The sequence below is a fragment of the Streptomyces sp. NPDC002825 genome (genome assembly GCF_040295385.1).
Classification (GTDB): Bacteria; Actinomycetota; Actinomycetes; order Streptomycetales; family Streptomycetaceae; genus Streptomyces.
Genome location: NZ_JBEOVH010000005.1, coordinates 1 through 54606 on the forward strand (window position 1 = coordinate 1; position 54606 = coordinate 54606).

Here is a 54606-nt window from a genome sequence, read left to right on the forward strand (position 1 = left end):
ATGTGGAAGCCCAGTAATGGGTGGAGCTGACCGGTACTAATAGGCCGAGGGCTTGTCCTCAGTTGCTCGCGTCCACTGTGTTAGTTCTGAAGCAACGAACACGCCCCCTGCGGGGTGCGGCGGTTCGTAAACTTCATAGAGTTTCGGTGGTCATAGCGTTAGGGAAACGCCCGGTTACATTCCGAACCCGGAAGCTAAGCCTTTCAGCGCCGATGGTACTGCAGGGGGGACCCTGTGGGAGAGTAGGACGCCGCCGAACAATCATTAGCCTCAACCCCCAGACCTTGTCCGGGGGTTGAGGCATTTTTGCGTTCTGCTGCCCGACGGTGCCCCCTGTGCGCGGCGGTGTTGTGGCTGAGGGTAAGGTCGGGGGGCATCGTCCGTACGTTCCCAGCAGGAGGCCCCCGGGTGGAGGTCCAGGAGACTCGCGTTCAGACCGACCGGGTCCTCACCATCCCCAATATCCTGAGCATGGCTCGGCTCGTGGGTGTGCCGCTGTTCCTGTGGCTGATTCTCCGACCTGTGTTCGGCGGTCCCAACAGTGATGGCTGGGCCCTGCTCGTGCTGATGCTCAGCGGTGTCAGCGACTATCTCGACGGCAAACTCGCCCGGCGCTGGAACCAGATCAGCAGCCTCGGCCGGCTGCTCGACCCCGCCGCCGACCGTCTGTACATCCTGTCCACTCTCGTCGGGCTCACCTGGCGGGAGATCCTGCCGTTGTGGCTGACCGCCGCTCTCCTGGCGCGCGAGGCCATGCTGCTCGTGATGGTGGGAATCCTCCGCCGGCACGGGTACCCGCCGCCGCAGGTGAACTTCCTCGGGAAAGCTGCGACTTTCAACTTGATGTACGCGTTCCCGTTGCTGCTTCTCAGTGACGGAACGGGCTGGCTTTCGTCACTCGCTGAAGTTTTCGGGTGGGCCTTCGCCGGATGGGGTACAACTCTGTATTGGTGGGCAGGGATCCTCTACGTGGTCCAGGTCCGTCGACTCGTGAAGGCGGATACCGCGGCCGATTGAGCCCGTCTGTCCTGTGTCGAGCAGCGTCGCCGGCAACAACGAGGACGTCCGAGGGTTTCTCAGCAGACAGGTGAAGTCGGCAGGACCGTCGTCTCTTCAAGGAGGACGCTTCCGACATGAAGGCCGTCGTGATGGCCGGTGGCGAAGGAACCCGCCTTCGCCCCATGACCTCGAGCATGCCCAAGCCTCTGCTGCCGGTGGTGAACCGGCCGATCATGGAGCACGTCCTACGACTGCTCAAGAGGCACGGTCTCAACGAGACCGTCGTCACCGTGCAGTTTCTCGCCTCTCTCGTCAGGAACTACTTCGGCGACGGAGAAGAGCTGGGGATGGAGCTCACGTATGCCAACGAGGAAAAGCCACTCGGTACAGCGGGAAGTGTGAAGAACGCCGAGGAAGCGTTGAAGGACGACGCTTTTCTCGTCATCTCGGGTGACGCCCTCACCGATTTCGACCTCTCCGATCTCATCGCCTTCCACAAGGAGAAGGGCGCCCTCGTCACGGTCTGTCTGACCCGGGTGCCCAATCCGCTGGAATTCGGGATCACGATCGTCGACGAAGAGGGCAAGGTCGAGCGGTTCCTGGAGAAACCCACCTGGGGGCAGGTCTTCTCGGACACCGTGAACACGGGCATCTACGTGATGGAGCCCGAGGTCTTCGACTATGTCGAAGCGGATGTTCCGGTCGACTGGTCGGGTGATGTCTTCCCGCAGCTCATGAAGGAGGGCAAGCCGATCTTCGGCTATGTCGCCGAGGGCTACTGGGAGGACGTCGGCACTCACGAGAGCTATGTGAAGGCCCAGGCGGACGTCCTGGAGGGCAAGGTCCAGGTCGACATCGACGGCTTCGAGATCTCGCCCGGGGTCTGGGTCGCCGAAGGCGCCGAGGTGCACCCCGAGGCGGAGCTGCGCGGGCCGCTCTACATCGGTGACTACGCCAAGGTCGAGGCCGGCGCCGAGATCCGCGAGCACACCGTCATCGGCTCCAACGTGGTCGTCAAGAGCGGCGCCTTCCTGCACAAGGCGGTCGTCCACGACAACGTCTACATCGGGCAGCAGAGCAATCTGCGCGGCTGTGTGATCGGGAAGAACACCGACATCATGCGGGCCGCCCGGATCGAGGACGGGGCCGTCATCGGCGACGAGTGCCTCGTTGGCGAAGAATCGATCGTGCAGGGGAACGTGCGCGTCTACCCCTTCAAGACCATCGAGGCGGGCGCCTTCGTCAACACCTCCGTCATCTGGGAGTCCCGTGGTCAGGCCCATCTCTTCGGTGCCCGCGGGGTCTCCGGAATCCTGAACGTCGAGATCACCCCCGAGCTGGCCGTACGGCTGGCGGGGGCGTACGCGACGACCCTGAAGAAGGGATCGACCGTCACCACCGCGCGCGATCACTCCCGGGGCGCCCGGGCGCTGAAGCGGGCGGTGATCTCGGCGCTGCAGGCCAGCGCCATCGACGTACGGGACCTGGAGAACGTACCGCTGCCGGTGGCACGGCAGCAGACCGCGCGGGGAAGTGCCGGCGGGATCATGGTGCGGACCTCGCCCGGGGTGCCCGACTCCGTGGACATCATGTTCTTCGACGAACGCGGAGCGGACCTCTCGCAGGGCGGGCAGCGGAAGCTCGACCGGGTGTTCGCGCGCCAGGAGTACCGGCGGGCGTTCCCCGGGGAGATCGGTGACCTGTCGTTCCCGGCGAGCGTCTTCGACTCGTACACCGGGTCGCTGCTGCGGAACGTGGACACGACGGGGATCGCCGAGGCGGGTCTGAAGGTCGTCGTGGACGCCTCCAACGGCAGCGCCGGGCTCGTCCTGCCCAGTCTGCTCGGGCGGCTCCAGGTCGACTCGCTCACCATCAACCCCGGGCTCGACGAATCCCGGCCAACCGAGTCCGCCGAGAGCCGGCGGGCCGGGCTGGTGCGGCTCGGGGAGATCGTGGCCTCGGCGCGGGCCGCGTTCGGCGTGCGGTTCGACCCCGTCGGCGAGCGGCTCTCGCTCGTGGACGAGCGGGGGCGGATCATCGAGGACGACCGGGCGCTCCTGGTGATGCTCGACCTGGTGGCGGCCGAGCGGCGGTCCGGGCGGGTCGCGCTGCCGGTCACCACGACCCGTATCGCCGAGCAGGTCGCCGCGTACCACGGCACCCAGGTCGAGTGGACGACCACCTCGCCCGACGACCTCACGCGGGTCGGGCGCGAGGAGTCGACGATCTTCGGCGGTGACGGGCGCGGCGGGTTCATCGTGCCCGAGTTCAGCAGCGTCTTCGACGGGGCCGCCGCCTTCGTGCGGCTGATCGGCCTCGTCGCGCGGACGCAGCTCACGCTGAGCCAGATCGACGCCCGGATCCCGCGGGCGCATGTCCTGAGGAAGGACATCGCCACCCCGTGGGCCGTGAAGGGCCTCGTGATGCGCCGGGTGGTGGAGGCGGCCGGCAGCCGGTCCGTGGACACCACCGACGGAGTGCGGGTGGTCGAGGCCGACGGGCGGTGGGTGATGGTGCTGCCCGACCCCGCCGAGGCCGTCACCCATCTGTGGGCGGAGGGGCCCGACGACGCCTCCGCCCAGGCCCTGCTCGACGAGTGGGCCGAGGTGGTCGACAGCGCAGGTCGCTGACGGTTCGGGGCGGTCCGGCCGGGAGGTGCCCGCGGGGTGCCTCCCGGCTGTAGGGAGGGGCCATTCGGCGGTAGGCCGTGCGACGTGCGACGATGTGCGGCATGTCGCAGCAGCCCCCCGTTCGGAGCATCGGATCACCGCCGCCGCGTCCGGACGCGTCCATGTCGCTGCTGAACAACGTGATCGACCACGCGCTCGACGACGGCTACGCCGAGGCGACCGCCCGGCGCGCGGCCGAGGGCGGCGGGCTGCCCCGTAACCTGCGGGCCAAGCTGGGTGTCGCCGCGGGTCTGCTGCTCGCCGCCGCCGTGGTGACCGTCGGGGCCGCCGAGGCGCGGATTTCCGCGCCGGTCGTCGCCAAGGAGCGGCAGGACCTGATCGACCGGATCGAGCGGGAGACGTCGACCGCCGATCAGCTGGAGGCGGACGTCGAGCGGATCCGGACCGAGGTCGGGGGCCGTCAGCGGCAGGCTCTGCAGCAGCACGGCGGCGACCAGGCCGAGCTCGTGGCGCTGCTCTCCGGCGCGACGCCCGTGCACGGCCCCGGTGTGAAGCTCGTCGTCGACGACGCCAAGGGCACCGACACCGGTGGCGGCGGGCCGAGGGAGAGCAGTGGCTTCTCCGACACGGGCCGGGTCCGCGACCGGGACATGCAGCGGGTGATCAACGGGCTGTGGGAATCGGGTGCCGAGGCAGTCGCGATCAACGGGCAGCGGCTGACATCGCTGTCCGCGATCCGGGCCGCCGGTGACGCCATACTGGTCGACAACAAGCCGCTGGTGCCGCCGTACACCGTCCTCGCGATCGGGGACGGACAGCGGCTGAGCACCGCGTTCCAGGACAGCGCCGACGGGCAGTATCTGCACGCGCTGGTGGAGAACTTCGGGATCAGGAGCAGCATCTCGGCCGAGGGCGACGTACGCCTGCCGGCCGCGCCGAGCCTGACCGTACGTACCGCAGAGCCGAGGGGGGCCGGGGTGGCGACGCCCTCCGGTCGGGCCACGGCCGACACAGGGAAGGGCACATCGTGATCGCCGTACTGGGCCTGATCGTCGGAGTCGTGGTCGGACTGTTGGTCCGCCCCGAGGTTCCGGCGGTGGTCGAGCCCTATCTTCCGATCGCCGTGGTCGCCGCCCTCGACGCGGTCTTCGGCGGCCTGCGGGCCATGCTCGACGGGATCTTCGTCGACAAGGTCTTCGTGGTCTCGTTCCTGTCCAACGTGGTCGTGGCCGCGCTGATCGTCTTCCTCGGCGACAAGCTGGGCGTGGGCGCGCAGCTGTCGACCGGTGTGGTCGTCGTGCTGGGCATCCGCATCTTCTCCAACGCTGCCGCCATCCGACGGCACGTCTTCCGGGCGTGAGGCCGATGAGCGAGAACCCTCAGAACCCGGAGCGGCCCGAGCAGGAGCCCGCTCGGGGCCCCGAGAAGCCTGAGATGCCTGGGACGCCCGAGGCGTCCGAGGCGTCCGAGAGCCCCGGGACGGCCAAGACTCCTGAGACGCCCAAGACTCCTGTGGAGCCTGTGCCGCCTGCGACGCCCAGGGTCGCGGAGCCCGGGGTCGTGCCTTCCGCGTCGGAGGTGCCGGCTGCGGCCGCTCCGTCCGGCGACGAGCCGAGTGGGCGGCGGAGGCTCGCCTCCGCCCTGTGGCCTCCGCGGGTGACCCGGGCCCAACTCGTCGTCGCGCTGCTGCTGTTCGTCCTCGGTCTCGGCCTGGCCATCCAGGTCTCCTCGACGAGCGAGAACAGCGCCCTGCGCGGGGCCCGTCAGGAGGACCTCGTACGGATCCTCGACGAACTCGACGACCGCACGCAGCGCCTGGAGGACGAGAAGGCCCGGCTGGAGAAGCAGCGCACCGAGCTGGAGTCCAGCTCGGACCAGGCCGAGGAAGCGCGCAAGCAGACCCAGGAGAAGGAGCGGCAGCTCGGCATCCTGGCCGGCAGCGTCGCCGCAGAGGGCCCGGGCATCACCCTCACCGTGGGGGATCCCACCGGTGCGGTCGAGTCCGACATGCTGCTCGACGCCATCCAGGAGCTGCGCGCGGCCGGCGCCGAGGCGATCCAGGTCAACGGTGTCCGGGTCGTCGCGGACAGTTATTTCACCGGTAGCGGTGATGACATGCGGATCGATGGAACGAAGGTGGCCGCTCCGTACGTCTTCAAGGTCATCGGCAAGCCGGAGGATCTCGAGCCCGCGCTCAACATCCCCGGAGGTGTCGTGCAGACCCTGGAGAAGGAGCAGGCCACAGCCACGGTGGAGCGGTCGGCGAAGATCGTCGTCGACGCCTTGCGACCCGCGAAGCGGCCTGACTACGCTCAGTCGTCCTCCCAGTGAGCGGGGACGAAGGGGGTCCCGCGACAAGGGCAAGACGTTGCGGGGGGTCGGCGCACCACAACGGTGGTGCGTGGTGGAAACTGTCCGGAGGATACGGACGTTGTGAAAGTGTCCGGGTCGGCAGGTGTGAAGGATCTCGGTTCGTCCTGCCCCACGGGCGGGTCTGTTTCGGTCAAGGGGAATCGCCCGTGAAGTTGTTTGCGAAGTTGTTCGGCAAGAGCGCACGTGAGGACGGCGGCAACGCCAGGCACGCCGCGCCGCGCCACGCCCAGAGCGAGGAGCAGGGTGGCGAGCGCCCGCTCTTCCGCGACGAGGTCGACGGTCGGGGCGGTGACATTCCGGGCACACAGGGCGCGTCTTCTGTTGACCCCGCCGGTGCCGCCCGCATAGGTTTCGGAGAACCATCAACCTCAAGTACGGGTGGAGGGTTTGTGTCCGACCCGTACGCGACACAGACCTCCGCGGGGCAGCCGCGGCAGGAGGATGCGTCCATGCCGGTGTGTACGAGGTGCGGTCATCGCAACACGGCCGACAGCCGCTTCTGCTCCCACTGCGGCACGCCGCTGCGGGGCGGGGTCGCCGCCGAGCGTGCGTCGGAGACGACGTCGACCATCTCCATCTCGGGTCTCGAGGCGTACGACGCGGAGGTCACCGGTCAGACGGCCCTTCCGTCGCTGTCTCCCGAGGCACTCGCCGCCGTGGAGGCGCTGCCCTCGGGCTCCGCGCTCCTCGTGGTGCGCCGGGGGCCGAACTCGGGCAGCCGGTTCCTGCTCGACAGCGAGCTGACGACTGCCGGCCGTCACCCGCAGAGCGACATCTTCCTGGACGACTTCACCGTCTCCCGGCGTCATGTCGAGTTCCGCCGGGCCCAGGACGGCAGCTTCACCGTCGCCGACGTCGGCAGCCTCAACGGCACCTACGTCAACCGTGAGCCGATCGACTCGGTCGTTCTGTCCAACGGCGACGAGGTGCAGATCGGCAAGTACCGGCTGGTCTTCTACTCGAGCCAGCGAGGCGTGTGACGCCTCGGGGAAGCCCCTTCAGGGAAGGTCCATGCTGCGAACACCGACGGGCGGTGCCGGATCCGGCACCGCCACCGCGGGCGACCGGCTGGTCAGCATCGGCACGGTGCTGAACCAGCTGCGCGACGAATTTCCCGAAGTGACGATCTCCAAGATCCGGTTCCTGGAGGCCGAGGGGCTGGTCGAGCCCCGTCGGACGGCCTCCGGATACCGGAAGTTCAGCCCGCAGGACGTGGAGCGGCTCGCCCGCATCCTGCGGATGCAGCGGGACCACTACCTCCCGCTGAAGGTCATCCGCGAGCACCTCGACGCCCTCGAACGGGGCGAGCAGATCAAGCTCCCCGCGCCCGGCCGGCGGCGGGACCTCCTCGAAGGGTCCTGGGAGCAGGACGAGGAGGAGACGCCGACCGTCGCGCGGATCGGTCGGGACGAGCTGATCGCCGCCGCCGAGGTGACCGAGACCGAGCTCGCCGAGTGGGAGTCGTACGGGCTGATCTCCGAGACGGAGGGCGGCGGCTACGAGGCCGAGGCCGTCACCGTCGCCAGGCTCGTCGCGGATCTGGGGAGATTCGGCCTGGAGCCGCGGCATCTGCGGGCCGTCAAGGCGGCCGCCGACCGGGAAGCCGGGCTGATCGAGCAGGTGGTGGCGCCGCTGCGCCGGCACCGTAACCCGCAGACCAGGGCCCATGCGGAGGCCACCGCGAAGGAGCTCGCCGCGCAGTCGGTGCGCCTGCACGCCGCGCTCGTCCAGACCGCACTGGGGATTCGGCTGCAGTGACCCTGGTGGGTGCGTGCGGAGGGGGTCTGGAGGGGCCCGACTATCCAAACCGGTCGGGCACGTCCTAGGGTTGCTGTGTGAACGAGCTCGACGTTGTGGGTGTCCGGGTGGAAATGCCCTCCAACCAGCCGATCGTGCTCCTGCGTGAAGTGGGAGGCGATCGGTACCTCCCCATCTGGATCGGACCGGGGGAGGCGACCGCGATCGCCTTCGCCCAGCAGGGGATGGCTCCTCCGCGGCCGCTGACGCACGACCTGTTCAAGGACGTGCTGGAGGCCGTCGGTCAGGAGCTGACCGAGGTCCGCATCACGGATCTGCGTGACGGGGTCTTCTACGCCGAGCTGGTCTTCGCCAGCGGCGTCGAGGTGAGCGCGCGGCCGTCCGACGCGATAGCCCTGGCCCTTCGGACCGGAACGCCGATCTTCGGCAGCGACGGTGTGCTGGACGACGCCGGTATCGCGATTCCGGACGAGCAGGAGGACGAGGTGGAGAAGTTCCGCGAGTTCCTCGACCAGATCTCACCGGAGGACTTCGGGAGCAGCAACCAGTGAGGCGGAGCGGTGCGGCCGGAGGCCGTTCGCGGGGTGCCGTCAGAGCATTCGAGTAGCCTTTCCCCGGAGAGGGACACGCGAAACCACTCTCAGGGTGATTATCACTCGGCGTGCCGAGTGTGGCGATCGTTGACGCACCCCGAGTGACTGCCTACCTTCGTGTGGGCAGGTCAAGGACGGAGGGTCGGCGTGATGAGCAGCGCGGACGGTACGGCAGGGAGCTCGCTCGGACGCGTGTCCGGGGAGAGCGGTCCGTATCCGCTTCACGGCAGTGGGGGCGACTTCGGGACGGACACCGGTGCCGGCGTCGCCGACGCGGCGATCGGCTACCGCGGACCGACGGCCTGCGCGGCCGCCGGGATCACCTATCGCCAGTTGGACTACTGGGCACGCACCGGACTCGTGGAACCGAGCGTGCGGCCCGCGTACGGGTCGGGGACGCAGCGGCTGTACAGCTTCCGCGACGTCGTCGTGCTGAAGATCGTCAAGCGGTTCCTCGACACCGGGGTGGCCCTCCAGAACATCCGGGCCGCGGTGCAGCACCTGCGTGCCCGGGGCTTCCGGGACCTGGAGCGGATGACGCTCATGAGCGACGGGGCCACCGTCTACGAGTGCTCCTCGCCCGACGAGGTCGTCGACCTCCTCCAGGGCGGGCAGGGCGTTTTCGGCATCGCCGTCGGGGTCGTCTGGCGTGACGTCGAGGCCGCGCTCTCGCAGCTCCACGGGGAGCGGGTCGACACCGGCGAGACGCTGGTCGGGCACAACCCGGGCGACGAGTTGGCGCGGCGGCGGCGCGACAAGGCGGTCTGAGGGCTTCGGCGGCCGCGGTTCGCCCGGAGTGCCCGGGCGTTCCGAGGGGGCGTTGTCAGTGGCGTAGGGCAGCATCGGACGTGTGAGAGCCGCGCCCACCATCCTGCATCTCGACATGGATGCCTTCTTCGCCGCCGCCGAGCAGGCGTCGAAGCCCAGCCTGCGCGGAAAGCCCGTGGTCGTCGGCGGCCTCGGGCCGCGCGGTGTGGTCGCGACCGCCTCCTACGAGGCCCGTCGTTTCGGGGTGCACTCGGCCATGCCGATGGGGCAGGCGCGGCGGCTCGCGCCGAACGCCGCGTATCTCGTGCCGCGCTTCGCCTTCTACCGTTCGATCAGCGAGCAGGTCATGGAGCTGTTGCGGCGGCTCTCCCCGCTCGTGGAGCCGCTCAGCCTCGACGAGGCCTTCGTCGACCTCGAGGCGGGCGGTGTCGCCGACGACAGCGCGGGCGCGCGGGCCGCGGGGGAGCGGCTGCGGGCCGACATCCTCGCGACGACGGGGCTCACCGGGTCCGTGGGTCTCGCGGGGTCCAAGATGATCGCGAAGATCGCCTCCGAGGAGGCCAAGCCGGACGGGCTCGTGCTCATCGAGCCCGGCACCGAGCGTGAGCTGCTCGGGCCGCGATCGGTGCGGATCCTGCCCGGGGTCGGGCCGGCGACCGGGGAGCATCTGCGGCGCGCCGGGATGACCACCGTCGCCGACCTCGTGGAGGCGGGCGAGGACGAGCTCGTACGGCTCCTGGGACGGGCGCACGGGGCCTCGCTGTACCTGATGGCCCAGGGGTACGACGATCGGCCCGTGGTGGCCGAGCGGGACGCCAAGTCCGTGTCCGTCGAGGACACCTTCGACACGGACATCCACGACCGGGTACGGATCCGGATCGAGGTCGAACGGCTCGCGGAGAGGTGCGTGGGGCGGCTGCGGGCCTCCGGGCACTCCGGGCGGACCATCGTCCTGAAGGTGCGCCGGTACGACTTCTCGACGCTCACCCGGTCCGAGACGCTGCGGGGGCCGACGGACGACCCCGTTGTCGTACGGGAGGCCGCGGGGCGGCTCCTGGAGGCCGTGGACACGACGGGGGGTGTGCGCTTGCTGGGCGTGGGGGTGAGCGGGCTCGCGGACTACACGCAGGAGGACCTGTTCGCTCAGGCGGAGGCCGAGGCCTCGGAGCGGCCGGCGGAGGAGGAGGCCGCGGTCGAGGAGGCCGAGGCGGCGCCCTCCACCGCGACCGAGACGGCCGAGCGGGGGTGGGCGCCGGGGCGTGACGTGCGGCACGCCGTGTACGGGCCCGGGTGGGTCCAGGGGAGCGGGGTCGGGCGGGTCACGGTGCGGTTCGAGGAGCCGTGGTCCGGGCCCGGGCGGGTGCGGACGTTCGCCGTGGACGACCCCGAGCTGGAGCCTTCGGAGCCCTTGCCGCTGGTGCGGGGGGACGCGGCCGCCTGACCCGCACCGGCCCTGCGGTGCGGGTCTTCCGGTGGCCGCTTCGTCTTCGGGGCTCTCAGGTGCCGTCCTGGCCCGCCAGGCGGCCGAAGTCCTTGTCCGGGGTGTCCGGGGGCGGGGGCGGCAGGGCGAGGCTGTAGTGGCGGTAGAGCTGGAGTTCCTGCTCAGGCGAGAGGTGGCGGCCCACTCCGAAGTCCGGGGCGTCCTTGATCAGGCCCCTCTCGTACGGGATGTGGAGGCCGTCGTCGAGAAGTGCGCTCGGCTCCAGGGGGACGAAGGCGTCCCGGCTGAACAGGCCGGTGCGGACCGCGGCCCATTCCGGGATCCCGGTCGCGTCGTCCAGGTACACCTCGTCCACGGTTCCGATCTTGTGCCCGTTCCGGTCGAACGCCTTGCGGCCGATCAGGCTGCGCGGATCGATATCGGTCTGCACGGTCCCTCCAACTGGTCGCAACTGCTCTACACCCCTACGAAAGTGCACATCTGGGATGTCGGCCACTTGAGCGATGGGAGCCGCAACCTCGCTGGTAGGCTGGTTGTGGCTGTCGACCCTGTGCGGGAGAGTCCCCCGGAGAAACCTTCCGGTGGGCGCCGAAGGAGCAAATCCTCCCCGGAATCTCTCAGGCCCCTGTACCGCGCGGACGAGGTCACTCTGGAAAGCAGAGCGGATGTCCGACGGCATCCCGCTCTCACCGACGGTGAAAGCCGGCGGGCCGCGAGGCGTGCCGGTGAAACTCTCAGGTTGAGATGACAGAGGGGGAGGCCGTCCGGGTACCCGCGCCGTGGTGCCCCTCGCAGGTCGTGACGACCAGGAGGCCTCCGTACATGACCGCCAACCGCACTCCGCTCTCCGAGCTCGAACAGGGCATCCCGTTCGAGCAGCGGCACATCGGGCCCGACGCCGAGGCCCGGGCCAAGATGCTCGCCCAGGTCGGTTACGGCTCGCTCGACGAGCTCACGGCCGCCGCGGTGCCGGACGTCATCAAGAACGCCGAGGCCCTGGGCCTGCCGGCCGCCCGCACCGAGGCCGAGGTCCTCGCCGAGCTGCGCACGCTCGCCGACCGCAACCAGGTCCTCGCCCCGATGATCGGTCTCGGCTACTACGGGACCTTCACCCCGCCGGTCATCCTCCGGAACGTCATGGAGAACCCGGCCTGGTACACCGCCTACACGCCGTACCAGCCCGAGATCTCGCAGGGCCGCCTCGAGGCCCTGCTCAACTTCCAGACCATGGTCGCCGACCTCACCGGTCTGCCCACCTCCGGCGCCTCCCTCCTCGACGAGGGCACCGCCGCCGCCGAGGCCATGGCCCTCTCGCGGCGCGTCGGCAAGGTCAAGAACGGTGTCTTCCTCGTCGACGCCGACGCCCTGCCGCAGACCATCGCCGTCATCGAGACCCGTGCCGAGCCGACCGGTGTCGAGGTCGTCGTCGCCGACCTGAGCGAGGGCATCCCCGCCGAGGTCGCCGAGCGCGGTGTCTTCGGTGTGCTCATCCAGTACCCCGGTGCCTCCGGCGCCGTCCGCGACATCAAGCCGCTGGTCGACGCCGCCCACGAGCTCGGCGCGATCGTCACCGTCGCCGCCGACCTGCTCGCGCTCACCCTGCTCACCTCGCCCGGTGAGCTCGGCGCCGACATCGCCGTCGGCACCACCCAGCGCTTCGGCGTTCCCATGGGCTTCGGCGGTCCGCACGCCGGCTACATGGCCGTCCAGGACAAGCACGCCCGCTCCCTGCCCGGCCGCCTCGTCGGCGTCTCCGTCGACGCCGACGGCAACCGCGCCTACCGCCTGGCCCTGCAGACCCGCGAGCAGCACATCCGCCGCGAGAAGGCCACCAGCAACATCTGCACCGCTCAGGTGCTGCTCGCCGTCATGGCCGGCATGTACGCCGTCTACCACGGTCCGGACGGCCTGAAGCAGATCGCCGAGCGCACCCACCGCTACGCCGCCATCCTCGCCGCCGGGCTCACCGCCGGTGGCGTCGAGGTCGTGCACGGTTCCTTCTTCGACACCCTCACCGTCCGCGTGCCCGGCAAGGCCGACGAGGTCGTCGCCGCCGCCCGCGAGGCCGGGGTGAACCTCTACCGCGTCGACGCCGACCTCGTGTCGGTCTCCTGCGACGAGACCACCGGGCGCGAGCAGCTCGCCGCCGTCTGGGGCGCCTTCGGTGTCGAGGGTGACGTCGAGGCCCTCGACGCCGTCACCGAGGAGACGCTTCCCGCCGGTCTGCTGCGCTCCGACGCGTACCTGACCCACCCGGTCTTCCACGCGCACCGCTCCGAGACCTCGATGCTGCGCTACCTGCGCAAGCTCGCGGACCGCGACTACGCGCTCGACCGCGGCATGATCCCGCTCGGCTCCTGCACCATGAAGCTGAACGCGACCACCGAGATGGAGCCGGTGACCTGGCCCGAGTTCGGCCAGATCCACCCCTTCGCGCCGGTCGACCAGGCCGCCGGATACCTCACGCTCATCAACGAGCTGGAGGAGCGCCTCGCCGAGGTCACCGGCTACGACAAGGTGTCGATCCAGCCCAACGCCGGTTCGCAGGGTGAGCTGGCCGGTCTCCTCGCCGTCCGCGCCTACCACCGCGCCAACGGCGACGAGCAGCGCACGGTGTGCCTCATCCCGTCCTCCGCGCACGGCACCAACGCCGCCTCCGCGGTCATGGCCGGCATGAAGGTCGTCGTCGTCAAGACCGCCGACGACGGTGAGGTCGACGTCGAGGACCTGCGCGCCAAGATCGCCCAGTACCGCGACGAGCTGTCCGTGCTGATGATCACGTACCCGTCCACGCACGGCGTCTTCGAGGAGCACGTCGCCGACATCTGCGCCGAGGTCCACGAGGCCGGCGGTCAGGTGTACGTCGACGGCGCCAACCTCAACGCGCTGGTCGGTCTCGCCAAGCCGGGTCACTTCGGCGGCGACGTCTCGCACCTGAACCTGCACAAGACCTTCTGCATCCCGCACGGCGGCGGCGGCCCCGGCGTCGGCCCGGTCGGCGTCCGCGCCCACCTCGCCCCGTACCTGCCGAACCACCCGCTCCAGCCCACCGCGGGCCCGGAGACCGGTGTCGGCCCGATCTCGGCCGCCCCGTGGGGCTCCGCCGGCATCCTGCCGATCTCGTGGTCGTACGTGCGCCTCATGGGTGGCGAGGGCCTCAAGCGCGCCACCCAGGTCGCCGTCCTCGCGGCGAACTACATCGCCAAGCGCCTCGAGCCGCACTTCCCGGTGCTCTACACCGGTCCGAACGGGCTGGTCGCGCACGAGTGCATCGTCGACATCCGTCCGCTGGCCAAGGCGACCGGCGTCAGCGTCGACGACATCGCCAAGCGCCTCATCGACTACGGCTTCCACGCCCCGACGATGTCCTTCCCGGTCGCCGGCACGCTGATGATCGAGCCGACCGAGTCCGAGGACCTGACCGAGCTCGACCGCTTCTGCGACACGATGATCGCGATCCGCGCCGAGATCGAGAAGGTCGCCTCGGGCGAGTGGCCCGCCGACGACAACCCGCTGCACAACGCCCCGCACACCGCGGCCGCGCTGGGCGGCGAGTGGAACCACCCGTACACCCGCGACGAGGCCGTCTTCCCGGCCGGTGTCTCGGCCGCCGACAAGTACTGGCCGCCGGTGCGCCGCATCGACGGTGCCTTCGGCGACCGGAACCTGGTCTGCTCCTGCCCGCCGCTGGACGAGTACGACAACTGAGCACGCGCCGAGGGCCGGTTCGGAGGAACTCCTCCGGGCCGGCCCTCGGCGTTTCCCTCGTACGCTGTCCTGCCGCTTCAGGCGGCGGTCGTCACCTGGCCCGCCGTCAGCGGCCGGTGCGGGGCGATGATCTGCCCGTCCGGCAGCAGTTCACCGGTGTCCTCGAAGAGCAGGACACCGTTGCACAGCAGGCTCCAGCCCTGCTCCGGGTGGTGTGCCATCAGTCGGGCCGCCTCCCGGTCGGCGGAGTCGGCGGTGGGACAGGCAGGCTGATGCTGGCACATGGGTGGGTTCTTTCGCTGCGTCGTGGTGGATGTCCTGCGGCTCTGCGCGGTCATGGCCGCCCCCGTCGTCGGTTCGGTTCCGATCCCAGTCTTGCCCCACGGACGGTCTTCCGCAGGTATTTCGCGGCAGCTCGTCCTCTCCTGGGAAGACGCATCACCCGCAGGGGCGGTTCAGGTCAACTGCACCGTCTCTTCGGGTGGTTCGGGGTGGTCCCAGCGGGCTAGTCCGTACGGGAGGGGCGTTCGGGAGGCGCGTTCGGGCGCGCGGCTCGGACAGCAGTGCGCCCCGTGACCCGGGCGGGTCACGGGGCGGCGACGCGTGGGATGGATCAGGCGGGCGCCGGCGAGCCCAGGAGGGGCGGCGGCGCGAGTCGCGTACTGAGCACGGGCAGGAGATCGGCGACCTGGTACGGGCGGTCGGCCGCGATCCCCGGGGGTGCGGGGGCCAGCGGCACCATGAGGTCGGCCGCGGCCGGGGCGACGGTCGTGTCGTCCGCCTCCGGTCCGGCGTGCAGCCAGAGCGTCAGCATGTAGAGCTCCGGTACGGACAGCAGTCGTGGTCGGTACGCGACCGGCAGGGCCTCGGCCTGGAGCAGGGCCCGTTCGGTGGCGGAGACGTACGGACCCTCGAAGAAGTGCGAGAAGGCCCAGCCGTCCGGCGTGAGCATGGTGTCCGCGGCGGCGATCGCCCGGTCCCCGTTCCGGATCAGGAAGCGCCAGCCGGCGAGCCGGGTACGGGGTGCGAGCCCCGGTGCTCCGGCGACGCCGAGGACGTGCACGGGCAGGGGGTGTTCGGGGCTCAGCGGTCCCTGTGCGGCCCGCAGCGCGGGAGTTCGCGGCTCGCGGACGGCGGTCGGTGAACCGAGGGCCGCGAGGACACTGCGGAGGGCCGGCGCAGGGGCCGGGGAGGGTCGGAGCATGATGGGTCGCCTCTCACTCAGGAGACACGGTGATGCGTGGGCAGGTACGACGGCGCTGTCGGCGGCGGGGCCAGAGAGGGGGCCATGAGGCCATGGCCGGGCGCCAACACTCTGCCTCGTCCGCGGAGTTTATACGACACGTGTTCACACAGTGTTTCCGCTAGACCTCGCCGATATTCCTGACAAGGCGTCATCAGGCCGTAATCGCGGGGAGTTGAAGCGGAATCACGAGGACGATACCGCTCCCACCTGCGTATTCCTCGCGAAGGCGGACGGCTGAATTCCGACCCGGGATCTCAGGACAATACGACATTGGTATATGTCGCGTGTTCCATGCCTTCGGGATGTGCCGGTGGAGCGCTCCGTCCAGCCTATCCTCCGACAGGCCGGTTCCGCAGGCGTTGTGGATCAGCGGGGTGGGCATCATCGTCCGTGACGCGCGGCCGCCCGGGCGGCCGCCCACTCGGGGAGGGACGCTTCGATGGGGCAGAAGGTCGTGGCCGACGGGTTCGGCCCGTCCGACCGGCAGCAGTACCGCAGAAAGCTCCAGCAGTGTCTCGCGGGGCTCGCGCGGCTGTTGGCGGAGAAGCGGTTCGACCGGCCTCGCAATCTCATGGGCGTGGAGATCGAACTCAATCTCGCCGGCGCCGACGGGTTGCCCAGGATGCTGAACGGGCCGGTTCTCGAAAAGATCGCCAGTGCCGATTTCCAGACGGAACTCGGAATGTTCAACCTCGAAGTGAACATCGCGCCCCACCAGCTCCACGGCCGCGTATTCGACCGGCTCGCGGAAGAGATCGGCACCGGCATCGGATATGCCGACCGCAAGGCCGCGGAACTCGACGCGGGCGTCGTCATGATCGGCATACTCCCCACGCTCGCCCAGCGCGACCTGGTCCCCGAGAACCTCTCGGACAACGACCGCTACACGCTCCTCAACGACCAGATACTCGCCGCCCGCGGCGAGGACTTCACCCTCGACATCCACGGCGTCGAACGGCTGCTGTGCACCACCGAGTCGATCGTGCCCGAGGCGGCCTGCACCTCGGTGCAGCTGCACCTCCAGGTGACACCGGCCCGGTTCGCCGCCGTGTGGAACGCGGCCCAGGCCGTCTCCGGCGTGCAGATCGCACTCGGCGCCAACGCACCCTTCGTCTTCGGGCGCGAGCTGTGGCGCGAGTCCAGGCCGCCGCTCTTCATGCAGGCCACCGACACCCGGCCGCCCGAGCTGCAGTCCCAGGGCGTACGGCCGCGCACCTGGTTCGGGGAGCGGTGGGTGGACTCGGTGTACGACCTCTTCGAGGAGAACGTCCGCTACTTCCCCGCCCTGCTGCCGCTCTGCGACGAGGAGGACCCGCTGCTCGTCCTCGACCGGGGCGGCGTCCCGCGCCTGCAGGAGCTGGTCCTGCACAACGGCACCGTCTACCGCTGGAACAGGCCGGTGTACGGCTGGGTCGACGGGGTCCCGCACCTGCGCGTCGAGAACCGGGTGCTGCCCGCGGGCCCGACCGTCACGGACGTCATCGCGAACGCGGCGTTCTACTACGGGCTCGTCCGCTCGCTCGCCGACGACCCACGGCCGGTGTGGAAGCGGATGGCCTTCCAGGACGCCGAGGCCAACTTCGACACCGCCTGCCGTCACGGCATCGAGGCCGAGCTGCGCTGGCCCCGCTCCGGACGGGCCGGCGGCATCGCGACCCTCCCGGCCGTACGCCTCGTCCTCGACGAGCTGCTGCCGCTCGCCGCGGCGGGGCTCGACGCCTGGCACATCGAGCCCGCCGACCGGGACTTCTACCTCGGGGTGATCGAGCAGCGCTGTCTGCGGCGGGTGAACGGCGCCTCCTGGCAGGCCGACACCTTCCACCGCGCCCTGGACTCGGGCCTCGACCGGGAAGAGGCCCTCGCGGCGACGACCCGGCGCTACCGGGCCCTCATGCTCGCCGGCGAGCCGGTGCACACCTGGCCGGTGGGGATCGGCTGACCTCCTCCTCGTCCCCTCCATGGGCGATCATGTCCAGGTGGTCCCGGTCGGCCGGGACCACCGGAACGGCGTCGGCCCGCGACGGGGAAGTGGAGACAGGTGTGGTGTCGGAGCAACGACTGAGGGACGGTTCCCTGCCCCCCGACGGCCTGCCGCGCGGAGTGCTGCGCTCCGAGACGCTCATCGTGCTCGCGCTCTCGCTCGGGGCGAGCGCGGTGTCGGCGCTCATCAGCTTCATCGGCTCGCTGACCAAGCCGGGGGCGCTGAAGGAGCAGGCCGCGACGCTCAACGGCTCGTACGCTCCCGGCCGGCCCTGGCTCGACCTGTCCTGGCAGCTCTTCGGCATCGCCACCGCGCTCGTGCCGGTCGTCCTCGTCGCCCATCTCCTGCTGCGCGAAGGCCCGGGGGTCGGGGGGCTGCGGGCCATCGGCTTCGACCGGACCCGGCCGTGGTCCGACCTCGGGCGCGGGGCGCTGGTCGCGGCCGGCATCGGCAGCGCGGGCCTCGCCTTCTACCTGGCGGCCCGGGCGTCCGGCTTCAACCTCACGGTGGTGCCCGAGTCGCTGCCCGACGTGTGGTGGAAGTACCCGGTCCTCATCCTCTCGGCGATCCAGAACGCCGTCCTGGAGGAGGTCATCGTCGTCGGCTATCTGCTGCGCCGGCTGGGCCAGTTGGGATGGTCACCGATGGCCGCGCTGGTGGCGAGCTCGGTGCTGCGCGGCTCGTACCACCTCTACCAGGGCGTCGGCGGCTTCGTCGGCAACATGGTGATGGGCGTCGTCTTCGTGCTGCTCTACCGGCGCTGGGGGCGGGTCGGGCCGCTGGTCGCCGCGCACGCGCTGCTCGACATCGTGGCCTTCGTCGGGTACGGGCTGCTGGCCGGGAAGGTGGACTGGCTGCCCACGGTGTGACGCGACACGGAAGAGGGGGTGTACGGCTCGGTGCGGCGCCGCCGGACACGAGGGCCGCGCACCCCCTCGCGCACCTCAGACGCGGAGGTCGCCCTCGATGACCGTGACGGCGTGGCCGTTCAGGAGGGTGCGGTCGCCGCACAGGCGGGTGCGGACGTGACCCGTGCGGGCGCCGCCCTGGAAGCCGGTGAGCTCCTCGCGCCCCAGCCGGGCCGACCAGTGCGGGGCGAGCGCGGTGTGGGCGCTGCCCGTCACCGGGTCCTCGTCGATGCCGACGGCGGGGAAGAAGCCGCGGGAGACGAACTCGTACCCGTTGTCCGGGTGTTCGGCGGCGGCGGTCACGATGACGCCGCGCGAGGAGAGCCTCTTGAGGGCGGCGAAGTCCGGCGTGAGGGAGCGGACGGTGGCCTCGTCGCGCAGCTCGACGAGGAGGTCGCCGATGTGGTCGGCCGTGTCGTGGACGGCGAGGACCTCGGCGCCGAGCGCCTTCTCCAGGCCCTCGGGGACGGGGATCGGGGTGAGCGAGGAGGTCGGGAAGTCCATCGTGATCGTGCCGTCGGCCTCGGTGGTGGTGATCAGGAGGCCGCAGCGGGCCGCGAAGCGGACGGTGCCGGTCGCGGTGCCGGTGCTGTGCAGGACGTGGGCGGTGGCCAGGGTGGCGTGGCCGCACATGTCGACCTCGGTGGTCGGGGTGAACCAGCGCAGGGCCCAGTCGGCCTCGCCGCCGGCGGGCAGCGGGTGGGCGAAGGCCGTCTCGGAGAGGTTGACCTCCGCGGCGACCTTCTGGAGCCAGGCGTCTTCGGGGAAGGAGTCGAGGAGCAGGACTCCGGCCGGGTTGCCGGAGAAGGGCTGGTCGGTGAAGGCGTCGACGATTCGGATGCGCATGCGACCGACCGTACCGGGGGAGGAAAACCGCGGACCAAGGCCAATCGCGGACAACTGGACCTGATCCGGCACGTCCGCCCCGGGGGGCCGCGGGCGGGGCGAGTGGGTGGGGGCTGCTTCGATGATGTTCGGGGGCGGGGACGAGTGGTGGGCGCTGCTCTTCCACCCGGTGCTGTTGTGGGTGCCGTTCGGGCCGTTCCTCATGGCCGGGACGGGGGTGTGGTGCGCCCGGCGGGCGGGTCCGTGGCCGTGGCTGTGAACCGTACTGCTGCCGCTGGTGCCGGTCGGGGTCTCCGCGACCGCCCTGGTGCTGCCCTGGGAGCAGCCGACGCGGACCGAGGACCTCGTCGGCTACCTCCTCGTGTACGTCCTCGGGATCACCGTGCTGCCGTGGGCGCTCGGGTACGGGATCACCCGGGTGGTGCGTGCCGTGCGGGCCCGTCGTCGTGCCGGGGGCACAGAGGTGTCAGGACCATGATGGTCTCGTCGCGGTTCCGGGGGCACAGGTCCATGAGGATGCCGCGACGATCCGGCGTCACAGGGGCGCCAGGACCATGAGGATCTCGTCGCGGTCGTCGTCGGCGGCCAGCCGGAGGGCTCCGGGCCAGCGGCCGATCTCCCGCCAGCCCAGCCGGCCGTAGAAGTCCTCGAGGCCGACGCCGCCGCGGGCCGCGAGGCGCAGCTGCTCCAGGCCCATCTCGTCGCGGGCGATCGCGCGGGCGCGCCGCACCAGGTCCGCGCCGATGCCCCGGCCCCGCACCGCGAGGCGGGTCTGGACGTGGTGCAGGGTGCCCCAGTGCGCGACCAGCGGGAAGGTGTCGCGGCGGAGGCACAGCCAGCCCGCGAGGGCGCCGTCGACCGTGGCGACGACGAGGCGGCTGCTCGCCGGGTCGAGTCCGGTGACGATGCGGTCGACCGCGGCGGCGACCTCCGCCGGGTCGACCGGCGGGAAGGGGAACCCGGCCGCCCCGCCGGCGTCGCTCACCTCGGTCCAGCAGTCGACGAGGGCCTGCACGAGTCCGTCGGGCAGCGCCTCGGGGGCGGTGAACTGGGTGAAGAGCGGGGCGGAGTCCTTGCCGGTCATCCCAGGAGTGTCGCAAACGGTCCTGGTGGCCGCTCGATCAGGGGAGCTCCAGGGAGAGTTGGGTGATGCGTCGAGAGGGCGTCGACCATGCCGGTCGGGGGCGTCTCATCCGCGCTCGCGGAGGTACGCCTCCAGTTCGGCCGCCCCCGACAGCATCGCGCGGCCGCGGGCCGAGAGGCGTGCGTGCCAGTCGTTCAGCGTGGCCTCGAGGGGTTCCAGGCCGCCTGCCGTCCGTACGTGGGCGATCAGCGGGGCGATCCGCTCCAGCGGGTAGCCGCCGCGCCTGAGCTGGTGGGCCAGCCGGGCGTCCCGTACCGCGGCTTCGTCGTACACGCGGTATCCCGTCCGCGGGTCGCGCTGCGGGTGGACCAGGCCGGCGTTCTCCCACTTGCGCAGGGTCGCGGGGCGGATGCCGAGCCTCCTCGCCAGCGGTCCGACGAAGGTGCCGCCGGGCTCGGGTGGTGCCGGGGTCTTCACGTCCAGGTCGCGGAGGGCGTCCTCCACGGCGCCGAGGGTGCGCCGGTCGTCGAGGAGCTGGGCGTGGCTCTCGTCGATCAGACGGAACGCCTCGTCGACCGCGCCCTCGTTCACGGCCCGCATGATCGCCGTCGCCGTCGGGTGGCCGTGGCCCGGCAGCAGGGCCAGGAACGCGCGCAGGGCGCCGGCGTGCAGGGGGGCGTACGTGCGGTAGCCGTGGGGCGTGCGGGCGGCGGCCGGGAGGATGCCGGCCTCCTCGTAGTTCCTGACCGCCTGCGTCGACAGACCGTGCTCGCGTGCCAGATCGACCGGCCTGAGCCGAAGCTTGGTGCGGTCCGTTGTTTGAAGGTTTCTCCCCATGGGACCGATCGTATCGGGGGGCTCTTCTTCAAAAGTCTCCACTGAAAGTTCAGCGATAGCGTGGAAGGCATGGCGACTGACATCAAGGACACCACCCATGCCGTCGACGCTGCGTCCCTCCTGGGGCTGCTCCCGGCCCGGCCCCGGCTGCTCGCCCTCGGCGAGCCCACCCACGGCGAGGACACCCTCCTCGAACTGCGCAACGAGCTCTTCCGCCGGCTCGTCGAGGAGGAGGGCTACCGGACCATCGCGGTCGAGACCGACTGCCTGCGGGGCCTGCTCGTGGACGACCACGTCACCTCCGGCACCGGCACCCCCGACGAGGTCATGGAGCGCGGATTCAGCCACGGCTGGGGCGCCTCCGCGGCCAACCGCGAGCTCGTGCGCTGGATGCGCGCGCACAACGAGGGCCGGCCCGCCGCCGAGCACCTCCGCTTCGCCGGATTCGACGGCCCGCTGGAGATCACCGGCGCCGAGAGCCCCCGGCAGGCCCTCACCGCACTCCACGGATACCTCGCCGCCCACGTGGACACGGACCTGCTCCCCTGCACCCGGGCCACGCTCGACGAGCTGCTCGGCGTCGACGACCGGTGGACCGAGCCCGCCGCGATGATGGACCCCTCCCGGTCCGTGGGGCGGTCCGCCGAGGCCGGCCGGCTGAGGCTGATCGCCGACGACCTGGCGGCGCTGCTCGACGAACAGCGGCCGCACCTGTGCACGGTGAGCCCGGCGGAGGACCTGGACCGGGCGCGGCTCTACGGGCGCACCGCGCTCGGTCTGCTGCGGTACCACCACTGGATGGCCGACACCTCGCCGGCCCGGCCGGCCCGGCTCGTCGCCGTACGGGACCGGATGATGTCCCTCAACCTCCTCGCGCTCGCCGACCGGGGCCCGACGTTCGTCTACGCCCACAACGCCCACCTCCAGCGGGAGAAGAGCTCGATGCGGATGGGCGGGCGGCCGCTGGAGTGGTGGAGCGCCGGTGCGCTGGTCGGCGCCGAGCTCGGCGAGGAGTACGCCTTCGTGGCGACGGCCCTGGGCACGATCCGGCACCAGGGCGTGGACGCGCCGCCGCCGGACACCGTCGAAGGGCTTCTGTACGCGCTTCCGGAGGACCGTTGTGTCGTCGATGCCCGGCGGCTCGCCGCCGTCCTCGGCGATGCGCGGCCCGCGCCGCGCGTGTCCCCCTGGTTCGGCTACGCCCCCTTCGACCCGGGCCACCTCGCGGACTGCGACGGGCTCGTGTTCGTGCGGGACGTTCCGCAGGTCTGACGCCTGCCCAGTGCGGCCGATCGGTCGGGTCTTGCTCGGTGAACAGTTCCGATATATCGTTGAGGCATCGCGACAGTTCGACGATGGATTCTCGGTGGAAGGAGCATCGCGATGCGTTCACATGGACACGAGCACGGGCACGGCCACGGTCGTGGAGGCTGCGGCCCCGGGCCTCGGGGGGACTTCGAGGGGCGGCGTGCCGCGTTCGGGCCGTTCGGGCCCGGGTTCCGGGGTGGGCCGTTCGGTGGGCCCTTCGACAGGCCCGGGCGCGGTGGCGGCCGGGGACGGGCGCGGCGCGGTGACGTGCGTGCCTCGATCCTGGCCCTCCTGAAGGACCGCCCCATGCACGGTTACGAGATGATCCGCGAGATCGGCGAGCGCAGCGAAGGAGCCTGGAAGCCCAGCCCCGGCTCGGTCTACCCGACCCTCCAGATGCTGGAGGACGAGGGGTTGATCATCAGCGCGACCGAGGGCGGCAAGAAGCTGTTCACGCTCACCGACACCGGGCGCGCCGAGGCCGAAGCCGGTCCCGAGGCGCCGTGGGAGGAGGCCGGGCGCGGGGTCGACTGGGACGCCGTGAACGAGATCCGTCAGGCCGGCTTCGGGCTGATGGAGGCGTTCGGGCAGGTCTGGAAGACCGGCAGCGCCGAACAGCGGCAGAAGGCGGTCACCGTGATCAACGAGGCCCGCAAGAAGCTGTACCTGATCCTCGCCGACGAGCACTGAGCCGACGAGCACGGAGTCGGCCAGTACGGAGTCGGCCCGTACCGAAGTGCACAGCAGCCGGGGCCCCGCGACCGTCGTCGCGGGGCCCCGGCCGTCTTCCCGCCGGTACGGCTCAGGCCACCAGGCCCGCGAGCTTGCGCAGGGACTCGGTCAGCGCCGCCGTCGCCGAGTCCTTGAGCTTGCCCGCCATGAGGGAGACCGCCGCACCGGTGAACTCCCCGTCGATCCGTACCGTCGTCGTGTCCCCCTCCGCCGCCAGCGAGTAGCGGGTGGCGACGACGACCCCCATCGGGCCCTTGCCCCTGATGGCGAACGCCCGCTCCGACTCCAGCTCCTCCACCGTCCACACCACCTCGGCGGGGAAGCCCATCAGCTTCATGTTCTCCGTGAAGGTGGCGCCCGCCTCCAGGGCGGCGGGGCCGCCGTTCGGGAAGCCGGTGTGGGTGGCGTTCCACTCGCCGTACGAGGAGAAGTCCGTGAGCCGCGCCCAGACCTTTCCGGCCGGCGCCTCGATCCGTGCCTCCGCGCTGACTTCGGCCATGAGACCACCCCTTCACGCGTGCCAACTGGGTTCCGGTGTCGCGGAACGTAGCGGGACGGCCGTGAACATTCAATACTGATGAACCGTCAGTTCTGCCGTCGCCGGGCCCGCGCCGTCGCCGATCCACCAGATCTCGGCCGCGTCGAAGCTGTCGGAGGCCCGTGGCGCCCCGTCCTCCTCGTGGCAGTGGAAGGCCGCCCAGAACGGATCGGCCGGCAGCGCGTCCCGGGGTGCGTACACCCGGTACACGTACTGCCGCCCGTCGCGTGAGGGCAGCGCCACCATCCAGAACACGCCAGGAGGACGTACGGGAAGGGGGTCGTGGTTGCAATGGGGGCGCAAAGCAAGGCGGCGCGCGCCCTTCGGGGCCGATGAGCGCGATCTCATCCGTAAGGAGGAGGAACCGCGCGCGCGTGCCCAACTCCGGTGGGATGCGGACATGCTTCTCCCCGGTGATGTTCCGGCCGCCGCGGCCTGATGAGGTGGGAGGGTGCACCATCCCGTCCCGCGCCCTCAGTCGCTCCCGTCCGCCGTCGCCCCGCGCGCGGAGCTCGCGCCCTGTCTGACCCCTTCGCTGGCGACGGTCGTGTCGGGCGCGCGCCGCAGAGCCCTCAGGGACGGCGACCGTCAGATCGACACCGCCCACCTCCTGCACTCGCTCGTCGAGTCCGACCCCGAGGTCGGGGCCGCCTTCGAGGGCGGGCATCAGCTCGCCCGCGTCCTCGGCTATCTCGTCCAGCGCTCCATCGGCTACGGCCTGCGCTGGCAGCGTACGGAGGAGCGGTCGGCGGTCCGGCGGCTGCTCCCCGCCGCGCGCGGGCCGGAGTCCCCGGCCGCCCGTACCTCCCCCTGGTCGCCCGCCGCTGCCGCCGCCCTGGAGGGTGCCTTCCGGCGGGCCGCCGAGCGCGGCGAGCCCCAGGCCCGCGGCCTCGACCTGCTCGCCGCCCTCGCCGCCGATCCCGAGAGCCGGGCCGTCGAGGTGCTGCGCCGCGCGGGGATCGAACCGGCCGTGCTGACCGACCGTGCCACCGGCCTCCTGGCCGGCCGGGACGAGGAGCCGTCTCAACAGGTGTAACGGGGGTTACGCCCCTGACGGCGTCCTGTCATGATGGCCCGATGCACGCGTCTCAGGGGAGAAGCGCCGGCCTGGGACTCGCCCTGGCCTCGGCCTTCGCATTCGGTGGTTCAGGAGTGGCGGCCAAGCCGCTCATCGAGGCGGGACTCGACCCGCTCCACGTGGTGTGGCTCCGCGTCGCGGGCGCCGCGCTCGTGCTGCTGCCGGTGGCTTGGCGCCACCGCGACCTCCTGCGCCGCAAGCCGGCCCTCCTCGTGGGCTTCGGCCTGCTCGCCGTCGCCGGTGTCCAGGCCTTCTACTTCGCCTCGATCTCCCGCATCCCCGTCGGCGTCGCCCTCCTCATCGAGTACCTCGCGCCCGCCCTCGTCCTCGGCTGGGTCCGCTTCGTCCAGCGCCGGCCCGTCACCCGCGCCGCCGCCCTCGGCGTCGTCCTCGCCGCCGGCGGCCTCGCCTGCGTCGTGCAGATCTGGTCCGGGCTGAGCTTCGACCTCGTCGGTCTGCTCCTGGCCCTCGCCGCCGCCTGCTGCCAGGTCGGCTACTTCGTCCTCTCCGACCAGGGCGCCGGCGAGGCCGAAGAGGCCGAGCGGCCCGATCCGGTCGGTGTCATCGCGTACGGGCTGCTCATCGGCGCGCTCGTCCTCACCGTCGTGGCCCGGCCCTGGGGCATGGACTGGGGCGTCCTCGGCGGGCGGGCCGACATGGACGGGGTCAGCGTGCCCGCGTGGCTGCTGCTCGGCTGGATCGTGCTGATCGCCACCGTCCTCGCGTACGTCACCGGGGTCATCTCGGTCCGCCGCCTCTCCCCGCAGGTGGCGGGCGTCGTGGCCTGTCTCGAGGCGGTCGTCGCGACCGTCCTGGCGTGGATCCTGCTCGGCGAGCACCTGGACGCGCCGCAGATCATCGGCGGTGCGGTGGTCCTCGTCGGCGCCTTCATCGCCCAGTCCTCGACGCCGAAGGCGCCCCCGAGCGAGCCGGTGGCCGGTTCCGGTCCCACGGCCGGAACCGAGGCGTCCACCGAGCGGGACGCGCAGTTGTCCGGCCGACGGACCGCCCCTTAGGGTGCCGACCATGCATTCGACCGTGCTTCCGCCTCCCGCCGCCTAGCGCGCGCGGAGACTCTCCTCGACGAAGACCGGGCTCGGGCGGGCGATCGCCGCCGAGCGGTTCGTCGCTGCCCGCGCGCGGAGCCCAGCGACCACCGCTCACTCCTGTCTTCCACGGAGAACTCACGTGTCGAACTCCTCGGGATCCGCCCTGTCCGTCGGGCGGAGCCTCCTCTATCTGATCGTCGCCGGGATCGCCTGGGGCACGGCCGGCGCCGCCGCCTCGCTGATCTTCCGCGTCAGCGACATGGGCCCGCTCGCCCTCTCCTTCTGGCGCTGCGCCGGCGGCCTCGTCCTGCTGCTCGGCGCGCTGGTGCTGCGGCCCCGCCGGCCGGCGGCCCGCACCGAACGGGAACCGCGTGGCCGGCGGACGGCCCGTGTCCTCGGCACCGGAATCGGTCTCACCGTCTTCCAGAGCGCCTACTTCGCCGCCGTCGAGGCCACCGGCCTCGCGGTCGGCACCGTCGTCACCCTGGGTGCGGGCCCCGTCCTCATCGCGCTCGGCGCCCGGCTCACCATGGGCGAGCGCCTCGGCCGCGGCGGGATCGCCGCGGTCGCGGGGGCGCTCGCCGGGCTCTTCGTCCTCGTGCTCGGCGGAGGGGCCGCGGAGGTTCGTCCCCTCGGTGTCGTCCTCGCGGTGGTCTCGGCGGCCGGATACGCGGCGATCACCCTGCTCACCCGCCGGCTCGGCCGTGACGGCGGCGGTACGGACGCGCTGGCGACGACCACCTGGGCCTTCGCGATCGGGGCCGTCGGGCTGCTGCCGGCGGCGCTCGCGGAGGGGCTCGTCCCGCACACCGGCGCGCCGGTGACCGTCGTGCTGCTGCTCGTGTACGTGGCGGCGGTGCCGACCGCGCTCGCCTATGCGCTGTACTTCGCCGGGGCGGCCGTCGTCCGGGCGGCCACCGTCTCCGTGATCATGCTCCTGGAGCCGGTGAGCGCGGCCCTGATCGCGGTCTCGCTGCTCGGCGAGCGGCTCACCGCCGCGATCGTGCTCGGCACCCTGCTGCTGCTCGCCGCCGTGACGGGCCTCGCCCTCGCGGAGGCGCGGACGGCGGCGGAGGCGCGCAGGCGGGAGCCGGTGGCGGTGTAGGGAGATCTCCGGTGGGGGTGGGGTCTTCACGGCCCGCCCCCACCGGTGTCATCCCCGCGTACGGCGGCGCTGCTGGTGGGCCCGGGCGCTCAGGTCGCCGGGGCCCGCCCGCTCGGCGAGCCGCTCGGAGACCCGCTCCTGGATCTCCTGCGGCTTGTTGCCCGCGTACTTGAACTTCGCCCGTACGTCGGTCACCTCCAGGCTCAGGACCCGGATCCCCGACAGCATCCGGCCGAAGGGGGCCTCGCCCGGGGCGACCTGCGCGGTGCCGCCCTCCGGCTGGAAGTGGGCGACCTGGCGGTTGAGCAACGCGGCCTTCTCCGCCGGATCGTCCACCAGACGTGCGGTGCAGCGCAGTTGGACGGCCGCGTAGTACGAGGTCGGCGTGCCGTGCTCGGACGGCGCTCCCTCGGGGGCCGTCCAGTGCCCGGGTACGTAGACGTAGTCGTCGACCACGCTCAGGAGCACCGTCGGGTTCGCCTCCAGGGCGCGCCAGAGCGGGTTGGGCCGGGCCAGGTGGGTCAGCGCCCTGCCGTACGGGCCGGGCTCGGGGTCGTACCGGAAGTGCATCGGCTGCACCCACGGCGGCTCGCCCGCCGGGCCGTTGACGGCGAGCTGGCCGAAGTCGTGCCGGGAGAGCCAGTCGCGCCACTCGCCCTCGCCGTGGGCGGCGTCCCAGGGGTGGATCAGCATGGTCGGTCCGTCCTTCCTTCCTGATTCGGAGCGCGCTGTCGGAGCGCGGTCTCAGAGCGCGGCGAGGTAGCCGGGCAGGGCGACGGACGGGTCGAGGTCGTCCGACGGGACCGGGGTGCCGTAGACGCCCTGGACGGGGATCACGCCCGACCAGTGGGGGAGGGCGAGGTCCTCGGGGTCGTCGTTGGGGCCGCCGGTGCGGACCTTCGCCGAGACCTCGTCCAGGTCGAGCCGGATCACGGCGGTGGCGGCGAGCTCCTTGGCGTTCCCGGGGCGCGAGTCGGTGGAACGGCCGGGGACGACGTGGTCCACGAGGGCGTCGAGGGCCGTCCTCAGCTCCTCGGGGTCGGTGACCTGGTGGGCGGTGCCGTGGACGACGACCGAGCGGTAGTTGAGCGAGTGGTGGAAGGCGGAGCGGGCCAGCACGAGGCCGTCGACGTGCGTCACGGTGAGGCAGACGGGCAGTCCGGGCGCCGCCGCGCCGTCGCCGGCGGCGCGCAGCGGCCGCGAGCCGGTGGAGCCGTGGACGTAGAGCCGCTCGCCGACCCGGCCGAACAGCGTCGGCAGCACCACCGGCGCGCCGTCGCGGACGAAGCCGAGGTGGCAGACGTAGGCCTCGTCGAGTATCGAGTGGACGAGTTCCTTGTCGTACGAGGCGCGGTGGCGGGAGCGGGTGGGCACCGTGCGGTCGGTGGGCGTGTAGGTGTCGCTCGGCGCGGACGGGGCGGAGGTGGTGCTCGTGTCGGCGGCGGCGCTCATTGCGTACTCCATTGCACTAGTGCATAATCGTGTTTGTGCTAGGAGAGTATCGGATCGAAGGCCGTCGCGCATCGGACATCGCAGGCAGCGTCGAGCGGGGCGTGGGTACGGGCGCGCTGCAGCCCGGCCAACTGCTGCCGCCCATGCGGGAATTGGCGCTCACCCTCGGCGTGAACCCGAACACCGTCGCGGCCGCCTACCGCACCCTGCGCGAGCGCGGGGTCATCGAGACGGACGGCCGGCGAGGCAGCCGGGTGCGGCCGCGCCCCGCGACCACCGCGCGCGGCTCGATTCGCGTGGAGGCCCCGGCGGGGGTCCGGGACGTGAGTAACGGCAGTCCCGATCCCGCCCTGCTGCCGCCCCTCGGCGAGGCCTTCGCCGAGGTCGCCCGGCGGTACGCCGAGCGGCCCGGGATGTACGGAGAGGCCCCCGTCGACGAGGAGTTCGGGCGCCTCGCCCGCGCCGCCTTCGACGCGGACGGCGTGCCCGCCGGACCGATCGGCGTCACCTCGGGCTCCCTCGACGCCGTCGAGCGGGTGCTCGCGGTCCACCTCAGGCCCGGTGACGCCGTGGCCGTCGAGGACCCGGGCTGGGGCAGCCTCCTCGACCTCGTGCCCGCGCTCGGGCTGCGCCCGGTGCCGGTCGCGGTCGACGACGAGGGTCCGCTTCCCGAGGCGGTCGAGCGGGCGATCCGGCAGGACGGGGCGCGGGCGGTGATCGTCACCGACCGGGCGCAGAACCCGACCGGGGCCTGTGTCACCGAGGGCCGGGCCCGAGAGCTGCGGCGGGTCCTCGCCGCGCACCCCGGCGTGCTGCTCGTCGAGGACGACCACGGGCACGGGATCGTCGCACAGCCGCTCCACCCGCTGGCCGGTGTCACCGACCGCTGGGTGCTGGTCCGTTCGGTCGCCAAGGCGTACGGGCCCGACCTGCGGATCGCCGCCTTCACCGGCGACGCCGAGACCGTCGACCGGGTGCTCGGACGGCAGCGGCTCGGCCCCGGCTGGGTCAGCCGACTGCTCCAGCGGACCGTCGCCCATCTCTGGGCCGACGACGCGGTGGACCCGGCCGCCGTCGCCCGCGCCTACGGCGAGCGGCGCGACGGACTCGTGCGGGCCCTGGCCCGGCGCGGCGTCGAGGCGCACGGGCGGAGCGGCATGAACGTCTGGGTCCCGGTCTCCGACGAGACCGGTGCGGTGGCCCGGCTCCTCGCCGCGGGCTGGGCGGTCGCGCCGGGCGCCCGCTTCCGGATGGACGCGGGGCCCGCGGTCCGGCTCACCGTCTCCGGCCTCGCCGCCGCCGACGTCGAGGCGCTCGCCGAGGCCGTGGCGGGGGCGGCGGGGCCCGCACCCGCGCGGAGCTACGGGTAGCGCGCTCGGTGTCGCCGTCTCCGCGCGGCCTTCTTCCCATCTGCCGCGCGGGGCACGCCCGTTCCTCGCGCAAGTGACGTTTCTCTGGTGAAAGCGCTACGCCGGGAGAGTGAGTAAAGCGCCCGTACAGCGATGTTCGTCCTTGGTTCAGGAAATCATCAGGTTTTGGTAAAGCCCCGCCGTGTTGCGGCGGTTCTTCACCCATGCCGTGTTTTCCCGAAATGACCAGGAGTCAGACCTTGAGTTACGGAAGCAGTCTGCGCGAGGCCGTCGCGGCGCCCGGCACCACCCCGCTGATCGGCGTCTACGACATGTACTCGGCGTCCGTCGCCGCCGACCACTACGACGGCATGTTCGTCTCCGGCTTCGGCTTCGCCGCCTCGTACTACGGGCTCCCGGACATCGGCTTCATCGCCTGGCCCGACATGGTGGCCTTCGTGCAGCGGCTGCGCGGCGCGTTCCCCCGCCACCACCTGCTCGTGGACATCGACGACGGTTACGTCGACCCCGAGGTGGCCTGCCATGTCGTGGAGGGCCTGGAGCGCATCGGCGCCTCGGGCGTGATCCTGGAGGACCAGAAGCGGCCGCGCAGGTGCGGTCACGCGGACGGCAAGCAGGTGCTGCCGCTCGACGAGTACCTGGCCAAGCTCAAGATGGTGCTCGCCACCCGGCGGGACATGGTCGTCGTGGCCAGGACCGACGCCACCGACGAGGCCGACATCCTGCGCCGGGCGGAGTGCCTGGCCGCCACCGACGCCGACGTGGTCCTCGTGGACGGCGTACGCAGCGTCGAGTGGATCCACCGGATCCGCGAGGTGGTCGGCGGCAAGCCGCTGCTCTTCAACCAGATCGCCGGAGGAAAGTCGCCGCGGCTCTCCCTCGACGAACTCTCCGACCTCGGCGTCGACGTGGCGATCTACAGCACGCCCTGTCTCTTCGCGGCGCACGAGGCGATGGACTCGGCTCTCGTCGAACTGAAGCGGGCCAACGGCCGGCTGCCCTCCTTCGACCCCGCGACCGGGGTCGGGGTCGCCGCCTCGACCCGGCTCCTGGAGCGGAACATCGCCCGCCACCAGACGGTGCCCGAGCGGGTGGGCGCATGAGTCCGCTGATCCCGCGCCAGTCAACGGCTCCCCGGATTCCGCTCAGGACGCCGTTCAAGGCGCTCGGTCTGGCGGCGGCCCTCCTGGCGGCGGGCGCCGCGCCGGCCGCGGCCGGCGGCAGTCTGCTGACCGTCATCGACAACTCGCACGCCGACTCCGTCGTGGAGATCGACCGGGCGGCCAACGTCCAGTACGGCAGCAGCGGCACGGCGGGCAGCGATCACGACGGCAGTGCCGTCGACGCCCTGCAGACCCTCTTCGGCGGGACGCGGTCGGGCGGCGACTGACGTCCGACGCGAACGGAACGGCCGGACACCGCCCTCGTGGTGTCCGGCCGTTCCCGTGCCCCGCCGCTCCGTGCGGTCAGTCCTCGGTCAGGTCGGGGCGGCCCAGCTCGTCGAATTCGACGGGCTCCGGACCGTCCACGGGGGCGACGACCGCCGTGGCTCCGGCGGTGGCGGGGGCCGCCTGCGCCGGGCCGGCGAAGCCGAGGAAGGCGCCGGTCACGGCCAGGCCGGCGAGGAGTGTGCGGGGGAGTGTCGTGAGGTTCATGCCCGGGGAACGATCTTGTCCCCACGGGGGTCACGGAGAGTGGCACGGGAGAGGGAGAGGCGCCCGCCGGAGGCGCGCACGCCCGCCGTCCGGGTGGAGGCGCGGGTCTGGGTGAGGGCCGCGCCCGCCAGGACCACGAGCGCGCCGGCCGGGGTGTTCCAGGTGAGCCGCTCGTCCAGGAGCGCGACGCCCGCCGCCGTGGCGATGACGGGGATGAAGTACGTGACCATGGCGGCCGTCGTCGGGCCGACCTCCGCCACCACGCCGTACTGGAGCAGCATCGCGTACCCCGTACCGAGCGCGCCCAGTGCGATCACGGAGAGGAGGGGCATGACCTCGATCGACGTGGGGAGTGAAGTGAACAGAGGGGTCACCACGGCCAGTTGCAGGGTCGCCAGGCCCACCTGGGAGCCCGCGAGGGAGAGGTTCGAGACGCCGCTGCCGCTCAGGGTCCTGCGGACGTAGATCCAGCCGACCGCGTAGCTGAACGAGGCGAGCAGGGCGAGGGCCGTGCCGGTCACGTCGAGGCCGGAGAAGCCCTGCCAGGCGCCGAGGACGGTGAGCACGCCGATGAATCCGATGCCCAGACCGGCAGCGCGGACCCGGGTCGGGCGGTCCTCGGAGAGCGCCACGAGCGAGAGAACCATGCCCCACAGCGGGGTCGTCGCGTTGCAGATGCCCGCGAGCGTCGAGGGGATGGTCAGCTCCGCGTAGGCGAAGAGGCTGAACGGCAGCGCGTTCAGGAGGAAGGCCGCGACCGCCAGATGGCCCCAGACGCGGACGCCGCGCGGCAGCCGGTCGCGCTTCACGACGATCGCGACGGCGAGCACCGCCGTACCGAAGAGGAGGCGCCCGAAGCTGACCTGGAGAGGGGCGAAGCCCTCCGTGCCGACCTTGATGAAGAGGAAGCTGAAGCCCCAGACGAGGGCGAGGATGCCGAATCGGATGCGCCAGTCGAGGAGGTGTGAAGCGGGGGAGGGCGAGGGTGCGGAGCTCATGCACTCAGGGTGACCGGAACGACGTCTTAGAACAAGCGAGAATTCCTCGACCCCTCCCCTTAGGATTGCTTACATGTCGAAGCCGGAGCGGACGTCCTGGTCCCTGAGGCGGACGTCTTGAACCTGGAGCGGTCCTGTTGAACCTGGAGTGGACATGTTGAACCTGGAGCGCCTGCGTACCCTCGACGCCGTCGCCCGGCACGGCTCGGTCAGCGGCGCGGCCGACGGTCTGCACGTCACCACCTCGGCCGTCTCCCAGCAGCTGTCCAAGCTGGAGCGCGAGGTCGGACAGCAGCTCCTCGCCAAGAACGGCCGGGGCGTGCGGCTCACCGACGCCGGGCTGCTCCTCGCCGAGCACGCCGCCCGGATCCTGTCCCAGGTCCAGATGGCCCAGGCCGACATCGAGGCGCAGCGGGGGCGGGTCGTGGGCGAGGTGCGGCTCGCGGCCTTCCCGACGGCGGCCCGCGGACTGTTCCCCACCGCCCTCGCCGCGCTGCGCGCCGGCCATCCCGAACTCCGGGTCCGTACGGCCGAGCTGGAGCCGGAGCCCGGCGTGCGGGCGGTCCTGCGCGGCGACGCCGACCTGGCCATCGTCCTGGACTGGAGCAACAAGCGGGCGCCGGTCCCCGGCGGCCTGGAGCGCGCCCATCTCCTCGACGACTCCGCCGACGTGGCCCTGCCCGCCGGGCATCCGCTGGCCGGCCGGGAGGCGGTGGACCTGGAGGATTTCGCCGACGAGGAGTGGGTCTCCTGGCCCGAGGGCGAGTTCTGCCACGACTGGCTGATGTTCACGCTGCGCTCGCAGGGCATCGAGCCGCGCATCGGGCACTTCGCGGGGGAGCACCACACCCAGCTGGCCCTGGTCGCGGCCGGGCTCGGGGTCTGCGTCACGCCCCGGCTGGGGCGACCGGTGCCGGACGGGGTCGTCTTCGTTCCCGTACGGCAGAAGGTCCGGCGTCACATCTACGCCACCTGGCGGGCCGACGCCGGCCGCCGCCCCTCCGTACGGGCGGTGGTCGCGGCGCTGCGGGCGGCGGCGGAGCCGCTGGCGAGCTGAGACCGGGGGTCAGAGCCCCGCGAGCTTGCGGAAGTCCCAGGACGCGATGGCGTCCGGGGTCAGCCGGAGCCAGGCGTGCCGGCCGTCGTGCGGCATGCTGTCGAGGCCGAAGTTCTTGGCGGCGAAGAGCTGCTCGGGAACGTCGAGTTCGGGGCACGGCTCCCCGGTGCGCGGCGCCTCGCCGACGAAGACGGCCGTCCCCGACAGCTCGACCCCGCGCAGCTCGCCGTACTCCTCGCCGGCATCCACCACGACCGCGATCCTCGGATCGGCGCGCAGCTCCGCCCAGCGCCGGCTGCGGGTGATCGAGTACAGCCACAGCGAGGAGCCGTCCCAGACGAACCAGAGCGCGCTCACGTGCGGGCGGCCGTCGGCGGAGACGGTCGCGACCCGGCAGGTGTGCTGTTCGGCGAGGAAGGAGTCGAGCTCGGCCGGGGTCATCATGATCCGGCGTCCACGGCGCTGTGCGACGGCCATCGTCCGCACCCTTCTGGATTTCTGATGAGACGTCAGAAAGCATGGGGGGCCAACCGCGAGCGTGCAAGGGGAGGCCATGGGTCAGAGTCCGAGAGAACGGCTCCGGGAGCGGATCCGCCCGGACGGCGGAGTCGTCCTGCTCACCGTCGAGTGCCAGCAGGGGGTCGTCGGACCCGACAGCGCCCTGCCCGAACTGGCCGCGGTCGCCCGCGCGTCGGGCGCCCTGCGGAACGTCGCCCGGCTCGTCGCCGCCGCGCACGCGGCCGACGTCCAGGTGATCCACGCCGTCGCCGAGCGGCGCCCCGACGGACGGGGCGCCAACACCAACGCCCGGCTCTTCACGGCCGCCGCCCGGCTGCCCGTGCAGCAGCACAGCGGCAGCAGGGCCGTCCGGATCGCCGAACCGATCGAGGTCGCCGACGAGGACCTGATCGTCCGGCGCCTGCACGGCCTCTCGCCGCTGGCCGGCACCGACGTCGACGCGCTGCTCCGCAACCTGGGCTGCCGCACCCTGATCGTCACGGGCGTCTCCGCCAACGTGGCCGTGCCCAACGCGGTCTTCGACGCGGTGAACCTCGGCTACACGGTCGTCGTGCCCGGAGACGCCATCGCGGGGGTGCCGGCCGACTACACCCCCGCGATGATCCGCCACACCCTCGCGCTCGTCGCCACGATCACCACGACCGACGAGGTCCTGGGCTGCTGGAAGGCCCCCAGGCGCACCGGGGGTGCCGTCAGCCGGGGCTGATCTCCTCGCCCACCACCTGGATCGGCTCCGGCGGCAGCGGCGCGGGCGCCGGGCCCGACTTCACGCTGCCGTCCGAGATGTCGAAGTGGCTCTGGTGGCACGGGCACACGATGACGCCGTCCTTGATGCTGCTCACGGCGCAGCCCTGATGGGTGCACTTCGAGGAGAAGGCCTTGAACTCGCCGGCCTTCGGCTGGGTGATCACCAGGCCCTTGTCGGCGAGGATCTTCCCGCCGCCCACCGGGATGTCCCCGGTGCGCGCGAGCGCGCCGCCCTCCGGTGCGGTGTTCTTCTCGTCGGCGCCGCCCCCGCAGGCGGCGAGCGCCGCCGCCAGGCCCGCGCTGCCCGCCGCCGCGACCACCGTCCGGCGTGCCACTCCGCTCATGTACTGCCCCTCTTTCCTCGATGTGCTTGCTGCACGGGTGACGGTACGGCTGTGAGCTGTGTCCCGTTCACGGGATGCCCACTTCGAGAGCCTTACAGTTCTGAGTAGAGTGTCAGAACCTGGACATCCTTCGAGGAAAGTGTCTAGCTTCGGTGAACTCGACGGTGAGTACGCATCACGTACGGGCCGTGCTGCTCGGGGCCGAGCGGCGCGGGCTGGCCCCCGGGCCGCTCCTCGCCCGGGCCGGGCTCCCCTCCGCGCTCCTGGAGGAATCCCGGACCAGGATCCCCGCGGAGCAGTTCGGGCAGCTCGTCAGAACGCTCTGGGCCACCCTCGACGACGAGCTGATCGGCTTCGGCGGCGCGCCCAGCAAGGTCGGGACCTTCGCGATGATGGCCCATGTCGTGGTCCACGGCAGCCGGGATCTGCGCGAGGCGCTCCGGCGCGCCCAGACCTTCTACTCCCTCTTCCCGGCGGGCCCGCGCTTCCGGCTCGTCGAACCCGGAACCGCGTCAGGTGAGGCCGGCGGACTCGACGAGGCGCGGATGGAGTTCGACGTCTCCGGGTACGACGACCCCCTCCACTTCGGCGCCGAATCCACCGTCCTGGTGGCGCACCGCTTCGCCGGCTGGCTCGTCCGGCGCCGGATCGGCCTGCGGCGGGTCGAGTTCGTCCACCCCGAACCCCGGCACGCGCGCGAGTACGCCCTCCTCTTCGGCGCGCCCTGCGTCTTCGGCGCGCAGCGCACGGCGGCCGTCTTCGACCGGGCCGACCTCGGCGAACCCGTCCTGCGGGACGCGGCGGCGCTCAAGGTCTTCCTCCGCCGCGCCCCGGTCGACGTGCTGGTCTGCGCCGACCACGGCAGTACGGTGACCGGCCGGGTGCGGCATCTGATCGGCCGCGCGCTGCCCGCGGGGCCGGTGCCGACGCCCGAGGAACTGGCCGAGCGGCTCTCCGTCAGCCCGCAGACCCTGCGGCGCCAACTGGCCGCCGAGGGGACGACGTACCAGCGGGTCCGCGACCAGGTGCGGCGCGACCACGCCATCGCCGAGCTGACCGGCGGCCGGGTGTCGATCGAGCGGCTCTCCCGGCAGCTCGGCTTCTCCGAACCCAGCGCCTTCCACCGGGCGTTCAGACGCTGGACCGGCGAGACGCCCCGGTCCTATCAGACGCGCGGTCAACAACCCTGAGCGGTACGGTCACAGCCGCCGCCCACAGCCCGGCCTACCGTCCCGCCATGACCGAAATCGACGGGTCCGGCGCCGTACGGCCGCCGGACCGCACCCGACACCGATGAACCCGCGCCGGGCGGCCGGCGCCGTCCTCGGAACCGGTGTCCTGCTCTGCCTGCTCGCCGGGGTCGCCGTCACGGCCCTCGGCGTCCGGGTCGACGGCACCAGCATGACCCCCACCCTCCACCAGGGCGACCGGATCCTCGTCGCTCCCGGCTCGGCGGGCCGGGCGGACCGGTTCGACGTCGTGCTGCTGCGGGCCACCGGGAAGGACACCCTCCTGGTCAAGCGGGTGATCGCGCTGCCCGGTGACCGGGTCGCGATCGCCTCCACCCCGGACGAGCCCTTCCAGGTGCTGCTCCAGGAGGGCGGCCGGGGGCCCGTACGACGGGTGGTGGCGCCCCAGTGGGCGGCGCAGGCCCACCGTACGGGTGCCTGCTGCGGGCCCGACGGCACCCGGTCTGCGCGGCCCGAGCTGCGGACCGTGCCGGAGGGGGCGTTCTTCTACCTGGGCGACAACCCCGACCTGTCGGACGACTCGCGGGCGTACGGCTGGGGCGCGCTCGACCGGGTCGAGGGCAGGGTCGGCGTGCGGGCCTTCCCCGTCTCCGCGTCGCCGGACATCGGCAACCGGCCCGTTCTGGAGGAGTACCGGGGGCCGGGGCCCTGACGCCTACTCGGGGATCCGCTCCCGGCCGGTGCTCAGGGCGACCCGGACCACGGTGTCCGCGATGCGGCGGGCCGACTCCTCCGGCGAGGGGCCGGCCTGGACGATGTGGCTGGCGGTCAGCCGGACCGCCGCGTCCACGGCCAGTTCGCGCGCCACCGGATCGATGGTGGGCCAGGCCTCCGTGACGTACGCGTCGGCCATCGCCGTCGCCGTGTCGAAGGCCGCGGCGGACCGGGTCGTGAGGTACGAGAGGAGTCCGTCCTCGCCGGTGCTGGTCAGCATGGCCTTGATCAGCGGGTTCCGGCCGGCCAGCGTGAGCGTGAAGCCGACGGCGGCCTCGACGGCCGCGCGCAGGTCGTCCCGGTGCGCGTCCAGGCCCTGCTGGATGCCCACGAGGCAGCGCTCCAGCTCGCGTTGGAACAGCGCCTCGCCGACCGCCTCCTTGGAGGGGAACTCCGAGTACAGGGTCTGCCGGCTGACGCCGACCGCGCCGGCCAGATGCGCCATGCGCAGCTTGTCGAAGCCGCGGTCGGCGACCGCCTCGTACGCGGCGTCGAGCAGCCGCTCGCGCAGCAGTGTCCGGACCGTCTCCCTGAACCGTGGCATCGGCCAAGCCTAGTCCAGGGGGAAAATACCGCAGGATTGTCAGAAGTGTTGACACTTCTGGATTGAGTGTCCAATTCTCGAACAGGGAGCCGCTAAGTGTCATTCGACCCCGGCGGCACGACGGTTGGAGATCACATGCAGCACGAGACCAGAGGCGTCACCCGCTGGCGCAGATCGGCGTTCCTCGCCGTGCCGGCGACGGCCGCCATCGCCGCCATGGCCACGGCCATGGTCCAGGGCGCGCTCGCCGCGAACCTCTCGCTCACCAGCGTCCCCTTCACCCTCAGCTCCAAGACGGTCGCCGCTCCGCAGGGCATCGGCGCGGTCATGCACACCATCGACGCCGGCGGGGCCAAGGGCGCCGCCGAGGTCGGCATCGCCAAGGCGGGTCTCGACGGCATCTGCGTCCACGCCGTCCAGTCGGTCAACCTCCCGGTGATCGGCAGCCTCGGCACCTGGTCCCTCAACATCTCCTCGCCCGCCGCCGCGACCCCGCTCACCAGCGACCAGCTCGTCGCCGGTGCCGGGCTCCAGGCGAACAAGCTCGTGCTCGACGCGCAGGCGCTCAAGGCGGCCACGGCCACCCTCAACGCCAGCGACACCACCCCGAACGTCATCGGCGCGGCCGCCGACGGGTCCGGGATCAAGAGCACCGGCATCAACGACGGCACGGCCGGCCAGTTCGGCCTCGACGCCACCGGCGGCCGGACCGACATCAAGAACCTCAACGCCGACGCCAACGGCGCCACGATCGCCGGCGCGATCACCCTGCCGGACCTCGCGATCGGGATCGCCCACGGCGACAAGACCTGCGGCGCCTGACCGTACGCGCCATCCGGGGCTCCGCGCGCTGCGTACGGCGCGGGGCCCTGGCCCCCGGGGCTCCGCGTGCTGCGTACGGCGCGGGGCTCCGGCCCTCCCACCCCGACCCACCGCTGCGAGGCGTCCATGACCACCGATTCGCCGCCCGAGCCGACCCGAGGGCCCACCCCGGACCGGCTCCACCGCGCGCCTACCGCCTTCCGCCGCTGGCGCCGCACCCGCCCGTTCTGGGCGGCCGTCTGGACCGGACTCGGCGGCTTCGTCATCTTCTTCCTGCCGATGGCACCCCTCGGCAAGATCCTCCAGGTCGGAGTCGGAGGCATCGCGGGCATGGCCGGCGGCGTCCTCCTCATGGCGATGGCACTGCTCATCCTGCTCCTGCCCGGACAGCGCCACACCGCCGGAGTCATCGCGGTGATCGCCGGAGTCGCCTCTTTCCCGCTCTCCAACCTCGGCGGCCTGTTCATGGGCATGTTCCTCTCGGTCCTCGGGGGCTCCATGGCCTTCGCCTGGCTGCCCGAGAAGCCCGTCAAGCGCCGCCGTCCGGGCCGTATCACCCCGTCCGCCGAACCGCCCGTGCCCCTGGGGAGCGGATCCGCATGAACGACCTCCTCTCCGGTGCCCGCCGCGCCGCCGCCGACTGGAACGCCCGGATGCTCGCCCAGGCCGCCGACGGCACCCGCCGCGGCACCCGCTGGGGGCGCGGCGCGTTCGCCTTCGTCCCCTCGGCCCTCGCCATCGGCGTCCTCGGCACCGCCCTCGCGCAGGGCGCGCTCGCCGCCAACTTCAGCGTCACCGGACAGCCCTTCACCCTGACCTCCAACGGCGTGCAGGGCAGCGGCTTCGGCGCCATCGTCAACACCCCCGCCGTCGGGCGCCCCGACGGCACCACGACCACCAACACCGCGATGGCCCGCGTCGGCTTCGCCAGTGCGGGGCTCGCCGGACTGTGCGGCATCGTCCACCAGACGATCGCGGGCGTCCCGTACTCGCTGCTCCTGACGGGCGGCCAGAAGGTCACGGCGACCCCGCCCGCGACCTTCACCACCGACATCGACGCCTCGAACCTCTACATCCAGGCCACCGAACTACAGGCGTACGGGCCCACCACCCTCCAGAACGCGGTGCTCGGCCAGTCCGCCGACCAGGTCACCGTCGCCGGCAAGCCGCTCACCGGCGCGCTGCCCGGCGGCTTCGGGCTCGGTTCGGCCGGTGGCGAGGGAGGCAGCTCCATCGCGCTGCACGGACTGAACGCCACGGCGTACGACGCCGAGATGGCGGGCGCGCTCGTGCTGCCCGACCTGAGGATCAGGGTCGTCGCGGGAACGGCGGCGACATGCTGAGCCGGGCGAGGAACGCGTACGGCTGGTTCAGGTCGAGCCGCCTGAAGACCGCGTACGGCTGGTTCCGGGCGAGCCGAGTCAGGGCCGCGTACGTCTGGTTCCGGGCGTTCCGCCGGACCCGGCCGTTCTGGGGCGGAGTGTGGCTCGTCGCCGGTGGCTGGACCGTCCTCAAGTTCTCACTCAGCTCCCTGCAGTTGATCGTGAGCACCGGCTTCGGGGGAGTGGCGGGCTATCTCGTCGGCGGCGGGATGATCCTGTGCGGGCTCATCCCGCTCGCGCTGCCCGCCCAGCGGTACACCTTCGGGCTGATCGGCGCCGTCCTCGCCGTCGTCTCGCTCGTCGTCTCCAACCTGGGCGGCTTCCTGCTCGGCATGGCGCTCGGTGTGCTCGGCGGCTCCATGACGGTCGGCTGGGGCGTCAAACGCCCCCGCCGCAGGGCGGTGGAAGGATGACGGCGCGGCGCAGGGTGTGCGCGGTGGCGGCCGCCCTGCTCCTCTCGGTCGGCACGGCCGTCTGGTCCGGCGGGCCGAGCAGCGCCTCGGACGAGGCCGCCGCCGTCGAGCCCCTGGGCGTGCCCTTCCTGCCGTCGCCCGACCCGCTGCACGTCACCATCGACAGCATGGTCGCGGTCTCCATGACGGTCGACAAGAACGTCACCATCCGGCTCTCCGACGGCTCGACGCGCACGACCACCCGGTACACCTTCACCAAGCTCAAGATCCGCTCGCACATGAACGTGGTCCAGCGGGCGGCCGGACACACCGTCACCATCGACGTGCCGGGGGAGGGTTCGCTCGGCGGCTACGACAGTGCGGGCAAGGCGGAGACGACGACGATGTGGGGGAACATCACGAACGTCTGCGTCCGCGTCCTCGTCAAGATCTGCGGCGTGCAGGGTCTGCTGGACTTCTTCGGCTCCCTCATCCCGCTCACCGCCGGAGCCGAGGACTTCACCGGCGACATCTACGCCATCCGGACCGTCGACGACCACGCGGCCCTCGACTCCACCGACAACCCCGTCCACCTGCCCGGAACCATCACGGTGACCACGCCATGAGGGCACGTCATGCCGCAGCGGAAGGCAGGACCCACTGGCGGCGGTCCCTCGCCGTAGCCGCACCCGCGCTCCTCGCCGCCGGCGGCCTCGGCTCCGCCATGGCGACCGGGGCGCTCGCCGTCGACCTCCGCATCCAGGACCAGCCCGTCGACTTCACCACCAGCAGCCTGTACGGGACGCAGTACGGCGCCGCCGTCGTCGACCAGAGCGTCGTACGGCCCGACGGCACCACCGGAACCGAACGCGTGCTGCGCATGGGCTTCGCGGACGGCGTCATCAACGGCCTCTGCCTGAGCCGGCGGCAGCAGTTCGCGGGAGCCACGTACACCCTGCTGCTCACCCTCGGCGACGACGACCCCGGCTCCTGGGAGATCAGGACGCAGAACACCGTCCTCGACCTGCGCAACGCCACCGGGGTCCTCGACATGGACGGCATCGTCGACCTCAACACGAACGGCGCCGACGTGAAGACGGTGAAGGACGCCACCGGCGCGTACGTCGTGAACCCGCTCGACAGCCCGCAGCACCGCTTCGGCATCCAGGCGCGCTACGCCAAGTTCGACCGGATCACCGGCACCGCCCAGGACTTCCAGATCCCGGGCCTCCTGACGACTCCGAAGCTTTCGCTCTCCGTACGACCCGGCACGGTCGCCTGCCCCGCCCCGGCGGCCCCCACGGGGACACCAGGGACGCCCTGACCCGTCACCAGGCCGGGGTTCCCGCCCGGGCCGTCGTGGATAGGATCACCTGTCCCTTCCCCCCACTGACGCATCAGGAGTCCCATCTTGAACCGCCTCCAGGGTTCCCCCCTCTCCCGCCGCGGCCTCATACGCACCGGTGTCGGCGCCTCGCTCGCCGCACTCGGGCTCGGCGCCGGCGCGCAGACCGCTTCGGCCGATGTGGCCGCGACCAAGAGGTTCGACCTCACGCAGCCTTCGTACGACCTGTTCCGGTCCAAGGACACGCACGGTCCGCGGGTCCAGCAGAGCTTCGCCTTCGACTGGGTCAACAAGTACCTCTTCGTCGCGACGAAGCGGGACGGCAGCCCCGAATCCGCGGGCGACCTGTGCATCAACAAGATGGACTTCGACGGGAACTTCATCTCGTACATGCACCTCGACGGGTTCGGGCACGGCGTCGCCTTCGCCGCGCTGCCGAACGGTTCCGACACCGAGCTGTGGATCGAGTGCGCCACGAACACCAGCGGGTACGGCACCGCGCTCGCCCCCATCACCTACACGGCCAACACCACACTGGGCTCGCCGGCCGCATCCGCCGCCTACCAGCCGATCGCCGGGGCCCTCGAGTACACCTGCTCCGTCGACCCGGTCTACCAGCGCATGATCGTGCGCTACCACACCAGCGCCGGCAAGCGGATCGCCGTGTACCCGCTCTCCGCCTTCCAGACGCGCAGCTTCGGCACGCCGCTGGTCGACTTCAAGCAGCCGACGATCTCCGGCACGGCCCAGGGCTACACCCTCTACGGCTCGTACATGTACTTCCTGACGGGCGACCCGTACCCCGGCGACGGCACCCCCACCGGCGACGGCAACACGTACGTCACCAGCATCGACATCAACACGGGACTCGTGGAGCAGGGCCCCGTCCTCACCAAGGCGGGCTCCACCCTCCAGTACCGCGAGCCCGAGGGCCTGGCCATCTACCGCACGGACGCCGGCGAGTCCCGCCTCTTCATCGGCTTCGCCACCGGCGAGGAGGGCGACCGGCGCTCCAGCATCTTCTACAAGAACGCGCTGATCTGAGCCGAGCCACAGCCATCCGCCCTGCCGGCCGCGGCCACACGACGCGGCCGGCAGGGCGGACGTGCGGTCCGGAGGAACGACCGCGCGGCCTGCGCTGAGCCGATGGCCGCCAGTCCGGTCCCGCGTCACCACGAACGCGCCCGGGGCCCGGTGCTTCAGCCGCGCTGGAAGAACTCCACCTCTGCCAGGGCCAGATGCCGCTTCCCGGTCAGTCCGGCGGGCGAGCCGAGCGTCAGCCGGATCGCGGTGGCGTCGCTGATGCCGGTCGGGAACGTCTGCGGTCCGGCCTTGTCGCTGAGGCCGAGCGTCCTGCGGACGACCGTGCCGTCCTCCGTCGTCACCTCCATCTCGATCCGCAGCGCCCGCCCTTGCAGCGCGTACGCCTCCGGGTCCGACGAGGCGCCGTTGGTCACGATCACGTCGACCAGCCGGAACGGCTTGGCGAAGCCGTACGTGACCGAGGCGGCGGAACCGGGCGCGCCCCAGTAGCGGTTGCTGAGCCCGTCCGTACTGGCGGCCGCCGGATGCCCCGGCACCTCGGCGCTCGCCCGTATCCCGGTCGCGGTCACCGGCTTGGCCTTGCCCAGCTTGTCCCGGGTGTCCTCGATCAGATGCCGCCCGGCCGGCAGCAGCAGGAACCCCGCCGCGCAGAGCGCCAGAACCACGAAAAGCACCGTCAGGAACCGTGCGAGCCGCCCCGAACCGCCCCGCGCGCGCCGCCGGAACGGCCAGACCGTCCGCCACCAGGGCAGCGACGCGGCGGTCGTCGCCGGCGTCAGCGGCGCCGCACACCGCCGGCAGAAGTTCCGCCCCGGCGCGTTCGGCGTCCCGCACGCCGGACACGGCGCCCCCGCCATGTCCTCCGCCACCGGCACCTGCCGCACGACCGGCCGCGCGGCGACTGCCTTCGCGGGCTGGACGGGCCCGGGGGAGCCCTCCGGCGCAGGCGCCGCCGAGGGCCGCCGCGGGGGCGGCGCGGCGGCGGGGGAGGGGCGGACGGGCCCGGGCGCGCGCGCGGGCCCGGGGGCGGGGGCGGTGGGCCGGGTCGGACCCGGGGGAGTCTCCCGCTCCGGGGGGTGCTGCGCTGACGTGACGGTGGGCGCCTCGTCGGACCGGTGTGCGGCGCGCGACGGCGAGTCCTCCGGTGATGCCTCCGGTACCGGCGGGACCGCCGGAACGGCCGGAAGCTCCGGCAGACCTGCGGTGGCACGCTCCCTGGCGCGCCGCAACCAGCCGCGCGCCGTGTCGGCGGCCTCGGACACCAGAGGGTCCTCCGGCGCCGCCGGGCGCGCGTCGGCGGCCGGCCGTCCGGCGCGCGCTTCTTCGTGCGCCGGAGCTGCGGCCGGAGTTGCGCCCGGAGTTGCGGCTGGAGCTGCGCCTGGGGCTGCGCTCGGAGTTGCGGCCGGAGTTGCGCTCGGAGTCGCGGCTGGGGCTGTGCCTGGAGTCGCGGCCGGAGCCGAGGCCGGAGCTGCGCCTGGGGCTGCGCTCGGAGTTGCGGCCGGAGTTGCGCTCGGAGTCGCGGCTGGAGCTGCGCCCGGAGCTGCGCCCGGAGTCGCGGCTGGGGCTGTGCCTGGAGTCGCGGCCGGAGCCGAGGCCGCGGCTGCGCCTGGGGCTGCGCTCGGAGCCGCGGCTGGGGATGCCCCTGGAGCCGAGGCCGGAGCTGCGCCCGCCCGTGCGCCGCCCCACGAGTGCGGATCCTCCGCGCCGGACGCGCGCGCGGGCTCGTTCCGTACGGGCTCGGCCGCGTCGGGCGGCGCCAGGGGGCCGGTGCGCTCCGGCGCACCCGCGGACGCCTCTGCCGCTGGTACCTCCACCGCGCCGCCGGGCCGGAGCCCCGGGGCTCCCGGCGGGCCGGTGGGGGGCCGTTCCGCCGTCCTCGGCTCGGCGGCGGCGGTCGGAGCGGGCCGGTCGGCGGTCTGCGAGGGATCGGTCGGCGGGCGGGTCGACGCCGAGGGTCCGCCGGACCCGTGCGGAGCCCCGTCGCCCACCGGGAACACGGCTGCCTCAGAACCACCGGACGTCGTCCTGGGCTCCGGCATCCCGGCCGCCTGCCCAGCGGCCTCGGGATCCGCGCCCGAACGCTGACGGGCCGTCGTCTGCCGCGCTGCCTCGGTGCCCCCGGCGCCCGGCGCCGTGGCCGCGGGCTCCGTTGCCCCGCGTACCGAAGCCCCCGGCGCGCCGTCGGTACCCGCGGCGCCCGAGCCGGCAGCCCGGGGCGCCCCATCCCTCTGCCGCGCTGCCTCGGAGTCCCCGGACTCCGGGCGCTCCGGCGCACCGCTCGGCGGCGCTGCCGCCGCCCCCTCGGGGGTGTCCACCCACCCGTCGTCCCCGGCGCCGTCCCCGGCGCCGTCCTCGGCGGTGCCGGCGTCCGTCCGCGCGCGCCGGCGCGCGCGGCTCTCGTCCGACCAGGCCAGGTACGCGCCGCAGTTGTGGCAGAAGTCGTCCGTCGGGGCGTTGGAGGCCCCGCACACGGGACATTCACGCATGGCGATCACTCTCCTCGACGTCGGCGGGAGGGCCCGGCAGGACCTCCACGCGGCAGACCGTGTGGACCGGGCACAGGGTGCGGACCAGGGCGTGGACGCGGTCGGGGTCGACCTCGGCGGTGCGGCCGGGCCATACCCGTACGAGCACCGATTCCGCGGCGGGCGGCGGTGTCGCCCCGCCCGGCGTGGCGGACCAGACCGCGCCGCCGTCGCCGCTGACGTCCGCCGAGACGCCGAGGACCAGGCGCAGCGCCTCGACCAGGCCGCGGCGGGTGCCGCGCAGGCGGTGCAGCTCGACCGCGCGGGCCACCGCCTCGCGGCGGAGTTCCAGTGGCCGGCGCGGGTCGTCCGCGCCGCCCACCCAAGCGGCCAGCCAGGACAGGAAGTCGGGCGGGGCGAGCCGGGGGTCGAAGTAGCCCGCCAGGTTGTCGAGCGTCGCGAACACCGGTGCCAGGACCGTGTCGAGTCCCGCCGTGAGCCGCTGGGCGAAGTCGTCCTCGGCGTACAGCGCGGGCAGTTGTTCGCCGATCGGGTACCTGCTGGGCAGCCCGGGGACGGCGGCCCGGCTCATGCCCGTACCTCCGGGTCCTCGGTGGTGACGACGACCTGGTGCTGGTACGAGAAGACCAGCGCGCCCGGACCCAGGTCGATCCGGTCGACCGGGGCGCCGCGCCGCCCGGTGACCGGGTCGGCGGCGAACATCCGGATGTCCTCCACCAGGACGTCCCCGACGCTCCGCTGGAGCACGCCGAACAGCTCCCCGTACTGCACCGGCCGTCCGAACGGCCACCCCGTGCCCTCCGGTCCGCCGTGCAGCGGGTTGAGGTGGCGGAACAGCGCGGCGAGCGCCGCGTCCCGGACCCGGTCGGCCTCCGCGGCGGGCGCCGAGAGCCTGGCCACCACGGTGACGCCCTGGTAGACGGGCGGTTCCACGACCAGCCGGCTGCCGATGAGACGCCGCTCGTCCAGGGCGTGGGTGATCGCGGTGAGCACCTGCTCGGAGGGGATCAGCTGCTCGAAGCGGAGCCGGTCGCCCTCGTCGGCGACGGCGTCCGGCACCACGAGGACCCGCACCGCACCGTCGCCGCCGGCGGACGGCAGACAGCGCACCCGGCGCACCGACGGCGCCGCCTGGCGGGCGATGATCTCGTGGTCCTCCGCGGTCACCGCGCGCTCCTGCATGCGCAGTGCCTCCGGCGCCCGCAGCTTCGCGTTGTCGAGCGTCTCCCCGGCGACACCGCCCCGCGCCGCCTCCCGGTTGTCCACGCGGGCGACGTACGGCACGGAGCTGCGCAGCACGGAGATCGCGCCGCGCGCCACGTTGCCCGCCGGGCCGCCGCCGGTGCGGTAGCGGGCGACCCGGATCCGGGCGCCCTTGGGCGGCACGGCGCCGCGCGCGCCCAGCGTGCCGTCCGGCTCGCGCAGCACCGGCGGGAAGCCGAACTCCCCGGTGGTCGCGTCCACCCGGACGTGCCGGTCCGCGGGTCCGGAGCGCCCGAAGTGCTCCACGACCTCCCAGCGCTGCCATCCGTCCGCCGAGGACACCTCCACCACCGGCGGTTCGCCGTCGAGCAGCACCGGCGGCCGGCCGAGCCGGAACCGCTGCCCGGCCACGCCCTCGGAGGTGCCGAGCGGCACGTCCGTCACCGTCTCGGCATGCTCGACGGTCATCGTGCCGCCGATGGTGAAGACCTCGGCCTCGCGCACCGTGGGGGACTCCGAGTAGAAGGGCTGGCCCGGCTCCGCCTCGGTCACCCGGCAGCGCAGCCAGCCCGCACGGGTCCCGCCGATCAGCGACGCGCGGTGCCCGGCGGGCACATGGACGATCACCTCGCCGGGCCGGTTGAGACCGCCGGTGGTGTCGTCGCCGGTCTCGCAGCGCTGCCAGCGCCCGCCGTCCCACGCCTCCCACACCAGCGGAGGCTGGCGCGGGTCGACGCCGACGCCCTGCACCCGGCTGTCCAGGCGCACCACGACCACACAGCGCGGCACGGCGGTCGGCAGTCCGAACAGCAGCGCGTCGCCGGGCTCCGGCGTCGCCTGGAAGCACGGGATGTCCCGCCGCTCGGCGAGCTCCGCCGTCCGGTCCGTCTGCTCGCCCGCGCGGGGAGCGGTGAGCAGTCGGGTCAACTCGCTGGGAACGATGTGGAGTTCCTCGGTCGTCGCGAAGACCACGGCCTCCTCGGTGTCGCCGGCCGCCGTCGTCACCTCGGTGCCCACGGGCAGCGTCACCGTGTCGGGCTGCGGTGCCGACAGCCAGAAGTCGACCTCGGCGACGGCCGCCGACGGCGGGAACAGCTGGATGCCCAACAGGTCGAGGAAGGCGAGGTAGTTCTTGTCCGGGACCCGGTTCAGCCGGTACAGCAGCTGGTCCACCAGATAGGCGAAGGTCTCGATCAGCGTGACACCCGGATCGGAGACGTTGTGGTCGGTCCACTCCGGGGCGCGTTGCTGCACATAGCGCTTCGCCTCGTCGACGAGCTGCTGGAACCGTCGGTCGTCCAGGTTGGGGGAGGGCAGGGCCATCAGTCCGCGACCATTTCCTCGGCCCCCTCCTCGGAGGGGATCGTGTAGAAGGGGAAGACCAGGTTGCGCCGGTCGTTGGTGGTCCGCACGGTGTAGTGCACGTCGATGTAGAGGGTGCCGGCGTCCACGGAGTCGAAGGCCACGGCGACCTCGTCGACCGTGATCCGCGGCTCCCACCGCTCCAGCGCCTCGCGCACCTGCTGGGCGACCCGCCCGGCGGTGTCGCCGTCGCCCGGCGCGAAGACGTACTCGTGGATGCCGCAGCCGAACTCGGGCCGCATCGGGCGCTCTTCGGGGGCGGTGCCGAGGATGAGCCGGATCGCCTCCTCCAGCTCCCGCTCCCGCTCGACCATGGCGATCCCGCCGGTCGGTCCGACGCGCAGCGGAAACGCCCAGCCGCGGCCGATGAACCGCTCGCTCATCACGCGCCCCCGATCAGGACGTTCATGGCACCGGTGAGGATCATCGCGCCGCAGGTCGTCTGGTCCCGGGCGCGTGCGGCGGGCAGCCCGCCGATGAGGACCGGTCCTGAGGCGGCCGCGGCCGGGTTGGGCATGATCACGTTGCCCGGCCCGAGCGCGGCGTGCGGCGGGACCACGCAGACGTGCAGACTGCCGGTGACGGCGGCGGGCTGCCCGCCGATCAGCACCGTCGCCTCGCTTCTGGCGGCGGCCGGCGGCGGGGTGCCGACCCGGCCGCCGTGGTTGGTGGGATCGCCGAGACGGGCTGCGGCTGGCATCACGAACTCCTGGAAGTGGGTGCGGGGGGACACGAGGGGTACGGGGCGGGCGACGGGCATGGGAGGGGCCTCAGTTGATCCGGATGAGGCGGGCCTTCAGCACGGCGAGCAGACCGCCGTCGACGGTGACGTCCGCGGTACCGGCCACCTTCACCGTCCGGCCGTCGACGTTCACCCCGGCCGTGGCGCCGATGTCCACCTGACGTCCCGTCACCTTCACGGTGCCCTGCCCGGCGTCGAGCGTGATGCCCTGCCGGTCGAGGACGACGGAGCTCAGCGGACGGTTCCTCCCGGCGAACACGGTGACCTCGATCCGGTCCTTCCGGTCGTCCATGCGCACTTCGAGCCGTTCGTCCCCGGTCACGAGCCGCAGCCCCGAGGGGCCGGGCGCGGGCGCGTCGAGCAGCTCCACCCGGTGTCCCGAACGCGACACCACCGAGCGCCGGTTGACCTTGCCGCTGGTCTTGTCGATCAGCGGCACGTCGTGCGGCGAGGGCTGGTCCACCCCGTTGTAGAGCCCGCCGATCACGTACGGGCTGTCCAGCAGGCCCTGTTCGAAGCCGACCAGCACCTCGTCGTTCACCTCGGGGCTCACCACCCCGCCACCGCCCTTGCCGCCCCACTGGACCGTACGCACCCAGTCGGTGACGTACGTGTCGTCCAGCCAGGGGAACTTGAGCCGTACCGCGCCGCGCTGCGAGCCGTTCGGCTCGCGCACGTCCGTCACGACCCCGATCGCCAGACCGGGCATGCGAGGCCCCCGGCCCGGCGCGTTGGCGCCGGTGACCAGACCGGTCAGGGAGCGGTCCGGGCTGGCGCTGACCCACACCGTGGTGCGGTAGCCGCCGTGCGGCTCCAGGACGTGCTGCACGGCCGTCGCCGTGTACCGGCCGGAGAACGCCGGCCCCACGTTGCCGAGTGCCACCGGCCTGCCCGCCCGCAGCATCGGATTGCCCTCGGCCACCGCCTCCAGCTCACCGAAACCGGCACTGATCTGCGCGGCGGTCGCGTCGGCCACCGCAGCCGTCTCCGCCTGCGTACGGTACGGGGTGTCCGCGACGGTCACGACCGGCGCACCGAACCCGGCGGCGGCCTGCGGGCGCATCCCCGGCACCACCGTCTCGCTCACCACGGCCGGCTTCTCGGCCATGAGCGGACGCTTGGTCGTGGTGTCCCAGCCGCGCACCCGCACCTTCGCGGCACCGTCGGCCGCCGACAGCGAGGCCCGCAGCGCCAGCAGGTTCCGCCCGTACTCCAGCACCATCGGACTGCGGGTGGCCGAGGTCGACGGCGCCGGGGCGCCCGAGGCCTTCACCGGCTTCGTGAACTGCAGCAGGCCCTTGTCGTCCACCCGCACCTGCGCGCCGCTCTCGCCCGCCAGGTACTGCAGGAACTCCCAGTCGGAGACGTTCGCCTGGGACAGCTGCCTGTACGTCACCGGTGCGGCCTCCACCTTCCCGACCGCGAGGCCCGCACCCGTCGCCACCTTGCGGACGATGGCGGACGCCGTCATGTTCCGGTACGCCACCACCTTCCGGCCGCGCTGCAGCCGGTGCGCCTTGGAATACGCCCGTACCACCGTGAAGGAGCCGGTGCGGTCACGGTCGATCTCCAGGGCGGTGACCTCGCCGTTGAACAGCCTCTCCCGCGCCTGGCCCCTGACCGTCACCACCGACACCTTCAGCGGCGTGCCGATGGTGATCCCGGTGGTCTTCAGGAACTCGTGGTCCGGGTCGCGGAAGGTCAACACCGCCGTGTCCGGCAGCCCCACGTTCTCGTCGACCACACAGCTCACCAGCTGCGCGGCCCAGACCGGCGGCAGTTCGCCGGGCGCCTCCACGATCGGATCGGCCGCGAACGACCGTCCCCCGGCGTCGGACGTGCTCATCGCTCCTCCTCGGCATCCGCGTCCCGAAGCCCCGGCACCACGAGTTCGGTGCCGGGGACGAGGGCCATCGGATCGTCGATCCCGTTCGCCTCCGCGATGGCCCGCCAGGCCGTCGCGTCCCCGTACTCGCGCCAGGCGAGCATCGCCAGACTGTCGCCCGCCACCACCGTGTGCGTGCTGCGCGCGGTGCGCGAGCCCGACGTCGGGTTCTGTCCCGGCGGATCGACGCTCGCCTCCTCGATGGACAGCGAACACGTCGCCCGCAGCGGCTTCCCGTCCACGTCGAAGAGCGTGTACGACACCGAGAGGTTCGACAGCACCCCGTCGAACGACGTCGTCCGCGCGTTGCCCCACTCGAACCTCACCCACGGACTCGCCGGCTTCTTGCGGCCGAGACTGGCCGGGGTCGGCACACAGGCCTTCATCAGCTTCTCCACCGCCTGCTCCACCGAGTTGTCGTGGGTGGCGGTGGCGTCGAGGAAGACCTCCAGGCTGAGCGTCCGCGGCCCGCTGCCCACGAACTCGGGCAGCGCCGACTGCCCGGCCATCCGGGACGGCGACCGCCGCCACTCGGTGGTCTTGCCGAGCTGCAGCGTCGAGGGGTTGAACTGCAGGTCGAGCCGCGCGATCGTCCCGCCGGGCCTGGCCCCGACGGAGGCCGGCGGCTCCTTGAGGGTGAGCTGCGCCCGTGCGCGGCCGGCGCGAGCCGATGGGGCCATGCCGGGACTCCTTTCCGGAGGGACGGGAACGGTACTGCTGCTACGAGGAGAGGGGGAGCGGGGGTGGGTCAGGACGGGAGCAGGCCCTGGTGGGCGATCTCCAGGGTCTCCACCGCGGCCTCCGAGCTGGCCGGGTCGAACGACGGCCCCTGCCACCGCACCGGGACGATCCCGAACACCTGCCAGCTGATGATCCGGCTGAGATCCGGCCGCAGCGCCACGATCTCGCCGTCCTTCGGCTCGACCTTCCGCAGGGTCTCGTCCAGCCAGCGCCCGATCTTCGCCGTGTCGGCGGTGACCGGCCGGGTCAGGGTGATGTTCGACCAGGTCACCCGCCCCGGCAGCTGCCAGGTGAAGCCGTTGTTCCCGCCCTCGGCGTAGCTCTCCATCTCGACCTCGGCGCCCATGCCGGAGCAGGTGTTGAAGGCGCCCAGGTCGTTGCCGCCGATCGCCAGCCGGAAGAACACGCTGGTCGCGAAGATGTTGTCGGTCATCGGTCCGTGGTCCGTTTCTCGTGCGTCGTCCGTGTGCTCAGCGGCGTCCGTCGAAGGGCCGGCCCGCGCGCTCCCGGCCGCGTCGCAGCTCGGCGCGCAGCAGCCGGGCGACGGGGTCGATCAGTTTGCGCGCCAGGTCGTCGAGGTCGGTGTCGGCCGCGGCCCGCGGAGTGCTGCCGCTCTTCTGCGCAGGCCCGGCGGACGCCGAAGCGGGCGGCTCGGCAGCCCGCTGGACCGGCGCGACGGGGGAGGGCGTCGCGGCGGACCGTGGCTGCACCACGGGTGCGGCAGGCGCGGTGCGTCCGGCAGGCGCGGCAGGTACGGAGGTCACGGTCGGCACCGGCCGCGCCACGCCGGGCAGCGCCGGCACCGCCGGACCCGGCCCGGCCGGGGCGGGCTGGACGACGAACGGAGCCACCCCCTGCACCTGCGCCTGCGGCCCGGTCACGGGCAGCGGAGCGGCCGTCCGGCGCGCATCGGGCGCCGGACGCGTCGGGTGAAAGCCGGGAGCAGCCGCCGGAGCGACCGCCACGCGCTGCACGGCGGGTGGACCGGAGGCGGTCGACGGGGCGGTGGGGGAACCGGCGGACGCGGAGGCCCAGCGGGCCGGAACCACCGGACGCGTGGGGACGGACCGCGCCGGCGCCGGCGCCGACGGAAGCCCGGGCGCGTCCGCGCTGAGCCCCGTCGTCAGCGTCCGGTCCGCGAGCAGCTGAAGGCTGTGGGGCGCAGTACGGGACGAGCCCGGCGCCTGGTGCCGCGCGATCCCGTCGGGATCGTCCACACGTCGCGCGACGACCAAGGGCGTCGGCCGCCCCCCGCCGCCACGGCCATCCGTGCCCCGGGCACTCGCGGGACGCGAGGCGTTCCCCGTGCTCCAGGCGGTCCCGCTGCTCACGGTGCTCGGCGGGGCCGTGGTCGGCGCCGCCGCCCGCTGCACGTCCACGGAGGGCATCCTGGGCGCCGCGCTCGCGGGCAGTGCGGCCAGCGGAGCCCCGAGCCCGGTACGCGCCCGTGCCGGGCGCGGCCCGGGCGCGGCCGGGGTCGGGGCGGTCGGGCCGCCTGCCGTGACAGGGCTGTCCGGGGGCCCGTCCGTGCGGCGCCGCAGCGTGGGCACCGGTGCCAGGGGCGCAGAGGGCCGGGCGGGTGCGGGACGCGTCGTCCGGCCGGTGGGCGGCAGTTGCGCCAGGGGTGCGCCGAGTCCGACGCGAGGCTCGTCGGCCGTGCGCTGGAGTACGGGCCTGTCGGCCGCGGCCGGGCCACCGGTCGGGGCCTCGGCCTTGCGGGGGAAGGCGGGCACGGCCGGTGTCGTGGCGGCCGGGGGCCGGGCCAGGGGTGTGGCCGGGGTGTCGGTGGGTTCGGCCGTGCCGCGCTGGAGTGTCGGCATGGCCGGCGCCGAGGCGACGGAGGGCTCGGTCAGCTCGGTGGGTTCGGCCGTGCCGCGCTGGAGTGTCGGCATGGCCGGCGCCGAGGCGACGGACGGCTTGGTCAGCTCGGTGGGTTCGGCCGTGCCGCGCTGGAGTGTCGGCATGGCCGGCGCCGAGGCGACGGACGGCTCGGTCAGCGATGCGGCGTGAGCCTCGTTGGGCTCGTCCGTCGTGCGCTGGAGCACGGGCCTCTCGGGCAGGGTCGAGTCGTCGGCGTTCTCGTCAGCCTTGCGCCGGAGCACGGGCCGCTGCGGTGCCGAGCCGGGCGTCGTGCCTGTCGAGACCGTCGCAGGCTCGGCCGGGCCGTCGGTGGGCGCCTGGGCCTTGCGCTGGAGGACCGGCATGGCCGGCACCGTCGACGCAGGGGCGGTACCGGGTGGTCCGGGCTCGGCCGTCGGCCGGGAGGCGGACGCCGTTTCGGGGGCCGCGGGCGCGCCCAGCGGCGCCTGGTCCTCGGTGGACCGCGCCCGCTGTACGGGCGGCGGAGCCGAGGCGGTGGCCGTGTGCGCGACGACGCTGACCCGGCGCCTGGGCACGGCTGCGACACGGGCGACGGTCAGCGTTCGCCCCACGCCGCGCGGGCGGACGACGGCGCGCGCCTCAGGCGCGACGCTCGGGGCCGTGGCCCGCTGTACGCGCGGGGTGGGCGCCGAGACGGCCCGTGCGCCCGCCTGAGCAGGACCGTCGGCCGGTGTCCCGGGCACCCCGGGCACCACCGCGATCCGGCGGACCAGCGGAAAAGCGGGCAGCGGGGCATGCACGGGGCCGGGACGAGCCGCGTCCGCCGAAGGGAACGCCGCTCGCTGCACGGCGCCGAGCACCGCCGGGGGCTGCGGGGACACGAGTCCCCGGCTCGGCTCGCCCGGGCCGGTCGCCTCAGCCGTCCGGGCGCGCCGAGCGGCGGGACCGTGACTTGGTGAACCGCCTCCCGCAGTCGGCGACTCGGCGGCGGGGTCCTGGCCGGCCGGCATCGCGAGGTCCCAGGCCGGACCGGACGCCGCGGAACGCTGGACGGCGGGACCGGACACACGGGGCGCCGGTGTCGATCCGGGCGCACGTCCGGTGGCCCCCGAGCCGCCCGCGCCCGCTGCCTGGACCGCCGGCTCCGAACCCGCCTTCCTCTCCGCTTGGTTCGGCGAGGCCGAGCTGTCCCGGGCGTTGCCCGGGTTCTCGCCCCTCGGCGAGGCTGCCCGCGCCACGACCGGCCCGACCGGGCCCCCCGGAGCGGCGCCTGCGCCCCGCCCCGAACGCCCCGCGCCGGGCGTCGCCACGGGCACCCCCGCCGTACCCGAGCCGGAACCCGTACCCGTACCCGTACCTGTGCCGGCGCCCGTGCCCGTACCGCTACCCCTGCCCAACACCCTTTCTGACGCCGCCGGTTCGGTCGCGCCAGGTCCGTTCCCCTCCGCAACCCCTTCCGGGCGGATCGCGCGGAGCAGCAGAGGGCCGCCGGGAGCGGTGGCGCGGGGGCCGGGGGCAGCGGGGCGGGCCACGCCGCGCAGCAGGCCGGACGGCGCGGTGGGCAGTACGGCGTGGGCGAGGCCGGTGCCGAAGGACGGGTCCTGCCACGCGGCCAGGCCGCCGCGGAAGGCGAGTCCGTCGCTCACGCCCAGCGGGGCGCGGGAGACGGTGAGGGGCGGCGGTGACGTCATGCGCCAGCCGCCGTCCCAGTCTCCGGGCACGCCGGAGTGCGGGGCGGCGTCCGTCGCG

58 protein-coding genes, 1 rRNA gene and 1 riboswitch (1 of these 60 only partly in view) are annotated in these 54606 nt (G+C 72.7%); of the genes, 35 read left to right on the plus strand and 24 right to left on the minus strand.

The window, feature by feature from the left end:
• The first annotated feature begins 142 nt into the window (after positions 1-142).
• The 11 genes from rrf to ABT041_RS08530 all read left to right on the plus strand — a co-directional run bounded on the left by rrf (position 143) and on the right by ABT041_RS08530 (position 10562).
• A 5S ribosomal RNA gene (gene rrf / locus ABT041_RS08480) occupies positions 143-259 on the plus strand.
• Between the two features lie 149 nt (positions 260-408).
• Positions 409-1017, plus strand: a complete 609-nt coding sequence (gene clsA / locus ABT041_RS08485; protein WP_351181077.1) for a cardiolipin synthase ClsA — start codon at positions 409-411, stop codon at positions 1015-1017.
• A gap of 116 nt (positions 1018-1133) precedes the next feature.
• Positions 1134-3629 carry a sugar phosphate nucleotidyltransferase gene (locus ABT041_RS08490; protein WP_351181080.1) on the plus strand — a complete coding sequence of 832 codons (2496 nt, stop codon included), beginning with the start codon at positions 1134-1136 and terminating at the stop codon, positions 3627-3629.
• Positions 3630-3730: 101 nt separating this feature from the next.
• Entirely contained in the window at positions 3731-4660 is a 930-nt protein-coding gene (locus tag ABT041_RS08495; RefSeq protein WP_351181083.1) for a DUF881 domain-containing protein, read from the plus strand.
• Positions 4657-4989, plus strand: coding sequence for a small basic family protein (locus ABT041_RS08500; protein ID WP_015032176.1), 333 nt, complete (start codon positions 4657-4659; stop codon positions 4987-4989). Before ABT041_RS08495 ends, ABT041_RS08500 begins: the two co-directional genes overlap by 4 nt.
• A gap of 5 nt (positions 4990-4994) precedes the next feature.
• On the plus strand, positions 4995-5960 hold the full coding sequence (locus ABT041_RS08505) for a DUF881 domain-containing protein (RefSeq protein ID WP_351181088.1): 966 nt from the start codon (positions 4995-4997) through the stop codon (positions 5958-5960).
• An 80-nt stretch (positions 5961-6040) separates the two neighbouring features.
• On the plus strand, positions 6041-6982 hold the full coding sequence (locus ABT041_RS08510) for an FHA domain-containing protein (protein WP_351181957.1): 942 nt from the start codon (positions 6041-6043) through the stop codon (positions 6980-6982).
• A 31-nt stretch (positions 6983-7013) separates the two neighbouring features.
• A complete protein-coding gene (gene ftsR, locus ABT041_RS08515; RefSeq protein WP_351181091.1) occupies positions 7014-7760 on the plus strand; it encodes a transcriptional regulator FtsR in 747 nt (248 codons plus the stop codon).
• Positions 7761-7837: 77 nt separating this feature from the next.
• Positions 7838-8311 (plus strand): bifunctional nuclease family protein, encoded by a 474-nt coding sequence (locus ABT041_RS08520; protein ID WP_351181094.1) that lies wholly within the window; start codon positions 7838-7840, stop codon positions 8309-8311.
• Between the two features lie 192 nt (positions 8312-8503).
• Positions 8504-9121 carry a MerR family transcriptional regulator gene (locus tag ABT041_RS08525; protein WP_351181097.1) on the plus strand — a complete coding sequence of 206 codons (618 nt, stop codon included), beginning with the start codon at positions 8504-8506 and terminating at the stop codon, positions 9119-9121.
• 82 nt (positions 9122-9203) lie between these two features.
• On the plus strand, positions 9204-10562 hold the full coding sequence (locus ABT041_RS08530) for a DNA polymerase IV (RefSeq protein ID WP_351181100.1): 1359 nt from the start codon (positions 9204-9206) through the stop codon (positions 10560-10562).
• 55 nt (positions 10563-10617) lie between these two features.
• Here ABT041_RS08530 and ABT041_RS08535 read toward each other — a convergent pair whose 3' ends face one another.
• Positions 10618-10992: a PRC-barrel domain-containing protein gene (locus tag ABT041_RS08535; RefSeq protein WP_351181103.1), complete on the minus strand. Its 375-nt coding sequence runs from the start codon at positions 10990-10992 to the stop codon at positions 10618-10620.
• Positions 10993-11105: 113 nt separating this feature from the next.
• Positions 11106-11205: riboswitch (glycine riboswitch) on the plus strand.
• A 179-nt stretch (positions 11206-11384) separates the two neighbouring features.
• Here ABT041_RS08535 and gcvP point away from each other — a divergent pair.
• Positions 11385-14270 carry an aminomethyl-transferring glycine dehydrogenase gene (gcvP, locus tag ABT041_RS08540; protein WP_351181106.1) on the plus strand — a complete coding sequence of 962 codons (2886 nt, stop codon included), beginning with the start codon at positions 11385-11387 and terminating at the stop codon, positions 14268-14270.
• A gap of 77 nt (positions 14271-14347) precedes the next feature.
• Here the strand turns inward: gcvP and ABT041_RS08545 are convergent, their stop codons facing one another.
• Both ABT041_RS08545 and ABT041_RS08550 read right to left on the minus strand, forming a co-directional pair.
• On the minus strand, positions 14348-14554 hold the full coding sequence (locus tag ABT041_RS08545; RefSeq protein ID WP_017238438.1) for a DUF5999 family protein: 207 nt from the start codon (positions 14552-14554) through the stop codon (positions 14348-14350).
• A gap of 329 nt (positions 14555-14883) precedes the next feature.
• Positions 14884-15474 carry a hypothetical protein gene (locus ABT041_RS08550; protein ID WP_351181110.1) on the minus strand — a complete coding sequence of 197 codons (591 nt, stop codon included), beginning with the start codon at positions 15472-15474 and terminating at the stop codon, positions 14884-14886.
• Between the two features lie 481 nt (positions 15475-15955).
• Between ABT041_RS08550 and ABT041_RS08555 the strand changes: the two genes are divergently transcribed.
• Together ABT041_RS08555 and ABT041_RS08560 are read left to right on the plus strand one after the other, a co-directional pair.
• On the plus strand, positions 15956-17455 hold the full coding sequence (locus ABT041_RS08555) for a glutamate-cysteine ligase family protein (RefSeq protein ID WP_351181113.1): 1500 nt from the start codon (positions 15956-15958) through the stop codon (positions 17453-17455).
• A gap of 119 nt (positions 17456-17574) precedes the next feature.
• A complete protein-coding gene (locus tag ABT041_RS08560) occupies positions 17575-18366 on the plus strand; it encodes a CPBP family intramembrane glutamic endopeptidase (RefSeq protein ID WP_351181960.1) in 792 nt (263 codons plus the stop codon).
• Between the two features lie 75 nt (positions 18367-18441).
• Here the strand turns inward: ABT041_RS08560 and ABT041_RS08565 are convergent, their stop codons facing one another.
• Positions 18442-19251 (minus strand): PhzF family phenazine biosynthesis protein, encoded by an 810-nt coding sequence (locus ABT041_RS08565; RefSeq protein WP_351181115.1) that lies wholly within the window; start codon positions 19249-19251, stop codon positions 18442-18444.
• Positions 19252-19357: 106 nt separating this feature from the next.
• On the opposite strand from ABT041_RS08565, the gene ABT041_RS08570 reads away from it, so the two are divergent.
• Both ABT041_RS08570 and ABT041_RS08575 read left to right on the plus strand, forming a co-directional pair.
• The gene (locus ABT041_RS08570) at positions 19358-19510 is read left to right on the plus strand and encodes a hypothetical protein (protein WP_351181117.1); all 153 of its coding nucleotides are present in this window, start codon (positions 19358-19360) and stop codon (positions 19508-19510) included.
• A gap of 18 nt (positions 19511-19528) precedes the next feature.
• Positions 19529-19729, plus strand: a complete 201-nt coding sequence (locus ABT041_RS08575) for a hypothetical protein (protein WP_351181120.1) — start codon at positions 19529-19531, stop codon at positions 19727-19729.
• A 57-nt stretch (positions 19730-19786) separates the two neighbouring features.
• Here ABT041_RS08575 and ABT041_RS08580 read toward each other — a convergent pair whose 3' ends face one another.
• Positions 19787-20335 carry a GNAT family N-acetyltransferase gene (locus ABT041_RS08580; RefSeq protein ID WP_351181123.1) on the minus strand — a complete coding sequence of 183 codons (549 nt, stop codon included), beginning with the start codon at positions 20333-20335 and terminating at the stop codon, positions 19787-19789.
• A gap of 105 nt (positions 20336-20440) precedes the next feature.
• A complete protein-coding gene (locus ABT041_RS08585; RefSeq protein WP_351181126.1) occupies positions 20441-21172 on the minus strand; it encodes a TioE family transcriptional regulator in 732 nt (243 codons plus the stop codon).
• 69 nt (positions 21173-21241) lie between these two features.
• On the opposite strand from ABT041_RS08585, the gene ABT041_RS08590 reads away from it, so the two are divergent.
• Positions 21242-22444 (plus strand): erythromycin esterase family protein, encoded by a 1203-nt coding sequence (locus tag ABT041_RS08590; protein WP_351181129.1) that lies wholly within the window; start codon positions 21242-21244, stop codon positions 22442-22444.
• 111 nt (positions 22445-22555) lie between these two features.
• Positions 22556-23170 (plus strand): PadR family transcriptional regulator, encoded by a 615-nt coding sequence (locus ABT041_RS08595; protein WP_351181132.1) that lies wholly within the window; start codon positions 22556-22558, stop codon positions 23168-23170.
• 112 nt (positions 23171-23282) lie between these two features.
• Here the strand turns inward: ABT041_RS08595 and ABT041_RS08600 are convergent, their stop codons facing one another.
• The gene (locus ABT041_RS08600) at positions 23283-23711 is read right to left on the minus strand and encodes a type II toxin-antitoxin system Rv0910 family toxin (protein ID WP_351181135.1); all 429 of its coding nucleotides are present in this window, start codon (positions 23709-23711) and stop codon (positions 23283-23285) included.
• A 69-nt stretch (positions 23712-23780) separates the two neighbouring features.
• Positions 23781-24005: a hypothetical protein gene (locus ABT041_RS08605; protein ID WP_351181138.1), complete on the minus strand. Its 225-nt coding sequence runs from the start codon at positions 24003-24005 to the stop codon at positions 23781-23783.
• A 196-nt stretch (positions 24006-24201) separates the two neighbouring features.
• On the opposite strand from ABT041_RS08605, the gene ABT041_RS08610 reads away from it, so the two are divergent.
• From ABT041_RS08610 to ABT041_RS08620, 3 genes are all read left to right on the plus strand, one after another.
• Complete coding sequence (locus ABT041_RS08610; RefSeq protein ID WP_351181141.1) at positions 24202-24786, plus strand: Clp protease N-terminal domain-containing protein; 585 nt, start codon at positions 24202-24204, stop codon at positions 24784-24786.
• A gap of 41 nt (positions 24787-24827) precedes the next feature.
• A complete protein-coding gene (locus ABT041_RS08615) occupies positions 24828-25844 on the plus strand; it encodes an EamA family transporter (RefSeq protein WP_351181144.1) in 1017 nt (338 codons plus the stop codon).
• Positions 25845-26016: 172 nt separating this feature from the next.
• Positions 26017-26982, plus strand: a complete 966-nt coding sequence (locus tag ABT041_RS08620; protein WP_351181146.1) for a DMT family transporter — start codon at positions 26017-26019, stop codon at positions 26980-26982.
• 48 nt (positions 26983-27030) lie between these two features.
• Here the strand turns inward: ABT041_RS08620 and ABT041_RS08625 are convergent, their stop codons facing one another.
• Together ABT041_RS08625 and ABT041_RS08630 are read right to left on the minus strand one after the other, a co-directional pair.
• The gene (locus ABT041_RS08625; RefSeq protein ID WP_351181149.1) at positions 27031-27675 is read right to left on the minus strand and encodes an FMN-binding negative transcriptional regulator; all 645 of its coding nucleotides are present in this window, start codon (positions 27673-27675) and stop codon (positions 27031-27033) included.
• 51 nt (positions 27676-27726) lie between these two features.
• The gene (locus ABT041_RS08630) at positions 27727-28434 is read right to left on the minus strand and encodes a pyridoxamine 5'-phosphate oxidase family protein (protein WP_351181152.1); all 708 of its coding nucleotides are present in this window, start codon (positions 28432-28434) and stop codon (positions 27727-27729) included.
• A 35-nt stretch (positions 28435-28469) separates the two neighbouring features.
• Here ABT041_RS08630 and ABT041_RS08635 point away from each other — a divergent pair, with 35 nt between their 5' ends.
• From ABT041_RS08635 to ABT041_RS08645, 3 genes are all read left to right on the plus strand, one after another.
• On the plus strand, positions 28470-29804 hold the full coding sequence (locus tag ABT041_RS08635) for an aminotransferase class I/II-fold pyridoxal phosphate-dependent enzyme (protein ID WP_351181155.1): 1335 nt from the start codon (positions 28470-28472) through the stop codon (positions 29802-29804).
• A gap of 239 nt (positions 29805-30043) precedes the next feature.
• On the plus strand, positions 30044-30907 hold the full coding sequence (locus tag ABT041_RS08640) for an isocitrate lyase/PEP mutase family protein (RefSeq protein WP_351181158.1): 864 nt from the start codon (positions 30044-30046) through the stop codon (positions 30905-30907).
• Positions 30904-31194 (plus strand): hypothetical protein, encoded by a 291-nt coding sequence (locus tag ABT041_RS08645; RefSeq protein WP_351181161.1) that lies wholly within the window; start codon positions 30904-30906, stop codon positions 31192-31194. The genes ABT041_RS08640 and ABT041_RS08645 overlap by 4 nt, the downstream gene beginning before the upstream one ends.
• A gap of 76 nt (positions 31195-31270) precedes the next feature.
• Here ABT041_RS08645 and ABT041_RS08650 read toward each other — a convergent pair whose 3' ends face one another.
• The gene (locus ABT041_RS08650) at positions 31271-31459 is read right to left on the minus strand and encodes a hypothetical protein (RefSeq protein ID WP_351181164.1); all 189 of its coding nucleotides are present in this window, start codon (positions 31457-31459) and stop codon (positions 31271-31273) included.
• On the minus strand, positions 31456-32457 hold the full coding sequence (locus tag ABT041_RS08655) for a DMT family transporter (protein WP_351181167.1): 1002 nt from the start codon (positions 32455-32457) through the stop codon (positions 31456-31458). The genes ABT041_RS08650 and ABT041_RS08655 overlap by 4 nt, the downstream gene beginning before the upstream one ends.
• A gap of 154 nt (positions 32458-32611) precedes the next feature.
• Here ABT041_RS08655 and ABT041_RS08660 point away from each other — a divergent pair, with 154 nt between their 5' ends.
• The gene (locus ABT041_RS08660) at positions 32612-33514 is read left to right on the plus strand and encodes a LysR family transcriptional regulator (RefSeq protein WP_351181170.1); all 903 of its coding nucleotides are present in this window, start codon (positions 32612-32614) and stop codon (positions 33512-33514) included.
• Between the two features lie 9 nt (positions 33515-33523).
• Here the strand turns inward: ABT041_RS08660 and ABT041_RS08665 are convergent, their stop codons facing one another.
• Positions 33524-33991: a pyridoxamine 5'-phosphate oxidase family protein gene (locus ABT041_RS08665; RefSeq protein WP_351181172.1), complete on the minus strand. Its 468-nt coding sequence runs from the start codon at positions 33989-33991 to the stop codon at positions 33524-33526.
• A 76-nt stretch (positions 33992-34067) separates the two neighbouring features.
• On the opposite strand from ABT041_RS08665, the gene ABT041_RS08670 reads away from it, so the two are divergent.
• Positions 34068-34739, plus strand: a complete 672-nt coding sequence (locus ABT041_RS08670; protein ID WP_351181175.1) for a cysteine hydrolase family protein — start codon at positions 34068-34070, stop codon at positions 34737-34739.
• Here ABT041_RS08670 and ABT041_RS08675 read toward each other — a convergent pair.
• A complete protein-coding gene (locus ABT041_RS08675) occupies positions 34726-35124 on the minus strand; it encodes a Rieske (2Fe-2S) protein (RefSeq protein WP_351181178.1) in 399 nt (132 codons plus the stop codon). The two genes, ABT041_RS08670 and ABT041_RS08675, sit on opposite strands and share 14 nt — an antisense overlap.
• Before the next feature lie 164 nt (positions 35125-35288).
• Here ABT041_RS08675 and ABT041_RS08680 point away from each other — a divergent pair, with 164 nt between their 5' ends.
• Positions 35289-36314 (plus strand): AraC family transcriptional regulator, encoded by a 1026-nt coding sequence (locus tag ABT041_RS08680; RefSeq protein ID WP_351181181.1) that lies wholly within the window; start codon positions 35289-35291, stop codon positions 36312-36314.
• Between the two features lie 103 nt (positions 36315-36417).
• Positions 36418-37026 (plus strand): signal peptidase I, encoded by a 609-nt coding sequence (lepB, locus tag ABT041_RS08685; RefSeq protein ID WP_351181184.1) that lies wholly within the window; start codon positions 36418-36420, stop codon positions 37024-37026.
• 3 nt (positions 37027-37029) lie between these two features.
• On the opposite strand, the gene ABT041_RS08690 is transcribed toward lepB, so the two are convergent.
• Positions 37030-37632, minus strand: a complete 603-nt coding sequence (locus ABT041_RS08690; protein ID WP_351181187.1) for a TetR/AcrR family transcriptional regulator — start codon at positions 37630-37632, stop codon at positions 37030-37032.
• Positions 37633-37767: 135 nt separating this feature from the next.
• On the opposite strand from ABT041_RS08690, the gene ABT041_RS08695 reads away from it, so the two are divergent.
• The 7 genes from ABT041_RS08695 to ABT041_RS08725 all read left to right on the plus strand — a co-directional run bounded on the left by ABT041_RS08695 (position 37768) and on the right by ABT041_RS08725 (position 42617).
• A complete protein-coding gene (locus ABT041_RS08695) occupies positions 37768-38454 on the plus strand; it encodes a DUF6230 family protein (protein ID WP_351181190.1) in 687 nt (228 codons plus the stop codon).
• A gap of 126 nt (positions 38455-38580) precedes the next feature.
• Positions 38581-39057: a DUF6114 domain-containing protein gene (locus tag ABT041_RS08700; protein ID WP_351181193.1), complete on the plus strand. Its 477-nt coding sequence runs from the start codon at positions 38581-38583 to the stop codon at positions 39055-39057.
• Positions 39054-39797, plus strand: coding sequence for a DUF6230 family protein (locus ABT041_RS08705; protein ID WP_351181196.1), 744 nt, complete (start codon positions 39054-39056; stop codon positions 39795-39797). The genes ABT041_RS08700 and ABT041_RS08705 overlap by 4 nt, the downstream gene beginning before the upstream one ends.
• Entirely contained in the window at positions 39791-40249 is a 459-nt protein-coding gene (locus ABT041_RS08710) for a DUF6114 domain-containing protein (RefSeq protein WP_351181199.1), read from the plus strand. The genes ABT041_RS08705 and ABT041_RS08710 overlap by 7 nt, the downstream gene beginning before the upstream one ends.
• The gene (locus ABT041_RS08715; RefSeq protein WP_351181202.1) at positions 40246-40854 is read left to right on the plus strand and encodes a hypothetical protein; all 609 of its coding nucleotides are present in this window, start codon (positions 40246-40248) and stop codon (positions 40852-40854) included. The genes ABT041_RS08710 and ABT041_RS08715 overlap by 4 nt, the downstream gene beginning before the upstream one ends.
• Positions 40851-41552, plus strand: a complete 702-nt coding sequence (locus ABT041_RS08720; protein ID WP_351181205.1) for a DUF6230 family protein — start codon at positions 40851-40853, stop codon at positions 41550-41552. The genes ABT041_RS08715 and ABT041_RS08720 overlap by 4 nt, the downstream gene beginning before the upstream one ends.
• Positions 41553-41639: 87 nt before the next feature.
• Positions 41640-42617: a phage baseplate protein gene (locus ABT041_RS08725; protein WP_351181208.1), complete on the plus strand. Its 978-nt coding sequence runs from the start codon at positions 41640-41642 to the stop codon at positions 42615-42617.
• 155 nt (positions 42618-42772) lie between these two features.
• On the opposite strand, the gene ABT041_RS08730 is transcribed toward ABT041_RS08725, so the two are convergent.
• The 9 genes from ABT041_RS08730 to ABT041_RS08770 all read right to left on the minus strand — a co-directional run.
• Positions 42773-43291, minus strand: a complete 519-nt coding sequence (locus tag ABT041_RS08730; RefSeq protein ID WP_351181211.1) for an NADase-type glycan-binding domain-containing protein — start codon at positions 43289-43291, stop codon at positions 42773-42775.
• 1804 nt (positions 43292-45095) lie between these two features.
• Positions 45096-45674 (minus strand): phage tail protein, encoded by a 579-nt coding sequence (locus tag ABT041_RS08735; RefSeq protein ID WP_351181214.1) that lies wholly within the window; start codon positions 45672-45674, stop codon positions 45096-45098.
• Positions 45671-47629 carry a putative baseplate assembly protein gene (locus ABT041_RS08740; RefSeq protein ID WP_351181217.1) on the minus strand — a complete coding sequence of 653 codons (1959 nt, stop codon included), beginning with the start codon at positions 47627-47629 and terminating at the stop codon, positions 45671-45673. Before ABT041_RS08740 ends, ABT041_RS08735 begins: the two co-directional genes overlap by 4 nt.
• The gene (locus ABT041_RS08745) at positions 47629-48051 is read right to left on the minus strand and encodes a GPW/gp25 family protein (RefSeq protein ID WP_351181220.1); all 423 of its coding nucleotides are present in this window, start codon (positions 48049-48051) and stop codon (positions 47629-47631) included. Before ABT041_RS08745 ends, ABT041_RS08740 begins: the two co-directional genes overlap by 1 nt.
• On the minus strand, positions 48051-48368 hold the full coding sequence (locus ABT041_RS08750; protein ID WP_351181223.1) for a PAAR domain-containing protein: 318 nt from the start codon (positions 48366-48368) through the stop codon (positions 48051-48053). The genes ABT041_RS08745 and ABT041_RS08750 overlap by 1 nt, the downstream gene beginning before the upstream one ends.
• A 70-nt stretch (positions 48369-48438) precedes the next feature.
• Positions 48439-50256, minus strand: coding sequence for a VgrG-related protein (locus ABT041_RS08755; protein ID WP_351181226.1), 1818 nt, complete (start codon positions 50254-50256; stop codon positions 48439-48441).
• Positions 50253-50975: a CIS tube protein gene (locus ABT041_RS08760; protein ID WP_351181229.1), complete on the minus strand. Its 723-nt coding sequence runs from the start codon at positions 50973-50975 to the stop codon at positions 50253-50255. The genes ABT041_RS08755 and ABT041_RS08760 overlap by 4 nt, the downstream gene beginning before the upstream one ends.
• 68 nt (positions 50976-51043) lie before the next feature.
• Positions 51044-51469, minus strand: a complete 426-nt coding sequence (locus ABT041_RS08765) for a phage tail protein (RefSeq protein ID WP_351181232.1) — start codon at positions 51467-51469, stop codon at positions 51044-51046.
• 37 nt (positions 51470-51506) lie between these two features.
• Positions 51507-54606 carry the 3' portion of a hypothetical protein gene (locus ABT041_RS08770; protein WP_351181235.1) on the minus strand. It continues 83 nt past the right edge of the window, so the window shows 3100 of its 3183 coding nt (coding positions 84-3183); its start codon lies beyond the right edge, outside the window; the stop codon is at positions 51507-51509.

Coding starts and splice junctions, on each gene's coding strand:
- ABT041_RS08555 (WP_351181113.1), top strand. CDS start 15,956: ATGGGGCAGAAGGTCGTGGCCGACGGGTTCGGCCCGTCCGACCGGCAG.
- ABT041_RS08550 (WP_351181110.1), bottom strand. CDS start 15,474: ATGCTCCGACCCTCCCCGGCCCCTGCGCCGGCCCTCCGCAGTGTCCTC.
- ABT041_RS08565 (WP_351181115.1), bottom strand. CDS start 19,251: ATGCGCATCCGAATCGTCGACGCCTTCACCGACCAGCCCTTCTCCGGC.
- ABT041_RS08490 (WP_351181080.1), top strand. CDS start 1,134: ATGAAGGCCGTCGTGATGGCCGGTGGCGAAGGAACCCGCCTTCGCCCC.
- ABT041_RS08600 (WP_351181135.1), bottom strand. CDS start 23,711: ATGGCCGAAGTCAGCGCGGAGGCACGGATCGAGGCGCCGGCCGGAAAG.
- ABT041_RS08745 (WP_351181220.1), bottom strand. CDS start 48,051: ATGAGCGAGCGGTTCATCGGCCGCGGCTGGGCGTTTCCGCTGCGCGTC.
- ABT041_RS08740 (WP_351181217.1), bottom strand. CDS start 47,629: ATGGCCCTGCCCTCCCCCAACCTGGACGACCGACGGTTCCAGCAGCTC.
- ABT041_RS08585 (WP_351181126.1), bottom strand. CDS start 21,172: ATGGGGAGAAACCTTCAAACAACGGACCGCACCAAGCTTCGGCTCAGG.
- ABT041_RS08720 (WP_351181205.1), top strand. CDS start 40,851: ATGAGGGCACGTCATGCCGCAGCGGAAGGCAGGACCCACTGGCGGCGG.
- ABT041_RS08705 (WP_351181196.1), top strand. CDS start 39,054: ATGAACGACCTCCTCTCCGGTGCCCGCCGCGCCGCCGCCGACTGGAAC.
- ABT041_RS08655 (WP_351181167.1), bottom strand. CDS start 32,457: ATGAGCTCCGCACCCTCGCCCTCCCCCGCTTCACACCTCCTCGACTGG.
- ABT041_RS08710 (WP_351181199.1), top strand. CDS start 39,791: ATGCTGAGCCGGGCGAGGAACGCGTACGGCTGGTTCAGGTCGAGCCGC.
- ABT041_RS08625 (WP_351181149.1), bottom strand. CDS start 27,675: ATGCTGATCCACCCCTGGGACGCCGCCCACGGCGAGGGCGAGTGGCGC.
- ftsR (WP_351181091.1), top strand. CDS start 7,014: ATGCTGCGAACACCGACGGGCGGTGCCGGATCCGGCACCGCCACCGCG.
- ABT041_RS08615 (WP_351181144.1), top strand. CDS start 24,828: ATGCACGCGTCTCAGGGGAGAAGCGCCGGCCTGGGACTCGCCCTGGCC.
- ABT041_RS08670 (WP_351181175.1), top strand. CDS start 34,068: ATGGGTCAGAGTCCGAGAGAACGGCTCCGGGAGCGGATCCGCCCGGAC.
- lepB (WP_351181184.1), top strand. CDS start 36,418: ATGAACCCGCGCCGGGCGGCCGGCGCCGTCCTCGGAACCGGTGTCCTG.
- ABT041_RS08665 (WP_351181172.1), bottom strand. CDS start 33,991: ATGGCCGTCGCACAGCGCCGTGGACGCCGGATCATGATGACCCCGGCC.
- gcvP (WP_351181106.1), top strand. CDS start 11,385: ATGACCGCCAACCGCACTCCGCTCTCCGAGCTCGAACAGGGCATCCCG.
- ABT041_RS08695 (WP_351181190.1), top strand. CDS start 37,768: ATGCAGCACGAGACCAGAGGCGTCACCCGCTGGCGCAGATCGGCGTTC.
- ABT041_RS08595 (WP_351181132.1), top strand. CDS start 22,556: ATGCGTTCACATGGACACGAGCACGGGCACGGCCACGGTCGTGGAGGC.
- ABT041_RS08735 (WP_351181214.1), bottom strand. CDS start 45,674: ATGAGCCGGGCCGCCGTCCCCGGGCTGCCCAGCAGGTACCCGATCGGC.
- ABT041_RS08495 (WP_351181083.1), top strand. CDS start 3,731: ATGTCGCAGCAGCCCCCCGTTCGGAGCATCGGATCACCGCCGCCGCGT.
- ABT041_RS08755 (WP_351181226.1), bottom strand. CDS start 50,256: ATGAGCACGTCCGACGCCGGGGGACGGTCGTTCGCGGCCGATCCGATC.
- ABT041_RS08650 (WP_351181164.1), bottom strand. CDS start 31,459: ATGAACCTCACGACACTCCCCCGCACACTCCTCGCCGGCCTGGCCGTG.
- ABT041_RS08765 (WP_351181232.1), bottom strand. CDS start 51,469: ATGACCGACAACATCTTCGCGACCAGCGTGTTCTTCCGGCTGGCGATC.
- ABT041_RS08525 (WP_351181097.1), top strand. CDS start 8,504: ATGAGCAGCGCGGACGGTACGGCAGGGAGCTCGCTCGGACGCGTGTCC.
- ABT041_RS08545 (WP_017238438.1), bottom strand. CDS start 14,554: ATGTGCCAGCATCAGCCTGCCTGTCCCACCGCCGACTCCGCCGACCGG.
- ABT041_RS08660 (WP_351181170.1), top strand. CDS start 32,612: ATGTTGAACCTGGAGCGCCTGCGTACCCTCGACGCCGTCGCCCGGCAC.
- ABT041_RS08760 (WP_351181229.1), bottom strand. CDS start 50,975: ATGGCCCCATCGGCTCGCGCCGGCCGCGCACGGGCGCAGCTCACCCTC.
- ABT041_RS08590 (WP_351181129.1), top strand. CDS start 21,242: ATGGCGACTGACATCAAGGACACCACCCATGCCGTCGACGCTGCGTCC.
- ABT041_RS08580 (WP_351181123.1), bottom strand. CDS start 20,335: ATGACCGGCAAGGACTCCGCCCCGCTCTTCACCCAGTTCACCGCCCCC.
- ABT041_RS08675 (WP_351181178.1), bottom strand. CDS start 35,124: ATGAGCGGAGTGGCACGCCGGACGGTGGTCGCGGCGGCGGGCAGCGCG.
- ABT041_RS08690 (WP_351181187.1), bottom strand. CDS start 37,632: ATGCCACGGTTCAGGGAGACGGTCCGGACACTGCTGCGCGAGCGGCTG.
- ABT041_RS08700 (WP_351181193.1), top strand. CDS start 38,581: ATGACCACCGATTCGCCGCCCGAGCCGACCCGAGGGCCCACCCCGGAC.
- ABT041_RS08645 (WP_351181161.1), top strand. CDS start 30,904: ATGAGTCCGCTGATCCCGCGCCAGTCAACGGCTCCCCGGATTCCGCTC.
- ABT041_RS08750 (WP_351181223.1), bottom strand. CDS start 48,368: ATGCCAGCCGCAGCCCGTCTCGGCGATCCCACCAACCACGGCGGCCGG.
- ABT041_RS08715 (WP_351181202.1), top strand. CDS start 40,246: ATGACGGCGCGGCGCAGGGTGTGCGCGGTGGCGGCCGCCCTGCTCCTC.
- ABT041_RS08505 (WP_351181088.1), top strand. CDS start 4,995: ATGAGCGAGAACCCTCAGAACCCGGAGCGGCCCGAGCAGGAGCCCGCT.
- ABT041_RS08630 (WP_351181152.1), bottom strand. CDS start 28,434: ATGAGCGCCGCCGCCGACACGAGCACCACCTCCGCCCCGTCCGCGCCG.